The following is a 55,323-nucleotide window of genomic DNA, read 5'->3' as shown; positions in this document are numbered from 1 at the left end:
GACTCCGGGCGTCAGGCCGAGTCCTGTACTCCGTACGGCTTCGAGCGTCGGTTGCCGTCTCATACGACCCGAGACCTCACGCCGAGTCCCGTACGGCCCCGGGCGCCCGGCTCAGTCCCGTACGACCTCGGGCAGCGGGCGCAGGAACTGGCGGTCCGCCGCCGTGAACTCGGCCACCGGGCGGGCCGCGCGCAGCACCACGTCGAGAGCCGCGTCGGGATCGCAGGCGTAATGCCCGCTGGCCCAGGCGGCGTTGGCCTCGACCACTGCCCACCGCGGAGTGTCCTCGGCCCGCAGGCCCACATCCACGACGACGGCACTCGGCAGCCCCATCTCGGAGAGGCGCGCGGCGAACGACAGCACCTCGTCCCGTCGCGGGTCCTCGTCGAGAGGTGCGACGTCCAGTTCACCCCGCGCGAAGTACCGGCTTCCGGTGCGGACTTGGCCGTCCAGGAGGAAGAGCCGGTACTCCACGGCGAACGCCACGATGTCGCTCACGAGGACCGGCGTGTCGTCGTCCACCGCGTCCGGCCCGGGCAGCCGACTGCCGTCCGGATAGACGCGCGCCGGAAAGCTCTTGTCGTTGGGCGGTTTCACGAACGCCGGACGGCGCAGCTGTCGGGCCTCGGCGACGGTGCTGAACTCGATCTCCCTGCCCTTGAGTTCGTACGGCAGCCGGGCCAGCCAGTCCGGCGGCGCCTCGAGGAGCCCGAGCCCGAGTCCCGGCTCCCCGGCGACGACGTCCGCGAACAGCGGCCCGGCATACAGCGTCGCTCCCGGCGTCCCCCGCCACTCGTCCGGCACTCGCCAGTCGCGCAGCGTCTCGACCTGCATGCCACGTCGCCGCGCGGCGTCGGCGAGCGCCTGCCCGGTGGCGTTGACGCGCGGGGAGAGGAAGAGAGTTCGGGTTCTCATGGGGGCGAGGGTCGCGTATCGGACAGGGGAGGGGACACCGAATTTCCCGCGAATCCCCACCGTGTAACTTCTGCGCATGGCCAGATACGCGGACCCAGGTGCCGTCGAGTGGGTGGAGTCGGGTGGTGGACCGCTCATAGCGATCCCGGAAGTCGTGCTGCCGTTCTGGTCGGGGGCCGACGGCGACGACATGTCCTCCGACTACGACCGGGCCTGTGACGTCGAGGGATTCATCGGTCTCGTGCCCGTCGGCGACACCAGGGCCCTGGTCCTCGGGGACGAGCCCGCCTCGACCTCCTACCTGCCCGAGCACGGCACCTTCGTACGGTGGTGCGCCGCCGAGTCGGAGGACGAACTGCTCGCCGGAGTCCCCGCGGCCCTGGCGGCCGCGGAGTGGGAGCGGGAGGTGCAGTGGAACGTGCCCGGTCCCGTGGTCCTCTTCGACGCTGCCTGGCCCGGAACCGCTTCGGCGCGCACGGACCACCTGAGGGTCGCGCTGGCGCCGGGGCGGTATGCGGTGCGCGCGGCGTACGTGGAGCCGGGACCCGAGACGTGGGTAGGGCTCGTACAACTGCGTCGGCTGACGTCCTGAGGAAGCCCCTGGTGCGCGGGAATTCGCGTGCACCGCACCCGCACACCGCCCATCATGGTCGGTCATGCCCCACCTTCAGCACCCCACCGCCGAAGAACTCCGTCGAGACGTGCTCCCGCTGCGCGGCCGGAGCGCCCTTGTCACCGGGGCGGGCCGACGCGGAGGGATCGGCTACGCCGTGGCCCGGCGGCTCGCCGCCTACGGGGCGAGCGTGTATCTGCACCATCACGTGCCGCACGATGCCGCGATGCCTTGGGGCGCCGACCGCCCCGAGGAGGTGGCCGCCGGGGTGCGCGAGGCGCTCGGCGACCCCGCGGCCCTGGTCGTCGAGGGGCCTGGTGACCTGTCCGACCCGGCGGCGCCGGCCCGGCTGATCCGGACGGCCGCGGACGCGTTCGGCGGAGGTGTCGACATCCTCGTCGCCAACCATGCGCTGAGCGGGTCGGACGGCACCCTCGACACCATCGACGCCGCGATGCTCGACGCCCACTGGGCGGTCGACACCCGCTCGGTGCTCCTCCTCGTCCAGGCCTATGTCCGACTGCGGGCGGCCCGGCCCTCGGGCGGGCCAGGCGGCCGCGTCGTCATGATGACCTCCGGCCAGGACATCGCCGGCGGCATGCCCGGCGAGATCGCCTACGCATTGCAGAAGGGCGCCCTCGCGTCGATCACCCGGTCGCTGGCGACCGCCCTCGCCGAGCACGCGATCACCGTGAACACCGTCAACCCCGGCCCTGTGGACACCGGTTACCTGACCGGGGACGCCCACTCGGCCGTCGCGGCGATGTTTCCCGCCGGACGCTGGGGGCAGCCGGACGATCCCGCGCGTCTCATCGCCTGGCTCGCCACGGACGAGGCGGCGTGGATCACCGGGGAGGTCATCGACTCGGAGGGCGGGTTTCGTCGCTGACGCCGGCGATCACGGGGCTCCCCGGTGTGGGGACGAACTCGCGGTGGCCTGGCTCGAGCCGTGGGGTTTGAGACCGGCCGCCGCGAGTGATCGTCAGAGCTGGGACAGCTCGTCCACCAGGTCGTCCAGGCCCAGGGAGCCCTGGGAGAGGGCCGCCATGTGCCAGGCCTTCGCGTCGAAGGCGTCGCCGTGGCGCTTCTTCGCGTTCTCGCGGCCCAGCAGCCAGGCACGCTCACCGAGCTTGTAGCCGATGGCCTGACCGGGGATGGTGAGGTAGCGGGTCAGCTCGCTCTCCACAAAGTCCGCCGGGCGGCTGCTGTGCGCGCCGAAGAACTCCTGCGCCAGCTCAGGAGTCCACCGCTCGCCCGGGTGGAAGGGCGAATCGGCCGGAATCTCGAGCTCCAGGTGCATGCCGATGTCGACGATGACCCGGGCGGCGCGCATCATCTGCGCGTCGAGGTAACCGAGCCGCTGCTCGGCGTCCGTCAGGAAGCCCAGCTCGTCCATCAGGCGCTCCGCGTACAGCGCCCAGCCCTCGCAGTTGGCGCTGACCCGGCCGACGGTGGCCTGGTAGCGGGACAGGTCCTCGACGATGTACACCCATTGCGCGAGCTGCAGGTGATGCCCGGGCACGCCCTCGTGGTACCAGGTCGAGACGAGGTCGTAGACGGGGAAGCGGGTCTGCCCCATCGTGGGAAGCCACGTACGGCCGGGCCGCGAGAAGTCAGCCGACGGCGCGGTGTAGTACGGGGCCGCCGCACCGCCGGGCGGCGCGATGCGGGACTCCACCTTCCGTACCGGTTCGGCGAGTTCGAAGTGCGTGCCGTCCAGGGCCTCGATCGCCTCGTCCATCAGACACTGAAGCCAGGCCTGGACCTCGTCGACCCCCTCGATGTGCTTGCCGTGCTCGTCGAGGTGCGCGAGCGCCACCCACGGCGTCTCGGCGCCCGGCAGGATCTTCTCGGCCTCGGTCCTCATCTCGGCGAGCAGGCGGTGGTACTCGGCCCAGCCGTACGCGTACGCCTCGTCGAGGTCCAGATCCGTACCGTTGAAGTAGCGCGCCAGACGCGCGTACCGCTCGCGGCCCACCGTGTTGGGCGCGCCCTCGATCGTGGGCGCGTACACGTCGCGCATCCAGTCCCGCAGGGCCACCAGCGCCTCGGTCGCGGCGCGGGCGGCCGTGTCCAGCTCGTCGCGCAGCGCCTCGGGGCCCGCCGAGGCGAAGTCCTCGAACCAGCCGACGCCCTGCCCGTCGCTGTCCGACCACTCGGTGAGCTGGTCGATGAAGGTCGCGGTCGGGCGGGGGCCCGCGTACAGCTTGCGGTCCAGGCCCAGGGCGAGGGACGCGCGGTACCCCTCCAACGCGGCCGGTACCGCGCGCAGCCGCTCGGCGATCGCGGCCCAGTCCTCGTCAGTCTCCGTCGGCGTGAGGGTGAAGACCTGCCGCACCCCGTGCGCCGCCGTGTGCAGGTTGCCGACCGACCGCAGGCCCTCGCCCGCCTCGTGGACGGCGAGTTCGGCGGTGAGGCGCTCGCGCAGCAGCCGGGCGCAGCGGCGCTCTATGTCACGGTCGGCACCGGGCTGCCGCTCCGCCTCGTCCAGCCGCGCGAGGGTCGCCCGCGCCAGCTCGGCGACGGCCTCCTGGCCGGCGGGCGAGGTGTCGGGGAGCTTGTGGTAACTCTCCTTCGCACCGAGGTACGTACCGAGAACCGGGTCGAGGGCGATGAGATCGTCGACATAGGCGTCGGCGACCTCTCGGGGCAGCGGGCTCTTCGTCTCTGACATGCGGACATCCTCATACGAGGATGCGGTCGGCGTCAGCCCGATAAGCAGGGCCTCGCGCCCGTATCAACCTGATTTCGCCGTGGACTCGTCCGCGGGCGGCCTGGCCGGACGGGGATCCCGCTGGGGCGGCAGCAACGGGCCGCAGTCCCACTGCTGGAAGATCAACCGCGTCTCGACCCTCGCCACTTCGCGTTGCGAGGTGAACTCGTCGAGCACGAGTCGCTGCAAGTCCGCCATGTCCGCGACGGCGACATGCACGAGGTAGTCGTCGGGTCCGGTGAGATGGAAGACGGTACGGGACTCCGGCAGCGCCCTTATCCGGTCCACGAAAGGCCCCACCAGCTCCCGTCGATGCGGCCTGACCTGCACGGACAGCAAGGCCTCCAGACCCCGCCCCAGCTTCGCCGGGTCCAGCCGCAGCTGATGGCCGAGAATCACTCCTGCCCGGCGCAGCCTCGTCACCCGGTCCAGGCAGGTCGAGGGCGCGACACCGACCTGGGCCGCGAGATCGCGGTACGTCGTCCGGGCGTCGTTCTGCAACAGCCGCAGCAGATGGAGATCCACCGGATCGAGTACGACAGAATCGGCCATGGCGCGAACGTAACACGGGATACGGCACGCTGACCCCGGCCGGTGTTCAGACTTCCGGGCATGGAATCCGTGGTGTATGACACATACGACGCATACGACGCCCAGTCCGACCTGAGCGGAACCGGCCAGGTCCGTGTCGCGCCCTCGGCCCGGGCGCTCGCCACCGAGGCCGTACACGCCGGTCGGGAGGATCTTGCCGCGCAGGGGCTGCACGCGGCACCGATCGACCTGTCCACCACATACCCCTCGTACGACAGCCGCGGTGAGGCCGCCCGGATCGACGCGTTCGCAGCCGACGGCGCCGAACCGGAGGGGCCGCCCGTCTACGCCCGGCTCGGCAACCCGACCGTCGCTCGCTTCGAGACCGCGCTCGCGCGCCTCGAAGGCACCGAGAGCGCGGTGGCCTTCGCGAGCGGCATGGCCGCGCTGAGCGCCGTACTGCTCGTACGGAACGCGATGGGCCTGCGCCATGTCGTCGCCGTGCGCCCCCTGTACGGCTGCAGCGACCATCTGCTCACGGCCGGGCTGCTGGGCACCGAGGTGACCTGGGTCGACCCGGCGGGCATCGCAGACGCCCTCCGCCCCGACACCGGCCTGGTGATGGTCGAGTCCCCGGCCAACCCCACGCTCGCCGAACTCGACCTGCGCGCCATCGCCCACGCCTGCGGTTCCGTCCCGCTCCTCGCCGACAACACCTTCGCCACGCCCGTCCTGCAACGCCCCGCCGACATCGGCGCCCGCCTCATCCTGCACAGCGCGACCAAATACCTGGGCGGACACGGCGACGTGATGGCCGGAGTGGTGGCCTGCGACGAGGAGTTCGCCCGTCGACTGCGCCAAGTCCGCTTCGCGACGGGGGGTGTCCTGCACCCGCTGGCCGGCTATCTGCTGCTGCGCGGCCTGTCGACCCTGCCCGTACGGGTCCGGGCCGCCTCCTCGAACGCCGCCGAACTCGCCCGGCGGCTCGCCGCCGACCCCCGCGTCGCCCGCGTCCACTATCCGCGTATCGGCGGTGCCATGATCGCCTTCGAGGTCCACGGCGACCCGCACGACGTCATCGCCGGAGTCCGCTTGATCACCCCCGCCGTCAGCCTCGGCAGCGTGGACACCCTCATCCAGCACCCCGCCTCCATCAGCCACCGCATCGTCCCCTCCCAGGACCGCCACGACGCGGGCGTCAGTGACCACCTGCTCCGGCTGTCGGTGGGGCTGGAGGATGTGGAGGACCTTTGGGAGGACCTGGAGGTGGCGTTGGGGGCTTGATGGAGTTCGGGGAGGGAAGCAGGGGACTCCGGGGCTGAGCTGTGGCCGGGGCGGGACGGGCGGGCATGGGCATGGCGGTGCCCGCGTGGGTCGTGCGTCCGTGCGGCGGGCGGTCCGGGACGCGTCGCCAGGCCACGGCGGCCTCCGTGACGAACGTCGCCGCCTCAGCCACCCGAAGTCACCGCCGCGCCGGTCCCCCGGAGGCGCGCCACAGGTCCGGGGCCGCCCCAGGGCCTGGGGCTTGTGGCCGCCCATGCCGCGGGCGGCACCGTCCCCCACCCGCGCAAGAGAAACGGCCTAGTCCCGCACCGCGTGCTCTCCCCGCTGCCCCTCGTCGTACGGCAGTCGCGAAGCCACCGGAGTGGCTTCCAGGCGGGCGGTGATGACCAGGGTGCCCTCCTCGATCTGGTAGTCGAGGGGGAGGCCGAGGCCGCGCATGGCGGCGACCATGCCGGTGTTGGAGGCCTGCGTGACGGCGTACACGCTCTCGCAGCCGGCCTCGACGGCCATCGTCACGAGGCGGCCGAGCAGTTCGCCGCCGATACCGCGTCGCTGCCAGTCGTCCTCGACGAGGAGCGCGATCTCCGTCTCGTCGCCGTCCCACAGAAGATGGCCGAGCCCGACGATCCGCCCGGATGCCGTCTGCACGGCGAGGGTGCGTCCGAAGCGGGGGCTGAGCAGATGGTTGAGGTAGCGGTCCACGTCGCCGACCGGGCCGTGGTAGCGCATGCCCAGCGTGCGGGACGAGCAGCGCTCGTGCATCGCCTTGGCGGCCTCGACGTCGGAGACGTCGGCGCGTCGCACGGTGATGGCGTTTCCCTGAGGCAGCGTCAACATGTCCTGGCCGTGCGGGATCCGCGGACCGAGCCGCGCGTCCAGCTCCACCAACGCCCGCGCCCGCGCGAACTCGGTCGGCGTGAACGGCAAATACGGCCGCTCCACCGTGATCACCCCACCCTCCGGCGCCCGCAGCCGCATCACGGTGTCCTCGAGCGCCCCCTCCACGGGAGCCGCCTCCTCCGCACGCCCGGAAACCGGGGACTTGGCGGGCAGCGAGCGGATGGTGCAGCGGCCGAGCAACTGCCGCAACGCGAGGGGAAGTTCCGCGGCGTCCAGGGCGGTACGGGTGGCCAGGCCGAGCACCCGCGTCGGCGCGTCCACCAGGTCGTGGGTGTCTGCCCGCTCGATCCAGATGCCGGTGCCACCTGCCTGCGACACCGCACGGGTGATCTCGGACGCCGTCGGCTCCGAGGGAGCGCGCAGCAGGAACTCGTCCACCGTGCCCTCCGCGAGCGGGTGCGTCTGCAGGCTCAGGATGTCGACCTGTCGCTGCGCCAGCGCCGTGCACAGCGCGGCCAGCGAACCCGGCGCGTCCTTCACCGTCGTCCGCATCCGCCACAGCACGGTCGCCCCGGCGACGGCCTCCGGTGTCGCGCCGGATTCCCCGGCCCGCTCGCGCTGCTCGGACGGCCCGGCCCGTCGCACGTCGGCGATCGGCCGGGCGCCGGTATCGTCCGTCGGCGGCGCGTGACCGTGGCGTCGTGCCCACCAGGTGTGGAACCCGGCCGTGGCGACGAGGATCATCGCCGAGATCAGCAGCAGGGCGGGTCCGTCCGGTCCGTGACCGATCAGGTTGGCAACGGCGTCCGCGACCGCGACGGCCGTGAACAGCGCGGCGAGTTCGACGACGTCCCGCCGCCAGTGGTGGACAGGTCGACCGTGCCTCGCACGGGTCACATCTGACATGTCTGGAGTCATGCAACTACTGTGAAGGAAGGGTGTTGCGTGATCACGAACGGTTTGTGACTGATCGGTTAAGTGTAGTTCTGCCCCTTTTGCAGTTCTTTTTACGGGTCTTTTGCTCGGGTTGGACGGCTGGGCTTACGACCCTGGTCAGGCGGCGACCCCCTGGGACAGTGCCGTCCTCAGCCGACGGGCCTGAGTCACCAACTTGGACGAGCCGCGCCTCCCGGCCGCCTGCGCCAGATGCGCGACGTCACCGCGCGCCCCGGTCCGCTCGGCGCAGTCGGCGGCGACGGCAAGCAGATCCCCGAGCCCGCGCGCGGGCGTACCGATCGTCGCGTCCGTCGAGAGATCGGCCAACAGGATCGGCAGCGTCTCGCGGAGCACCGACCAGACGGTGGCGTACGCTCCCGTGGCCGCCGCCGTCCGTATGGACTCGGCCAGCCGCAGCGGCTTGACGGCCCCCCGGCGCACCAACTGCCCGAGGTCGCCGCCGAGCCGCCCCGCGTCGAGCTGTCCCCGTGCGGCCAGCACCAGCAACGCGTCCACGGCGGAGAGCCGGTCCTCCGTGTGCCGTGCCCCGAGCCCGTATGCCAGGCACAGATGAAGGGCCTCGCCCGCTTCACCGTCGGCTTCGGCGAGGAGCGGCAGGATGGCGGCTCCTCGACGGCTGTCGTCCACGGCCACCGAGGACAGGTCGTCCAGCACGCGTGCCGCTACCAACTCCCGCCGCCCGGGCGCGACGGCCGACCAGTGCTGCCGATCCGACTGGTCCCAGTGCGGGCAGTACCAACGATCCTTGAAGACGGACAGCGGACGTCCCAACCCGCGGAACTCCGACGGAAACTGTCCCTGCAACTCCTCGAGTTCGCCCAGTTCCAGCAGGATGCGGACGCCCGACGTCCGCCGTCGGCTGAGGGGAAGGTCCGGCCCCTCGGCAGTGAGCCACTGGGCCAGCCGGTACCCCTCAGGGGTGCCGAGGGCGCGGGCCCGCCCCGCGGCCGCCTCCGCCGTCGCACGGTCGTCCCGCCGCACCCTCAGAAGTGACTGGGCGAAGTCCGCCGTCCCCGGCCGGGTATCGAGCCGTCGGTACGCGGAGAGGCGGGCCACCAGCTCCTCCGGCTCCAACAGCCCCGTGCCCCAGGTGGGCGTGGCCAGCAGGAAGGGCAGCGGTTCGACAAGGATCCGGTGGGCCACCTCCCACAGGCGTGCGTCGAAGGCGCGCGACAGAGCGGCGTGCCGGCAGCCGCCTCTCGTCGTCCCCTGCTGGACCGCCGCGTGAAGTGTGTCGGTACGCACATGACCGAGCAGGGTGGCGAGGACGACCTCCAAGCCGTACGGCGCCTCGCGGAAGTACGTGTCCACGTTGGGGTAATGCGGATCGGCGTCGATCCACCAGCGTCGGGCGACCACTGGGCGCAGGGCTTCCACCAGGCCGTCGCGATCGTCGTACGCCTGCCGGACCAGGCCGTCCAAGGTGCGTTCGAATGCGGCCACGTCGCCGCCCGACGCCAGCAGGGCGCCCACTTCCTCGGCCAGTTCGGCCGCCGAAGCCGGGGCGGGAGCGAGCCGAGCCCGCTCCGGCACGGGCGGCAGTACCTCTACGTGGATCACCGGTGCGGCGCTCAGTGCTTCGGCGCCGAGCAGCCTCTCCGCGTGGATCCGCACTCCAGGGCTCAACTCGGCAGCTTTCTTGACGAGTTGCTCACGGACGCCCTCAGGGACGTCCGGCCCGGCCACGTGCCGCTCCACGAGCTTCAGAGCACGCTCCTGCACCTCCGTGTCCTCGTGTCCGAAGGCCTGCGCCACCGCCGGCAGCAGTTCGCCCGCTGTGGACGGATCGCGCCTGAGCGTCCGGCCCAACAGGACGAGCTGCGCCCGTACGAGTTTCTTCTCGGTACGGAACAGCACGCCGGACGACATCTCGGCGAGCTGTCGGGGCGTCAACTCGTCGGCCAGCGCCAGGGAGGCGAGGACCGATTGGGCGTGCCACGCCACCGTCGACGTCGCCTGGGAAGCGAGCGCGATCCAGTCGGCGGAGCGCTCCCGCTCCTCGTCCCGGGACAGGTCGAGGCACGTCAACAGCTTCAGGAACACCCGCTGATCGGCGGGGGCACCGCCGCGCAGCAGCCGGGCCACGCAGGCGTCGACCAGCACCTCGCGGTCGAGGGTGCCTTCCCCGGCCAGCTCCGCGAGCGCGTTGTACCAGCTGCCCGGCCCGTCGCCGAAGAGCCAGGCGACCCGGCTGGTCACGTCCAGGGAGTCGAAGAGCGCGGCGATCATCCGCGCCAAGTGCGGCTCCTGGCGAAGACGCTCCACCACGGTGCCCCCGCGATGCCAGGTACTGCCGATGTGTTCGAACCAGCCCTCCACATAGGCGTCGGTGATGGGCACCTCACAGCCGGACAGCTGCACGAGCCCTGACAGCAGCGCATACGAGATCCGAGAGGTGACCGGCCGCTCGGCGAGCCGGTGCGCCACGTCGCCGAGCCAAGCGGGCTCGCGGTCGCCCAGCACACGCAGGAACACGCCGGGGGAGGCCTGGGACCAGCGCATGTCGGCGGACGCGATCCAGGTCGCCGCGCCCGCGGCGCCCGTGTGACACGCGGCCCCCGCCGCGTGCAGCGCGGGATAGGCCTTGCGGGACGACTCGCTCCACTGCGCGGTGCGCAGCTCCTTGCGGAGTTCCTTCAACGCGGGCAGACAGGTTCGGCGTTCGGCATCGGTCATCCCGTCCAGGTGACCTGCTGCCTCCACCGTCTGCCCCGCTCGTACCGCCCGCACCAGCGCTTCGCCGCTCATCGCACATCGCCCCCGTCGACCAGAACCCGTTCGTGTGGTGCCTGCGCTCCCCGCCGCACCATGCGCACCGCCAGCGCGTGCTTGCAGGGCCCGCGCCCACCCCGGTACTTCGCCCACCACAAGCAGGAGCAACTCAGCGTCCCGGCGTCGTCGCGGACCCGGTGCACATGTCCGTCGTCGGCGGTCACCGTGCCGAGCGCGCCGTCCAGGGCGACCGCACCCGCGGCGACCAGGGCGCGGGCCGCGCGCAGCCGCGGATTGTGGTGCTCCACACGCTCGGCGTCGTAGGGCAGTTCGCGGTGGAAGTACGCCGACTCTGCCGTGTCGTACCCCACGCGCCCCGACGTGCCGAGCCGCACCAGTGCGGCGCGCACCCGCTCGGTCGGCAGGCCTGAGGCGGCGGCCAACTCGCCGACATCGATGCGCGGCTCCCAGGCGAGGAGGACGGCGATCAACTCCGCGTCCTCGGTGGCCTCGTCGGCGGCGAGCGCGTCCAGCACCGCGCCCTCCCCGGAGAACCCGCGCGAGGCGTCCGGCGACAGGGTGAGCGTGAGCCGCATGCCGGGCAGGACGGCCTCCCACGCGCCGGCGGCGGTGGCCTCACGGGTGACCGGAGGGCCGTACACCCGCAGGGCCGTCGCATGGCGCAGCACCCGCTGCAGGGCGATCAGCCGCTCAGGGCCGGGCAGGCACACCGCTCCCGGTACCGGCCGGGTCGTCGGTCGCAGACCGCGCCCCGCGGGTACCACCCACTGTGCGCCGCGCGCGGCCCCGCGTGCGGAGCCGCGCGGAAGCGAGCGCAGGAACCGCACGGCCTCGGCAGCCGGCAGCTCGGCCCGCAGGTCGAACCCGGCCGCAATCACCTGAGCCTCGGCGAAACCGCGCAGCCAGCGGTCGGGCAACGGCACCTTCTTCTCCACCACGGGGCCGTCCAGGGTGGTCACGGCCATCTCGTCCGGGCCGACCCGGAGGTGCAGCGGATCGTCCGTGCCGATCCGCGAAAGCGCCTCCCGCAGTGGGTTGTTGACGTCCACATTGGTTGTCCCGTGCCCCACCTCGCCGCCGTCGAGGCCCGCCGTCATGACGTCCAGACGCGCGTACACCCCGCCGCAGCCGGAGAAGGACTCGAAGCGGAGCCGGTCGCCGTTGCCCGTGACCACCGGGTCCAGCGAGGCACGCAGCTGCCGCTGGTAGTAACGGGCCGCCGCCACGTCGGCGACCGCGAGCAGCCCGGCGGCGGCGACCTGAGGCGACGTCAAGAAGCCTGCGAAGAACTGCGGATGCTCCTCGAACCCCATGGGCGTGGCACCACGTGAGGTCTCAAGTCCCAGGCGCCGTCCGCCCGGTGCGGATTCCAGCGCGGAGGATCGGGTGTAGGCCACGGCCTGCAGAGATCGCGTCATGGAAAAAACCGTAGAGGCGACCACTGACAATTGGCTTTGACCTGCGAAAAGGCGCTCGCGAGCCGGGTTCGGCGACGGACGAACGGGGCCGCGCACCGGGGGATGACTCCGGTGCGCGGCCCAACGGTTCGAGGGTACGGGAGTCGGAGACGGTCACGGGCCTCCACGGCCGCGCCGGCGTCCCCGAGCGCCCCCGCTACTGCCCCACACGCCCCGGCTGCAGCACCTGCGTGAACAGCACGGTCCCGTCCTGCTCGCGCAGCCGCACCGTCAGCTCGCCGCTGTCGCCGTCGATGTCGACCTCGCCGAAGAATTGATAGCCGCCGGCGGGCGAGACGTTCGAGGCGGTCGGCGCCTTCACGAACACTCGCTCTGGGCCGAACGTGTTGTCCAGCGCGTTCGCCGGGAAGGCACCGGCGTTGAGGGGGCCGGAGACGAACTCCCAGAACGGCTCGAAGTCGGTGAAGGCGGCCCGCGACGGCTGGTAGTGCTGGGCCGAGGTGTGGTGCACGTCGGCGGTCAGCCAGACGGTGCCCGTGATCTTCCGGTACTTGATGAACCGCAGCAGCTCGGCGATCTGCAGCTCGCGCCCGAGCGGCGCGCCCGGGTTGCCCTGGGCCACGGCCTCGATGTTCGGCTTGCCCTCGGTCGTGTCGGGCACGACCAGGCCGAGCGGCATGTCCGAGGCGATCACCTTCCACACGGCCCGCGACCGCGACAGTTCGCGCTTGAGCCACTCCAGCTGCTCGGCGCCGAGGATGCCCTGCGGGTCGGTGGTCCGGTCGTCGGGTGAATTGGCGTTGCGGTACGTCCGCATGTCGAGCACGAAGACGTCCAGCAGCGGGCCGTGCCGCATGACCCGGTACACGCGGCCGTCCTTGTCGCCGGGCCGCAGCGTCGAGATGGGGAAGTACTCGCTGAACGCGCGCCGGGCCCGTGAGGCCAGCACGTCGACGCTCTTCTCGGTGTACCGCGTGTCCGTGGCCGCGATCACCTCGCCCGGGTACCAGTTGTTGCGTACCTCGTGGTCGTCCCACTGGATGATCGACGGCACCTGCGCGTTGAAGCGCTTCAGGTTCTCGTCCAGCAGGTTGTAACGGAAGTTGCCGCGGAACTCGGCCAGCGTCTCGGCGACCTTGGACTTCTCCTCGGTCGTGATGTTCCGCCAGGTGCTGCCGTCGGGGAGCGCCGCTGTCGCCGCGATCGGCCCGTCGGCGTAGATGTTGTCACCGCTGCAGAGAAAGAAGTCCGGGTCGAGCTTGGCCATGGCGTCGTAGATCCGGTAGCCGCCGATGTCCGGGTTGATGCCCCAGCCCTGCCCCGCCAGGTCGCCCGACCACAGGAAGCGCACCCCGCCGCGTCGGCCGACCGGCGTCGTGCGGAAGGTGCCGGTCACCGGTTCGCCGGTGCGCCGCGGGTCGTCGGGGTCGGCCAGCAGGACGCGGTAGTGGATCTGCTCGCCGGAGGGCAGCCCGCGCAGCCGTGTCGTGCCCGTGAAGTCGGTGTCCGCGTCGAGCAGCGGACCATGCCATCTGTGCGGGTTGCGGAACGCCTCGGTCGCGGACGTCTCGACGATCATCCGGGCGGGGCGGTCGGAACGGACCCACACCAGGCCGGAGTCGGCGGTCACGTCGCCGGCCTGGACGCCCCACCCCGCCTTCGGCCGCCCGGAGATGGCGAGCGCCGGTGCCGCGCCGAGCGTGGTGGGCAGGGCCAGCGCCGCGGACGCGGCGAGGGAGCCGCGCAGAACGCTGCGGCGACCGGGGAAGGGGCTCTGCGGACGGTGTGACATGAATGCGCCTCCAGGGACGGATTCGGCCAGTGTGCAATGCCACAACTACTGGGGCGCCGCAGCGCACACGGAAACCACAAGTGAACAACTGACCCCAGAGACAGGGGATCCGGAGTGCGACTGGTGTGCGACGGCGGGGCGACTCAGCCGCCTCTCAGCCGCACACGGCGTCCGTCCCGGGCTGCGTGTCACCTCAGCCGCAGGAGCCTCGAAGGGCCCGCGCACGGCGCCCGACCTCCGCTTCGTGGCGGCTCAGCCGCGCGAGGCATCCGCCCTCCGCCCCGCGCTCAGGGGCGGCTCGGTCACGTACCGGCTTCGCCCTCGGCTCCGGGGCGGCTCGGTCACGTACCGGCATCACCCTCGGCTCCGGGGCGGCTCAGCCACGCGCCGCCTCCGCCATCAACCGCACCCCGTCGCGGATCCGCGGGGGAGACAGGTGCGCGTACCCCAGCACCAGCTGTACGCCGCCCTGGTCCGCCGCCCCGTAGTGGGCCAGCGGACGCACCGCCACTCCGGCTGCGGCGGCCCGTTCCAGGAAATGGTCCTGAGGGCCGTAGCGGTCTGGCAACGCGGCGATGGCATGCAGACCCGCGGCGATTCCGGACACCTCCGCGCCGGGAAAATGCTCCTCCAGGGCGGACACCAGCGCGTCGCGCCGTTCCCGGTAGGCGCGCTGGCAGCGGCGCAGCTGTCGGTCGTAGTCACCCCGTTCCACGAAGCGCGCGAGGAGCGCCTGGTCGACGACCGGGTTCCCGAGATCCATCGTGCGCTTGCGCTCGACGACCTCGTCGGAGAAGGACGCGGGGACGAGCAGCCAGCCGAGCCGCAGCCCCGGTGCGAGGGATTTGCTGACCGACCCCGTGTAGGCGACGTGTTCGGGGTCGAGCCCTTGCAGGGCGCTCACCGGGGCACGGTCGTAGCGGAAGTCCCCGTCGTAGTCGTCCTCGATCACGAGACCGTCCACCGAGCGCGCCCAGTCGAGGAGTTCCGCGCGGCGCCGCGCGGAGTACGCGATCCCGGAAGGGAACTGGTGGGCAGGCGTCGTCACCACCGCGCGTACGCCCGACGCCTCCAGCGGTCCGGTGGCCGGCCCTTCCTCGTCCAGCGGCAGCGGTACGGTGCCGATGCCGGCCGAGGCGTACAGCGCACCGTGTTCGGGACTCCCCGGATCCTCGACGCCGACATCGCGCACCCCGCGCGCGTGGAGCACGAATCCGAGCAGCGTCATCGCCTGCGCGACTCCGGAGACCACGACGAGCCGCTCCGGGTCCGTGACCACGCCCCGGCGCCGGGCGAGCAATTCGGCGAGGGCGGTACGCAGCCGGGGCAGTCCGCGCGGATCCGGGTAGCCCAGTGCGTGGTGCGGGAGTTCGGCCAGTACGCCGCGCTGCGCGGCCGCCCACGCGGCACGGGGGAACAGCGACAGGTCAGGCGTGCCGGGAACGAAGTCGACCCGCGCGCCGGCGGGCCGTGGGGCGAGATCACGCGCGCGGGGGCTCGCCGCCCGGGCCGCGCCGCCGACCCAGGTCCCGGCACCCCGATCGCTGCGGAGGTACCCCTCGGCCGTCAACTGCTCGTACGCCTCGGTGACCAGCCCCCGGGACACGCCGAGATCGGCGGCGAGCTCACGGCTGGACGGCAGCCGGGTGCCCGGAGCGAGCAGACCGGAACGGACCGCCTCGCGCAGCGCGGCCCGGAGTGTCCGGCCACGCGCGCGTGCCGGGGCCGAAGCGGCGGGTATCAGCAGCTCCCAGGCGGCGGCCCAGGGTGAGGGCCCCGGCGATGCGGACGACGGGCCGCTCGAATTGGTCCCCGATGACGTCATGGGAGTGGACCTTAAACCGGACCACGTCCCTTCATAGCGTCACCGTCATGAACACCACCACCCGGGGCACGCTGCTCGCCGCCCTCGCCTGCGTCCTCGTCGGAGGCTCCTTCACCGCCAACAGCGTCCTGGGGCTCTACCCGTATGCGGGTGGCCAGTTCCTCCGCTACGGTCTCGCCTGCGTCCTGCTCCTGCCGCTGGTCGGCCGGGGTGGCGCGGTGCCCCTGCGCCGGCTCGACGCGCGCCAGTGGAGCCGCCTCGCCCTGCTCGCGGCCATCGGCATGGTCGGCTTCAATCTGGCGGTGATCGCCGCCGAACGCACGGCGGAACCGGCAGTTCCGGGCGTCTTCGTGGGCTGCGCCCCAGTGGTCGTGGCCGTTTTCGTGCCCCTTCAGGAGGGACGCCGTCCCCAACGCCTCGTCCTGTACGGGGCGTTGTTCGTCGCGCTGGGTGCCTTCACCGTCCAGGGGTGGGGTCGTACGGACGCGGCCGGGATCGCGTACTCCGTGTGTGCGCTGGCCGGAGAGGTCGGCTTCGCGGTCCTGGCCGTGCCGGTCCTGCGGCCGCTGGGGCCACGACTGCTGTCGGCCACCGTCTGCGGGATCGCCGCGGTCGAGTCGGCGGTGGCCGGGGTGCTCGCCGACGGAGCGGCGTGGCTGCGGTTGCCGGACACCACCGAGGCCGCCGCGCTGTTGTGGCAGGCGGCGGTCGTCACAGTCGTCGGCTTCGTGTGCTGGTACATGGGCATGCAGCGCATCGGTGCGGAACGCGCCACGCTCTTCTCCGGGCTCATCCCCGTGGCGGCCGCCGGCACCGCGCCGCTCGTCGGCACGGGCGCGTACGGCGCCGCGCAGGCCGCAGGGAGCGCCCTGGTCGGCGCGGGAGTCGCCCTGGGATCCGGTGCGTTGGGCGCCCTGGGGCGCCGTTCAGCGGCTGCCGTCGAGGAGGACGCGGGCGACGAGCGCCGGATCGTCGTTCATCGGGACGTGCCCGCAGCCGGGCAGCCGCACCAGCCGCGCCCGGGGAATGATGTGCTTGGCGCGGACGCCCTGGCGGCGCACCAGCAGCCGGTCACGGGTGCCCCAGGCCACGGTGACGGGGAGCCCGGGGATGTCGTCCGTGAACTGGACGGTGCTGCCTGCCCGGAGGGTCTCGGTAAAGCCCTCGGCGTGGGCCAGCGCAAGGGTCTCGGCGACGACGGCCTCGGGTGAACGGCGACCGGGGCGGGCGTAGATGGTGCTCGTCAGCGCCGCGCGCCCGGCCGCCGTACGCGAGAGCCGCTCGACCACCGGGAGCGGCAGTCGCCGGGCGCCCTGTCGCATCGCGATCAGCACACCGAACGCGTACCGCCGCTCGACCGGCGACCAGAACCCGGCGGGCGAGAGCGCCGTGACGGACCGTACGAGCTTCTCCCGGCCCAGCTCCAGGGCCAGCAGTCCGCCCAGGGAGTTGCCCGCCACATGCGGCCGCTCGATCTCCAGCGCCTCGCACAGCGCGCCGAGCGCGGGCACCACCGTCGACAAGTCGTGCGTGAGTCCTTCGGGCAGCGCCGGTGATTCGCCGAACCCGGGGAGGTCGACGGCGATGACGTCACGCTCGGCCGCCAGGATGTGGAGGACCGGGTCCCAGGCCTGTCGGTGGTGACCGATGCCGTGCAGCAGGAGCAGCGGTTCACCGGTGCCCACGCGCGCGTAGGACATGGTCACGGTCCTCGGGCCGCGCGGAGAGGGGAGGCTGAAGGAGACCGTGGCGGACATGGGGCTGCTCCTCGTCTGGGACACGCTGACGGACAGTCTTGTAGACAGTTTGTCAGCAACTGCTACCGACGGGTAGCCCCCCGCTGCCACGAACCCGCACGCGCGTGCGTGCCTGCGTGCCGTCGTGCTCCACGCGCGCGTGCGTCCCTCAATGCGCCCTGCGTACCTCCACGTTGAACTCCGGGTGCCCGATGTGCTGGAACAGGGTCAGCCACAGCGGCAGGTACATCTCCGCGGCCCGCGCCGTACGGATGCCGCCCAGGTCGAGCACGCGGTGCGGCGGCCAGCCGAACTCTCCGAGGAGGGCCGTCACTTGCTCCTTCGCGCTCTGGTCATCCCCGGAGACGAAGATCTGGTGCTCGCCCGGTACCAGCGCGGGGTCGACCATGAGATGGCAGTTGACGGTGTTGAGGCTCTTCACCACGCGAGCCTGCGGGAAGGCGCGCTGGATCTGCTCGCCCACGCTGTCCGACTCGACGGGGGAGAGGCGCACCTGACCGTCCTCGAACGCGAGGGGATTGGAGACGTCGAGGACGACCTTGCCGGTCAGATTCTCCACACCGGCCGCTTTCAGTGCGGTGACGGCCACCTGCCCGCCCACCGCGTTCACGACCACCTCGCCGAAGGCCGCCGCCTCCGCGAACGTGCCGTGACCCGCCCCGGGCCCCGTGTTGTCGGCCCACTCCGCCGCGGCCGGATTGTCCTTCGTGCGCGAACCCAACGACACCTCGTGACCCAGTTCGACCAGCTTGCCGCCGAGGGTGCGCCCCACTTCGCCCGTGCCCAGAACCGCGTACCGCATCGTCACTCCTCCACTGGGAGGCCGCCGGCCACCGGTGGCCCGCGGGTCATTGTGCTCCGGTCGGCGCCGATTCCGCCTGGACACGGTGAGAGCCGTCGGGTGGGATGGGACGGTGGCAATCGATACCGCGACCGATGTCTTCGAAGAGCACCGTCCTGTCCTGATGGGTGTCGCCTACCGGATGCTGGGGCGGGTGGCCGACGCGGAGGACGTGGTCCAGGAGGCGTGGCTGCGCTGGTCCGGCGCGGACCGGACCGAGGTGCGCGAGCCACGCGCCTATCTGGTCCGCATCACCACGCGCCTCGCCATCGACCGGCTGCGCCAGGCGCAGTCGCGCAACGAGGCGTACGTGGGGCCTTGGCTCCCCGAGCCCTATGTCACCGATTTCGGGGACGCCGTCGCCGACACGGCGGAGCGGGCCGTGCTCGCCGACTCCGTCTCGCTCGCCGTCCTCGTCGTCCTGGAGTCGCTGTCGCCGCTGGAGCGGGCGGTGTTCGTTCTCAGGGAGGCGTTCGGTTACCCGTACGCGGACATCGCCGCCGTCCTCGACCGCGGAGAGCCCGCGGTTCGCCAACTGGCCGGGCGGGCGCGCAAGCACGTCGACGAGCGGCGTCCGCGCTACGAGGTCGATCCGGCCGAACGCCGCGATCTGACCGAACGGTTCCTCGCCGCTGCCGCAGAGGGCGACCTGGAGGGGCTCATGTCGCTCCTGGCGCCGGACGCGCGGCTGGTCGGCGACAGCGGCGGCCTGTCCCAGGCGCCGAGGCGGGTCCTCGATTCCGCCGACAAGGTGGGGCGCTTCCTCGTCGGTGTGGCGAAGAAGGGCGTGCCCGAGGTCTCGTTCCGCTTCCTGGAGATCAACGGCGGGTTCGCGGTGCTCACCCTCTCCGCCGGCAAGCCGGACAGCGTCTTCCAGTTGGACGTCGCGGACGGCCGCATCCAGTGCGTCTACATCATGCGCAATCCCGAGAAGCTGGTGTCTCTGTCCGCCATATAGGCAATCCGTGCCGCATCAGCCCCGTGCCCGTGCGACGCCGAAAGCCCCCGTCTTCTGGACGGGGGCTTTCGGCGTTGTGTCACGAACATCGCCCAGCACGAACGCCCTGTGAACGCTCTGCGGCAACGCACCTGTGCAATCCGTAAGCGATCGAGGATTGGTCTTGACCAAGGGTGGGGGCGGCCCTATGGTCGCAGAGATAGTGCAAGAACCTTTAATAAACAAGGGCGCTAAAACGCCGCCGGGCCACGGCGATTGCGGAGGACAGGGTGGGGACCCAGCAGCTGGAATCGGTGCCGGAGCCTAAGTACTGGCATCTCAAGACCGTGCTCAGTGAGGCACTGGACTCCGAGTTCTCCGTGGGCGAGATCCTGCCCAACGAGCGCGACCTGGCGGCCCGCTTCGGCGTCGCCCGGGCCACGCTGCGCCAGGCTCTCGAACAGCTCGAACTGGAAGGACGGCTGCAGCGCCGCCGCGGAGTGGGCACCACCGTCGCTCCGCCGCGCGTGGGCGTGGCCGTCGGATCCGAGCAGCACGTGTGGCCGGGCGCGGTCGGCGACGCCTGGCAGCCCGCGGACTGCACGGTGGCCGTCCCGCCCGCGTCGGTGGCCGACATCCTGGAGACCGTCCACGGCGAGCAGGTACACACGGTGCGCCGCTCACGCGTGACGCACGGGCAGCCGGTCGCCGCCGAGCTGCTCTACATCCCGGCGTCCTCGGTGCCCGACCTGTCCGCGATCGACGCGCCCTCGGGTGCGGCACGCGCGCGTGCCGTGCTGCGTGAGCTGCAGCGCCTGGAGCTTGAGGGCCAGGACCGCGCCGTGGAGCTCGGCTCGGCCCGCGCGGAGGACGCCAAGGAACTCGACCGGCTGCCCGGAGCGCCCGTCCTCGTCGTCACGACCCGCTTCTTCGCCGAGGGGCGCACCGCGGCGGTCTCAGTCGCCACGTACCGCGCCGACACCTGTCGGCTGACCTTCGGCGACTCCGGCGGCGTGGAGATTCACCACGACCCGGAGCGCCGCGCTTCCTGAGCCGCGCGCCAAGCCGCCCGTCGAGCCGCATCCGTCGCGCCCCGGAGAAATCCGGGGCGCGACGTCGTTCATGGGGTGCGAGGTCAGCGGCGCGCCGTAACGGTCCCCTCCACCGCGAACAGCTGCTCCTCCACATGATCGAGAGCCAGCCGCAGCGCTCCGGTCGCCACCGCCGCCTCGCCCAGCAGCGAGAGGGTCACCTTGGGCGGCCGCAGACAGTAGCGCGCCAATTCGCGCCGCAGCGGTTCCAGCACGCCGTCCAGGCCGGCCGCCCAGCCGCCGACGACGACCAGCTCGGGGTCGAGGGCGAGGACGAGCGCCGCGACGTCGTGCACGAGGCGCTGGATGAAGCGGTCGACCGCCGCACGGGCCCGCTGGTCACCGCCCTTGGCAAGCGCGAAGACCTCGGCGACGGCCTGCTCGTCGAGCGGATGGAGCGGCTCGTCCGTGGTGGAGAGCAGCGTCTCGGGAGTGACCTCGCGGCCCAGCAGATGCAGCGCGCCGATCTCGCCGGCCGCGCCCCCGTACCCCCGGTGCAGCCGCCCGCCGATGAGTGAACCGGCGCCCGGGCTCAGCCCCGCCAGCACGAACACGATGTCGTCGGACTCGGTGGCAGCGCCCTTCCAGTGCTCGGCGACCGCTGCCGCGTTGGCGTCGTTCTCGACCAGTACCGGGCACTTGAAGGAACGACTCAGCCGCTCGCCGAGCCGCAGCCCGGTCCACTCCGGCAGCGCCGTGCCCAGCCGCACGGTGCCGTCCGCCTCCACGATCCCGGGGCTGCCCACGCCGACGGCCCGCAGCGAACTGCGGGCGACTCCCGCGCGGCGCAGCAGCTCGGCGACCGCAATCCGCAGCCGTTCGAGCCGCTCGTCCGCCGAAGCGCCCTCGTCCACCTCCTTGGCCATGGCACCCAGCACACGGCCGTCCAGATCAGCGAGCAGCGCGGCCACGCGGTGCGGGCCGATCTCCAGGCCCAGCAGATGGCCCGCCTCCGCCCGGAACCGGAACCTGCGTGCCGGACGCCCCTGGCGCCGGGCAGCGCCCTCCTCGGCCGCCTTCTCGACGACGAGTCCGTTCTCGATCAGCCCTTCGACGACGCCCTCGACCGTGGGCCGGGACAATCCCGTCACCCGGGTGATCTCGGTGAGGGTCGCGCAGTCCGTGGCACGCAGCGCGTGCAGCACCACCGCGGAATTGATCCTTCGCAGCAGAGAGGGGTCCCCGCCGGTCAACCGCCCCAACGTCCGTCCTCCCAGCTCGTGCGCGTGTTGGCCGGATCGTACTCGGCGCCGCGCACCCCGGCGAGTGCTGGGGACCCCATTGGCTACCGAGGAGTCGGAATCGACCTACCGACGGGTCGGAATCAGCCGGGCGCCACGAACCCCGACTCGTACGCCGCGATGACCGCCTGAGTACGATCCCGGGCCCCCAGTTTCGCCAGTACCGTGCTGACGTGGGACTTGACCGTCTCGGTTCCGACGACCAGGCGCGCGGCGATCTCCGCGTTCGACAGCCCCCTGGCCATCAGCCGCAGCACCTCCGCCTCCCGCTCGGTCAGTGCCGCCCGTTCCATGGCCGCACGCGCCGCCGCGTTCCCGGCGCCGTCTCCGTACTCGGCGGCCAACTGCCGTACGGAGGCCGGGAACAGCAGCGACTCGCCCTCGGCGACCAGCCGCACCGCGTGCACGATCTCGGCGGGCCGGGCCCGTTTCAGCAGGAAACCGTCGGCACCCGCGCGCAGCGCCTCGTAGACGTACTCGTCGTTCTCGAACGTCGTCACCACGAGGATCTTCGGCGGGTCACTCACCGTGCGCAGTACCGCGCGCGTGGCCTCGATGCCGTCCAGGAGGGGCATACGCACGTCCATGGCGACCACGTCGGGCCGCAGCTGCCGCACGAGCGGGATCACGGCGGCACCGTCGGCAGCCTCCCCGACGACCTCTATGTCGGGCTGCGCCTCCAGGACGGCGCGCAGTCCGGCGCGTACGAGGGGTTCGTCGTCGACGAGGAGAACGGTGACCGGCATCCGGCCAGCGTAGATCAGCGCAGCGGCAGCTCTACATGCACCTGCCAGTCACCTTGGTCCGGTCCCGTTCGCGCGCGGCCGCCGAGCAGCGCGGCCCGCTCCCGTATGCCGCGCAGGCCGCTGCCCCGGCCGGGTCCTGGTATGTCCGCGGTCAGTGGATTGCGGACCTCCAGACCGAGCGTCCCGTCCACGACCTCGATGCGCACCCGGACCGGGACGCTCCCCGCGTGCCGCAGCACATTGGTCAGGGACTCCTGGAGGATGCGGTAGCCCTCCCGTGACACCGGACCCGGCACGGTCTCCACTGGGCCCCTCACCTCGGCGTCGACCTTGGCTCCCGAGGAACGCGCCGACTCCAGGAGCCGGTCGGCCTCGGTCAGCGTCGGGCGGCTGCTCGCGGGGCGCTCCGCCTCGCGCAGCACGCCCAGCACCCGCTCCAGGTCCTCCAAAGCCGCCCGGCCGGTGTCCTCGATGGCGGCGAGGGCCCGGTCGGTGAAGGCCGGGTCCCCGGCCGCCCGCGCCGCGCCCGCCTGCACCACCGCCACGGTCAGCGCGTGTCCGATGGAGTCGTGGAGCTCGCGGGCGATGCGGTTGCGCTCCAGGAGCTGCTCGGTGCGCTCCTCCATGGCTGCGAGCCGCTCGATGGGGGAGGGGCCCAGGAGACGGCGCGCGATGGCCGTGATCAGCTCGCCGAGGCCGACCACCGAGCCGTACAGGGCGAGCAGCGGCAGCGGGGCGAGCAGTGCGCAGGTCCACTGCGGAAGCGTCACCGTCATGACCGGCGTGTGGATCGGTCCCGAGCCGAACGCGGCGCCGACCAGGAGGACGGTTGCTGCGGGCAACCAGACGGTGAGAGGTCCCGCCACCCAGCCCAGGACCATGCGTGCCTCCAGCCAGAGCACGGTCCGCAGCCTGTCCCGCCAGGTGACCGACGGCGTGACCGAGATCGCAGCGTCCTGGCTGTCCCACGCCAGCATGTATCGCGCCTGCACGCCCTCGCCCCGCCGCACGGCCGGAATCAGTCCCAGCGGAATCAGCAGGACCGCGGGCACCCACGGCTTCGACATGTCGATGAACAGCCACACACTCTCGAACAGCATCGGCACCCACAGGTGCAACCAGCGCGTGTACGTCGTCCCCCGGACCAGCGGGCGCAGAAAGCGGACCATTGCGTCATCGTGCCAGGCGCCACTGACAACGAGCCTCCCCCGAGCGGGGGAGAGGATCTCCACTCGCGGGGGAGGTGACGCCCCCTCAGCAACGGCCAGGCTGTGCCCATGACCAGCATCGACGTCCAAGACCTGACCAAGGAGTACGGCAGCAAGCGCGCCGTGGACCACCTCACCTTCAGCGTTCTTCCCGGCCGCGTCACCGGTTTCCTCGGCCCCAACGGCGCCGGAAAGTCCACCACCATGCGGCTCGTGCTGGGCCTGGACCGGCCCACGTCCGGCATTGCCACCGTCGGCGGGCGTGCCTACGCCACCCTCCACGAGCCGCTGCGTGAGGTGGGCGCCCTGCTCGACGCGGGGGCCGCGCACGGATCGCGGACCGCCCGCGACCATCTGCGGGCGCTCGCCGCGAGCAACCGCATCCCCGAACGCCGCGTGGACGAGGTGCTGGAGGAGGCGGGCCTCGCCTCGGTCGCGCGGCGCCGGGTGAAGACGTACTCCCTGGGCATGCGCCAGCGCCTGGGCATCGCGGCGGCGCTCCTCGGTGACCCGCCCGTGGTGCTGCTCGACGAACCGTCGAACGGGCTCGACCCCGAAGGCATCATCTGGATCAGGGAGTTGATGCGCCGACTGGCCCAGGAGGGGCGAACGGTCCTCGTCTCCAGCCACCTCATGAACGAGACCGCGTCCTTCGCCGACCACCTCGTCGTCCTCGGCCGGGGCCGACTCCTCGCCGACATGCCCATGAGGGAATTCATCGACGCGCGCGTGCAGCCCCGCGTGCGGGTGCGCACCACGGACGACGGAGCGTTGAGCGCGTTGCTCGCGAGCAACGGCATCGAGGCCGTCGAGGGCGAGGACGGGCGCTGGACCGCCCTCGACGCGCGTGTGGAGGACATCGGGCGTCTCACCTCCGCCGCGGGCCTGCCGATTCTCGAACTCGCCTCGGAGGAAGGCACGTTGGAGCAGGCCTACCTGGATCTGACGGCCACCGAGACCGAGTTCGCCGCCACACCGAACCCCACCGAGCCTCAGGAGGCCTGACCATGACCGACGCAGCCGCACAAGGCCTGACCAAGGCGGATACGGCCCGAGCGGGCCTCGCAGTGACCTTCGCACCCGTACTCCGTTCGGAGTGGATCAAGATCCGTACGCTGCGATCACTCCTGTGGGGACTGGCCGCCGTCCTCCTCGCCACCGCGGCGTTCTCCGCGCTCGCCGGTCTCGACGACTCGGGGGACCAGGACTTCGACCCGCTGTTCTCGGCGTTCTTCGGTGTCAGCTTCGGACAGATCGCGGCGATCACCTTCGGCGCCCAGGCGGTCTCGGCCGAGTTCCAGGGCGGCGCCCTGCGCGTCTCGCTCGCCGCGGTCCCGGACCGCATGCGATGGTTCGCGGCCAAGGCGGTGGCCATCGGCGTACCGGCGTTGGTCGTCGGCCTGGTCACAGGGGGCGTGAGCCTGATCGTGGGCAAGGCGGTGCTCGGGACCAGGGCAAACGGGCTGACCTGGGGCGAAGGGCTGCGTGCTGTCGTCGGCTGTGGCATCTACCTGATGCTCATGGCGCTGCTCGCGGCCGGACTCGCGGCCGTCCTGCGCAGCGGAGTCGCCACCCTGAGCATCCTGATCCCGTTCCTCCTGATCGTCTCGTTCGTCGTCGGGGGAGCGTCGGGCAATGTCGCCGACTTCCTGCCGGACAAGGCCGGACAGGTGGCGCTCCACGAGACGTGGGACGGTGCCCTCGGGCCCTGGACCGGGCTCGCCGTGACCGCGGCCTGGGCGGCGGCAGCCCTGACGACCGGCGCGTGGGGCCTCAGGCGTCGCGACGCCTGACGTCACTGGACAGTACTGACGACACACCAATTGTCAGTGGCAGCCGCTTTACTGGATCTCATGACCAGCGCGCTGCACCTCGCCACGATCGTGCGGCTGTGCTCCGAGGCCTTCCCCACGGAGCACGGCCGGTCGGACGTCGGCACCGCGGGACCCGGCTACCACATAGCCGAGTTGGCGACGAGCGAGGATTTCTGGGAGGACGACGGCACGGCACGGGAGGAGACGGAGGAGCAGTACGAGGCCGATCGGGACGGCCTTTCGGCGTTGCTCACCCGGCGCTGGGGGTGTCCGCGGGTCTTCAGCCTGTCGAGCATTTTCGACCGGTCGATGGATGGTGAGGACATACCCGAGCCATGGGGCATCCTGAGTTCCCATGTGCCCGACGTGCACCTCTGGGACGCGGTCGGGCACGACCGCTGGGTTGTCCTCGGCGTCTCGCAATGGGACAAGGAACTGCCGTTCCAGCTTTTGGCCGTGGTCACGGAGATAGACCCACCGTGACTCAGGGAGCCTGCGCGGCCTCCCCCAGACGCCCGCACTCCTCGGCCATCGCCGCCGTCGGGTTCCACAGTTGCACCGTGTCGTGGCTGCTGGCGGCGGCGAGAAGCGTGGCCGTCGGGGAATACGCTGCGGCCGGTCCCGCCTCGTGGTCGAGCGGCACGGCCATGAGGTGACGCTGGACCACAAGGGCATGTCGGGAGACATCAGGCGGGCCGGTGCAAGAGGGCTGGGTGGTGCGTTGATCACTTGAGTGCCATCGTTGGACGAACGCGGGGCTGCCTGCGCCGATCCACTCCGCGGTGCTCTTTCGCCGTCTTCCGGTCGTCACTCGGAGGCCAACCCTCCTCGCAGGCCGATCCTGGCGCCGGAGCACCACGGCTGATGCTGTCTCCAGCCTTCCGATGGTCAGTCGATCGTGGCTGTTCGATCCTCCTCACGGGCCTTTTCGGTTGCTCAGGCGAAATCAGTTGGCGGGCTTGCCGAACCAGCGGGAGAGGTGGTCGTCCAGGTCCTGCTGATCGTCGCCGATCCAGGCGACGTGGCCGTCGGGGCGTAGCAGGACGCACGGAACATCCAGTACCGCAGAGGGATCCGCGAGGTAATCGACCCGGTCTGACCAGCCGCCGACGGTCAGGCGTTCGGTGCGGTCCAGCAGCAGGCCGCGGCCGCGATGCAGCAGACCGTAGAGGTGGCCCTGTTTCACGTCGATGTCGCGCAGGCGGCGGCCGAGCAGGTCGGGGCCTTCGCCGAAGTCGTAGCGGATGCCGATCGCGGTGATCTTCTCGATGAGATAGCGGTTCACCTCGTCGAAGTCCATCAGTTCGGTGAGCAGCCTGCGCACGGCCTGCGGGCCCGGTTCGGTGGAGTGCAGTTCCATCTGGGCGCGGGTGTTGTCCAGCACGTCCTCGGCGACCGGATGGCGTTCGGCCTGGTAGGTGTCGAGCAGTGTTTTTGGCGCCCAGCCGCGGATTTGTGCGGCCAGTTTCCAGCCGAGGTTGAATGCGTCCTGAACGCCCAGGTTGAGGCCCTGTCCGCCGGTGGGTGGGTGGATGTGTGCCGCATCGCCGGCCAGCAGCACCCGCCCGACCCGATAGCGTTCGGCTAGCCGGGTGGCATCCCCGAAGCGGGACAACCAGCGCGGGGAGTGCACGCCGAAATCGGTTCCGGCGATGGTGCGCAGCTGTTGTTTGAAATCCTCGAGGGTGGGTGGTTCCGCGCGATCGCTGACTCCCGCGGCGGGGACTACGACGCTATATGCCCCTTCGCCGAAGGGCCTGAGCCAGAATCGCTTATTGGTCTCGCCGATTTCGGTCACCTTGGCGGCGATCTCCTCCTTCGGCACACCCACTTCCATCTCGCCCATCAGCGTCTCGGTCCGCGAGGGCTCACCGGGGAAGCCGACGCCGAGCAGTTTGCGCACCGTGCTGCGCCCGCCGTCACAGCCGACGAGATAGCGCGAACGCAGCTGTTCGCCGTCGGCCAGCTTGACGGTCACACCCTCGTCGTCCTGCTCGAAATCGGCCACCGCACAACCGCGCCGGACCTGCGCACCCAGTTGGGTCGCATGTTCTTCGAGCAGGTGAACGATGACCGGCTGCGGGATGCCCAGCAGATAGGCGTGCGCGGAATCCAGGCCCTGGGGCGCGGGTTTGTTGATCGCGGCGAAGAATCCGCCGGCCGGACGCTGTCTTCCGTGTTCGCGAATGCGATCCAGCAGTCCGCGCATTGCCATCAGCTCGAGACTGCGAATGTGCAGACCGACGATGCGGACGAACGACACGGGCTCGGCTTCCTTCTCCAGAACGAGTACCCGCACATCGTGCAGCCGCAGTTCGGCGGCCAGCATCGCGCCAGTCGGCCCGCACCCGGCAATGATCACGTCGAACATGAGGGGCGCGCGATCGGCGTCGGAGGTCGGCGACCGGAGTCCGGGGACGTCGCCCACGGTGAAGTCGCGCTCGACCGTATCGTTCGACGACGGCTCGGCGGTGAACTGTGGAGAGTCCATAGGTGTTGCCTTTCGGGAGTGCCTTGTTGTCGAGGCGCTCCCGGCGACACCTACGTCAATCGCCCGACCGTGACGGGTAGGGGGAGCACCCACATCGATACAGCGTTCATGGGTCTCACCTCCTCGGGCGGTGTCACGGTCCACTGCAAGCTACAAGCCCGAGCATCACCCTGGCCAATCCTTTCCCAGCCACGTGATCACGACTCCGAACGGGCCCGTGCGGTTGCAGGGCGAATCGGCGTGGCGGCCCGGCTGGTCCCGGTCACGGTCGACGATCTGGTCCTGGCCGCCCCGAGGCGGACCGGATCTCGCAAGGCGCTGCGTGCTGGAACCGGAGGCGCTCGACGAGCGCGAGCGGCTGCGCGAGGCCCACGAGCAGGGTGATCGGCCGCCCCGCGCGGCTACTTTGCACCGTGGGTCAGAGATAGGAGACCGGGGCCGAGACCGTCCGCCGGATGCTGCCGTCGGCCGGGCGCTGAGCCAAGGAGATCGCGGCACGCATCCCGTCACAAGACTGATGCCGTCGCCGGCGGCGCGACGGGACCAAATCTTTTCGCCGAAATGTTCTCGGCGTCTCATCGAGCAGGCCGTTCGGGGATCCTCGGAAGAACCTTCTCAGCGATGTCGAGGAGAACGCTGTCGTCCGGGAGGGCTCCGGACGTGCTCCACACGGTGATGTCGCAGTAGCCGCCCCGGTCGTTACGGTCTAGGGCCACGGACAGCGTCCGGGCCAGGGGACCTTGTTCGACCGGTCCGCCGGATCCGCCGCTCCCGAGATTGATCTCGAGCTTCATGGTGTGGTCCGAGGAGAGGACCGCGGGCCGACCGAGAACCGTAAGCGTCTTGATGTCCTTCTCGTCCCCGAACTTCATCAGCTTCACGTACTGGTCGGTCGACAGCTCGTTGTAAGTGGCCGAGACATTCACGGTGTACGTGTCGAACGTGACCTCGGCCTCCGGTTGGGCGACCTTCCCATCAGTCAGAGGAGCGGTGTTGCTGGTGCCGGAAGCAGTGGTCGCGGTCTCTCCGGGCGTTCCAAGGAGCTTGGCCAGGTCTGGCCGGTTGAGTGCCTTGCACAGCTCTTCACCGGTCACAGGCTGGGGCGTCTGCGTGTAGGCCTTCGGCAGCTCCTCGTGTGCCCCGCCCGAACACGAGGCGGGCTGCGGGGTGTTGTCGTCGGACGGCATCACGCGTGGGGCCACCCACAGTGCGGCCGCGAGTGCCCCGACCACGGCCACGGCCGCGACGGCCTGGCCCCAGGCGTTGGGCTCCTTCTCCGGAGTGTCCGGGCCGGGACGCGGCCGAGCTCCGGCCTGGGCCTGGGCGGCAGCATCGACCGCCGCCCCGTCTGCGGAGGCTGTCGGACTCGGGTTCCTGCGTGCGCGCAGGGCCCGGATCACCGCGTGGACGCGTATTGCGGTGAACACGAGGAACACCACGCCGAGACCGGCCGCGACCCGATCGTGATCGCGGACGGCGAGATACATGATGCGTACGCCGAGAACGGACCCGACCGCGATGAGCAGGGGCTCGCGGACCCAGAACGGCAGGAGACGGAGGAGGAAACCGAGCATCCGGCGATCTCACCAGAACAAGACCACATTCACCGTGGTGGAAGCCACAGTTCCGGGCACGTGCAGGGCCTGCCGAAGCAAGAGACGCCAAGCCGACGATCCCGAGTTCGCTATCGGGACGGCAGCGGGTGCAGGCGCAGCGACCAGCCCCACCGGCCCCTCGGCGTGCGTCCACGCCCGCGCCATGCAGACGGGTGACGCACCATCAGAACCCGCCTCACAAGGGCCGGTAGACACATCACGGTGATCCCACGCAAGCAAGGAGCAGCTGGAAACGACTGTGGCGCCGGATAGGCGCGTCTCTCCGAAACCGGCAGGCTCCCCAAGGGCGGGTCATGAGAAGGTGCGGTTCGGCTCAGCAGAGGGGGAAAAAATGGGGCTGACCTACGGCTACGACATCTACCTGCGTCCCCGGAACGTCGCCAGGGCGCTGGCCAATCTGGCCGAGCTGGCGCCACCGACCCGTGACGTGCCGCCGCTTGAGCTCACACTGCCCGGCGGTGACCGGCTCGTCCTCCCGTTCACGTCCCACTTCAAGAGCGACCCGGTCGACTGCTCCACAAGCAGCACGCTCGAGCTCGACACGTCCATCATGTTCGGCGTCGATGACGCGGTGCGCGAGTACGGAGAGGCACACGGCCATGAAACTGAGGAGGACGGGCGAGTCGGGATCGGGTACGTCTACCTGACGATCCGGTTCGAGTCCTTGCTGCATCCTCGTTACGCGTCAGCGGAGTTCTGGGCAGCGACGTCGGCGATGAGCCGCATGTTCGCGCGGTCGGCCCGCGTCAGGGAGGTGTTCACCGGCCTCACCGCCGCCAGCGGCGGAGTGTGCTGCCTGTTCGACACCGGCGACGGCGGCCCCGAGCAAGTGTGCTGGCTCAACGGTGAGACGACCCAGGAGATGGTCTCCGGTCCCCGCTTTCCAGATCGGCGAGCCCTTGTGGCGACTTGGTCCGACCCCGACCAGTGAGCAGACGCGCTGCCTTGCCCAACGCCTGCTCGGCGTCAGTGCATCCGCCGCCGAGTCCTGGTCAGCCGGGCACGTCAAAGTCGCGTACGCCGCCGAGTTGACTCCTGGGGCCGTCGAGCTCACCGACAACGAGATCGAGGAGGCTCAGCATGCGCCGCCCCACCGCCCGCCCAGGACGAGTGGGACATCCGCTTCGCCAACGGCGACGCCGCCAAGGGCTGGGAGCAGTTGAGCACCCGGGCTGCGGGCAATACCCGCGCGGCATGGATCCTCATGCGGACCGACGCGGCCCCGGCCACACGGACCGAGCACCACCTCCGGTTCAAGGGAGAGCCGGCCCGGGGCAAGCACCGGGGCGAGGCGATGGACCGCTGGCAGATCGAGGTGACCGCCGGCGGCCCCCAGATCCCCGGCCCGGCCAGCCTCATGGTGCCGAACGCCGTCCGCCGCACCGGCCTGTCGCCGAGCCGGACCTTGTCGGGTACGTCCCGACTCGCGTGCTGCGTCTGGTCTCCGCGATCCTTGGTCGACGCGGGTCAGCCCCTGGGGGTCGAGCGGGACAGGCGGATCGCCGAGACGAGGAAGAAGATCCCGCCGAGCGTGGCGTAGCCGGCGAGGGTGGTCAGCGAGGGGTCGTCCTGTGTGGCGCTTCGGATGAAGGTCGCGCCGGCGAGGACGGAGATGCCGCCGCTGAGGATCATGGCCCACTGGCCGCCCATCGGCCGGCGCGCGACGCCTACGAGGAGCTGGATGAGGCCGGAGACGATGGCCCACGCGCCCCAGACGCGCAGCACGTTGGCGACGTCCGAGGTGCTGGCGACCGCGATGCCGACGGCGGCGAGCGCGCTGGCGGCCATGTTGGCGTACAGGCCCTTGATCGGCCCGGCGGCGCGCGCCGACCTGGCGTCGACGACGGCCGCGGCCACGTCGAAGGCGGGATAGACGAACAGCAGCAGCTTGGCCTCAGTGGTGAGGTCGGAGCCGGACACCAGCAGGAGCGCGGCCCACGCGGCGGCGAAGACGAAGCGGATGACGTACAGCCGGCGCAGGGCGGGTGTGGCGCTGACGTGCTCGACGGAGGCGGCGGATGTCATGGGGTTCTCCAGTGAGTGCGGGAATGAGTACGGAGATGGGTACGGGACGGGTTCGGCCGCCCGGGCCTGGTCAGGCGGGCTTTTCCGAAGCGGGCGGCGGGGTGCGTCAGCGGGTGCCACGGTCCGCCTGCTCGATCAGGTTCTCGACCGCAGCGGCGTGGCTGACCATGACGGCGTGTGAGGCGCTGATCTCCACGGTGTGCGCTCCGGCGCGCTCGGCCATCCAGTGCTTGAGGTCCGGGCTGAGCGCGTGGTCCTGCTTGGCGACCAGGTACCACGAGGGGATGGACCGCGAGGCGGGCTGGGTGCTCGTCGCGGTGCTGGCCGGTTCCTGCGCGTCGGTCAGGTCGGCCGCCTGGGCCGGGCTGACGTCGGCGGGGAAGGTCTCCCGGAACTTGAACGGTTCGATGGAGAGGTCGGTGCCGGGGGTTCCGTCCGGCTGCGTGACGGCCACCTGCTGCAGCGGCAGGGCCGGAACGGGCGGGCGACGGGACGGGAGGTCAGGTCGGCCGGCGTCTCGTCGGTGTCCGGCACCAGGGCCGCGACGTACACCAGCGCCCTGACGTTCGGGTCGCCCGGTGCCGGAGTGAGGGACGGACGGCAGGACGGATCACAGGAAACTTCCCTTCGAAGTAGAGAGAACGTTCTCTCTTATCTGCAGCCTGGCACACTCCTGCCACCAAAACAAGAGAGATCGTTCTACCTGCTACATTGGGCGATATGACGCAGACGGAAGCCGGTACCGGCAGGAGGGTCTCCGAGGCCCGGGAGCGGCTCCTGAAGACCGCCGGGCAGCTCTTCTACGCGGAGGGCATCCACACGGTGGGCGTCGACCGCCTGGTCGCCGAGTCGAAGATCACCAACGCCACCTTCTACCGCCACTTCCGCAGCAAAGAAGACCTGGCCGTCGCCTACATCGGAAGTGTCGACCAGGCGATCCGCACCCAGATCGGCTCCCTGATGGCCGCGGACCTGCCGACCGACGGCATCCTGCGGGGCATCGGCGCGTCCCTGGTCGAGCAGATCCGCTCGCCCGGGTACCGCGGATGCGCCTTCCTCAACGCGGCAGCGGAATTCCCCACTCCCGACCACCCGGTCCACCGGGCCGTCGTGCAACACCGCGAGTGGTACCTGCAGACGATCACCGGACTGTTCGCCGAGATCGCGGCTCAGGCCGCCGAGCACGCCGGACGGCACTACGTGATGCTCCGGGACGGCGCGATGAGCGCCGGCTACCTCGGCGACCCTGTCCAGGCCGGCGAGACCCTGCTGCGCGGCATCGAAGGACTGCTGCGGGTCCACACCGGCCGTGGGCTCGACGAGGGCGCCGCCCCCGCGCCCGACCAGACGCCTTCGGCGGCCACGACGGTCTCCGGCATCGAGTGTTCGCCGCCCAGCGCGTAGCCGCGGTCGGGGCGCGACCGGCCGCGTTCAGCTCCGAGAGGGCCGGGCGCGGTCAGCTGCCGGACACATGGGCGGCGGTGCGGTCGCCGGTGTCTGCGGCGGTGACCATCCCGCCCAGCAGCAGGCCGAGCGGCTTCATGGCCGTCATGCCGGCCGAGCTCGCGGAGGAGATCGAGGCGACGTCGGCTCGCTCGGTGAATCTGGTCTGAGGTTGTGGTCCCCGGGGGCTACTCCCTCCCGCCAGGGAGCGCGCTACCGGCCGTCGGCCGCCACGCGGAAGCCGATATTGCCCGTCGAGCTGTCGGGGGTGTTACGGCTGCGGGCCGCGACGCGGTAGCGGTTGCAGTACGAGTCGTGGCACAGGTATGAGCCGCCGCGCATGACGCGGGAGATGTCCGGGACGAACCAGTCGGCCGTCCACTCCCACACGTTTCCCACGGTGTTGAAGAGGCCGTAGCCGTTGGGGTGATAGGAATGCGCGGGTACGGTGCCGGGTCCGCCGAGACCCGTGTACTCCGAGGGGAAGTCGCCCTGCCAGATGCTGAGCATCGTCCGCCCGCGCGGGGCCAGTTCAAGCCGAGGCGGCCGAGACGTTCCCCGTGTTTTCTGCAGCTGTGATCCGGGGTGCCGGCCGGGTCCCCGGTTACTTCCCCCTCCCGCCCTTTCCGGCTTCGGATGCGGTGATGTCCCGGCTTGCGCGGAGCATTGCCTGATACAGCGCGGCGTCCTCCGGCGGGTCCGGCAGCGGGCCGCGGGCGGGGGCTCGGAAGGACTGGATCATCCACGCCACAAGGCGGCGCCAGGCGTCTGGGGCCGCGTCGCCGGTGGCGGTCAGGACGCCGGCGTTGGCCATGAGCAGCAGGACGAGGTCCCGGCTGGTGAAGTCCTCACGCAGCTGCCCGCTGTCCTTGGCGCCGGCGATGAGTTCAAGGAAACCCTGATATGCCTCGGCGCGGCGCGCCTCCAGGGCCTCGGCGCCGGGGAAGCTCATGGTCAAAATGTCGGCGAAACCGCGGTCGGCAGCCTGCATCGCGCAGACCGTCTCGATGTAGCCGGTGAAGCCGCTCCACGGGTCGGGGTCGGCGAGGGCCTCGGCGGTGGCTTGCGCGTAGGCGTCCATCCGGTCCGCGAAGACCGCGGCGAGCAGCTCCTCCTTGCTGGGGAAGCGGCGGAACATGGTGGCGATCCCCACTCCCGCCTCCCGCGCGACCGAGGCCATCGATGCGTTGAGCCCGTCGCGGCCGAACACCGTACGCGCGGCGGCGATGATCCGTGCCCGGTTGCGCTCCGCGTCGCTGCGCAAAGGCTGGGCGACGGAGTCGACCGTGCTGCCGTTGCCGCCGGTGTGCTGGTCCCGAGGGTTCATACCAGCCAGACTAGCAAACCGGAAAGGTCTATCCGATTCCCGTGTTACGCTCACCCTGTGAACCGGATAGGGCTTTCCGGATCGGGAATCGGATAGCCCTATCCATCTCTACTCGGAAGGCTTCCCATGCCCACCATCGCCATCGTCGGCGCCGGCCCCCAGCTGGGCCTCGCCATCGCCCGCACCTTCGGCTCCCAGGGCCACAACGTCGCCCTGATCGCCCGCAACCGCACCAAGCTCGACGAAATGACCGGCAAGCTGGCCGCCGACGGCATCACCGCCGCCGCCTTCCCCGCCGACGTCCTCGACCGCGACGCGCTCACCCAGGCGCTGCAGGACGCTGCCACACACTTCGGCGGCATCGACGTCCTGGAGTACTCCCCGGTCGGGGGGCTCGACTCGACCGTCCTGACCACCCCGAGTGCGACTGAGCCCGCGCAGGTGCAGCACGAGATGGAGTTCCAGCTCTACGGGGCGATCACTGCCACGCAGGCGGTGCTGCCCGCGATGCGCGAGGCGGGCGCCGGCACCCTGCTGTACACCACCGGCGCCGGGTCCATCGACCCCGTGCCACAGGTCGGCAACGTCAACGCCGCCGCCGCGGCGCTGCGCAACTGGGCGATCAACCTGCACAAGGAACTGGCCGACAGCGGCGTCCAGGCCGCCCACGTCGGCATCGACGTGTCGATCGGCATGTCGGTCATCCCCGGATTCCCGACAGCCAAGCCCGAACAGATCTCCCCGGTCTACTGGGAGCTGCACACCACCCACCGCGACGAGGCCGAACGCGTCTTCAGCCTCTGATACCACACCGCTTTCCCGCCAACCCTTGATCGTGCCGTGGCATGCTCCGCCGCGGCACGATCAGTGAGGGCACATCCTCGCCACCAACGCTCTCGCCCGCGCCCTGTGCGAGGAGGCCCTCGATAGCGACGAGCGGCCGCCCAACCTGGCCCGCTTCGTCTTCCGCGACCCCCGAGCCCGACGCTTCCACCGCGACTGGGAGGGCATCGCCCACGACGCGGTCGGCAGCCTGCGCACCGAAGCCGCCCGCACCCCCGCCGACACCGACCTCGCCGACCTCATCGACGAACTCGCCACCCACAGCGAAGAATTCGCCCAGCGCTGGGACGCCCACGACGTCGAGTACTACCGCAGCGGCCGGCAACGCTTCCACCACGCCGACGTCGGCGACCTCGACCTCGACTACGACGCCCTCGAAGTCCCCGCCGACCTCGGCCTCACCATCGTCACCTACACCCTCGCCCCCACCGCGCCCCACGCCACCGCATTCCTGCGGCTTTCCCACCCACAGGCGCTACTCATGTCACGCGAGACCTCGACCCGCACGGCGATGAAACCCGGGATCTCGGTGAACAGCACGCGCCAATATGGTGGACCGATGACGTCGATCAAGAAGTTCCAAGTCACCTTCGACTGCGCAGAACCTGAGCGCCTCGCTCGTTTCTGGTGCGAGGTGTTGGGGTACGTCGTACCGCCGCCACCGGAGGGGTTTGCCACTTGGGACGATTTCAAGCGCTCGCAGCCACCTGAGCAGCGGGATTCATGGTTCGCCTGCACTGATCCCTCAGGTGTGGGCCCGCGACTGTACTTCCAGCGCGTCCCCGAAGGGAAGGCCGCCAAGAACCGGCTGCATCTTGACGTGCGGGTCGGCACCGGACTCGTGGGTAAAGAGCGCCTCGCCGCGCTTGAGGCCGAATGCGCACGACTGGTCCCGCTCGGCGCGGTACACGTGCGAACGCTGTATGACGGCAATGATTCGTGCATCCCGATGCAGGACATCGAGGGCAACGAGTTCTGTATCGACTGATGCCGTCAGAAGGCCCGGCTCAGACCCACGCTTGGAAGGTAGGACAAGCTCAGATGCAGTCCGCGGGCATGTCGAGGGTGGTGCGGTCGAGGCTTCCCAGCAGCGCGAACTGCGCCTCCGTCCTGGGCAGTTCGTACCGGAAGAAGTACTGACCCGCCCGGCGCTTGCCCTCGTAGAAGGCGCCGCTGCGTCCGGCGGCGGCCAGCATCTGTTCCAGCCACATCCAGCCACATCCAGGCAACCACGACGTGTCCCACGGCCTCCAGACAGACCGAGGCGTTGGCGAGGGCGCTCTCGGCGTCCCCGGCCTCCCACAGGCGCCGTGTCACGGCGGCGACGCGGGCGACGGAGGCGTCCAGCTGCCGTCCGAAGCCGGCGGCCTGGTCGTCCGCGGCCGCCGCGCGGGCGGTCGTCATGGAGACGGTCTCGATGAGCAGGCGGAGCCCCGTGCCGCCGTCCATGACGACCTTTCGGCCCAGCAGGTCGAGGCCGTGGACGCCGTGCGTCCCCTCGTGGATGGGGTTGACGCGGTTGTCCCGGTAGAACGGCTCGACGTTGTACTCGCGGGTGTAGCCGTAGCCGCCGTGGACCTGGATGGCAAGGTTGTTGGCCTCCAGGCACCACTGGGAGGGCCGGCTCTTGGCGATCGGGGGCGAAGAAGGCCCTGCAGGAGATCTACAACGCCGAGGACCGCACCCACGCCGAAGAAGGCCGTCAAGGCGTTCGAGAAGGCGTACGGCGCGAAATGGCCGAAGGCCGTGAAGAAGATCACCGATGAGGTCGACGAGCTGCCGGCGTTCTACGACTTCCCCGCCGAGCACTGGATCCATCTGCGGACCACCAACCCCATCGAGTCGTCCTTCTCCACGGTGAAACTCCGTACGAAGGCCACCCGCAGCGCGGGCAGCCCGGCCGTCGCCCTGGCGATGGTGTTCAACCTTGTCGAGTCCGCCCCGCCGGCGCGCTGTGACCGCACCCCACCTTGTCGCCCTCGTCCGGGCCGGCGCCTGCTTCGAGAACGGTCACCTCGTCGAACGCCCCGAGTAACCCGTCGCAGCGTGACACATCTCAACCGACCCGCACTCCTGACAGTTGCCTGACATCTGGCCCCGTGGACTCAGACATGCAGGGTGGGCCGGTAGATGAGCTCGTGGATGTGGCCGTCGAGCGTCCGGCACTCGATCAGCTCAAGGTCGAAGTCGGCCGCACCCTGGAAGATCGGGTCCAGCCCGGTCTGACCGGTGATCACAGGGAAGAGCGTCACCTGGACGCGGTCGACCAGACCGGCGGCCATCAGCGCCCGGTTCATCGACAGGCTGCCGTGCGAGCGCAACGGCACCTCGGACTCCTCCTTGAGACGAGCGACGACGTCGACGGCGTCACCGCTCACGACGTTCGCATCCGGCCAGTCGAGGGGTCCTTCCAGCGTGGTCGACACCACCGTTGCCGGCAGGCTCCTCATCCGTGTGACCCATGGGTCACGCACCTCGGACTCCTCGGTGCTCGAGGCCAGCATCCGCGCGAACGCCCGATACGTGTTGGCCCCGAAGACCATCCGCTGCTCCTCGCCGTACAGGGCGAGGCGGTGGTCGAGCAGCTCGGGGCCTTGCTTGCCCCAATAGCCGGTCCAGTTGCCGCCGGCGGCGCCGAAGCCGTCGAGGCTGGAAAAGACGTCGAATGTGTAGGTAGCGGTCATGATGCTTTCCTTGAGTCCGGTTGATCGCGTGTTGGGGATACAGACTGGCCACCACGGCGAAACTCATCGCCCTCGGACTCCTGGAGTCCCGCCGCCCCGGATGTGGCCCCAGGGGCTGTACCACGGCCAAGAAGGTGGAAGGTCAGCATGATCGGCGACACGTGACGGCGGCCAGTCGGAATGGCTCTGATCAACATTTCGGGATCGCCGAGCGTGACCGTTCAGTAGATCGATCTTTTGAACGGATGTGTTACGCGATCAGATACTTGACCTGCTCCCTCCGCACTTGGCTGCCGTGGCCATAGAAGACATCCGAGTCGTCGAGGCCAGGGTGAGGATCACCGCCTTCGACCGTTGCTGAGGCAGCACGGTGTCCATGCTGCGGGATCAACTCCAGCCGTGTTCACGACAGTTACCGGCGGACAATCGCTGACGCCGCGGTCGGCGGACGCCCCGTGGTGATACGGCTGACCGTGCGGCAGTTCCGGTGCCAGGAGCCGTCGTGCGCACGGCGGACCTTCGCCGAGCAGGTCGAGGGGCTGACCATCCGCGGCAGGCACCGCCGGCAGGCCCGGAACCCGGAGCCCTGCGCGGCCGCGGCGGTCGGAAAGAACCGCAAGTTGCCCCGCTTGGGCGTCACGGCCGGGCAGTTGGGCCGGCAGGAGATATCGGTGGTCCGTACGGCGAAGAAGAACTCCCCGTCGAACCGGGCGTCCTGGCTGCGCACGGCCTCGCACCTGGTGTCCTCGTCCATCACGCTGTCCAGTGTTCGGCAGCGCGCCATGAGGTGCTAGCGGGAATCGGACATGGGGATGGGGCTGCGTGGCTCACTCACCGAGCAGCCGCCACGCCGTGAGGGCGAGCCGCGCGCGGGTCAGTCCCGTGGGGTCGGTGAGGTCGATGCCGAGGGTCCGGCCGAGCTGTTCGATGCGGCGGGCGACGCTGCTGTGGTGCCGGTGGAGGAGGTCGGCGGCGCGGCGCAGGGAGCCGGTGGCGCAGTAGGTGTCCAGCGTCTCCAGGTTCTCCGGGCTCGCGGCGACCCGGGCCACGGCGGCCACGTCCGGGTTGGCGCGCGCGGTGTCAGGGGGTAGCTCGGCGAGGAGGGCCAGCGCACCGAGGTCGGCGTACCGGACGACGGGCTCACGCGGGGTGGTGAAACGCAGGGCGGTGCGGGCCTGCCGCCAGGAGCGGTCGGGGCTCTCGGCCGCACCGACGCCTGCGCGCACATCGGCCGGGAAGCGGGCCGCGTCCAGGGTCATGGCCAGGAGCACACCCACGTCGGCGAGCGGCGCCGCCTTCACCGGGTGGCCCGGGCAGACGAGCGCGCCGACCCGGTCGAGTGGAACCGGTGACCGTACAGCGGCGACGCGGACCGGCAGCTCGGCGGCGAACCCGAGGAGCCGCAGCGCCCGGGCCCGGGCGGCCTCGTCGGTGTCGGGGCTGATGACCAGTTCGACAAGGGCGGGGTCGGCCATGGTGGTGCGGGCGGGGCCGTACCGTTCGACGGCCGCGGCGGCGGCGATGGCGAGCCGGTCGAGGAGGACCTCGTCGAGGGGGTTGGGCGGGCCGGGGCGTTCCAGCCAGACCGTGCCTATCTCCTCGTCGTCGAGGGTGAGGGGCGCGCTGCTGGACGGGGGCGACGGCGGGCCGGAGGGCTCCCGGCCGTCGGGTCCCATACGGATCGCCCGCCCCGAGCCGTGCAGCCGCAGCCCGGCGACGCACTCGGCCAGCCCCGAGGAGGCCCGGGTGAGGGCCGGCAGGTCGACTCTCCGGCGCATCATGGTGTCGTAGAACGCGACGACGCGGATCGCGCCGCCAACGTACGGATCCAGTCCCGACAGTCGTACGGCGAGTGCCTCCATGCCGGACAAGGATAGGCGGGTGGGTGCGCGCCGGGCGGCGTGCGATCGGGGCGGGATACGCGACGGATGGCGGATGATCCGCCGGCGGGCGGCCGTCAGGATGGCCGTCATGGATCCCGAACTCGAGGCATTCGTCCCCTTGTTTCCCAAGGCGGACCTGACCGACCCGGTCGCCGAACGCAAGCGGTACGCCGAACTGGCCGCCGCCCGGCCCGCCCCGGACACCACGGACCTGGAGGTCGAGGACCACCTGGTACCCGCCGATCCCGACGTGCCGGTGCGGATCTACCGTCCGCGCGGGGCAGGGGGCGCGGTCATCTGGCTGCACGGCGGCGGATACGTCGTCGGCGACGTGGACACCGAGCACGCGTGGGCCGCCCGGGTGGCCCAGGGTTCCGGCGCGGTGGTGATCTCGGTGGGCTACCGGACGGCCCCCGAGGACCCGTTCCCGGCCGCGCTGGACGACGTGTACACGGTGCTGCTCTGGGCTGCCGGACACGCGGCCGAACTCGGCTTCGACCCCGAGCGGATCGCAGTCGCCGGGCACAGCGCGGGCGGGGGCCTCGCAGCCGCCGTGGCCCTGCGGGCGCGGGACGAGCAAGGCCCGCGGATCCGCTTCCAGCTGCTCAACGAGGCGCAGCTCGACAACCGTCAGGAGACCTGGTCGCAGCGGAACTTCACCGAGACGCCGTGGGTCACCCGGGACATCGCGGCCCTGTCGTGGCGGCACTACCTGGGGTCCACGACCGCGACGCCGTACGCGGCGGCCGGGCGTGCGGAGGACCTGTCGGGCCTGCCGCCGGCCTACGTCGCCACGGCGGAGTACGACCCGAACCGCGACGACGACATCGCGTACGCGCTGCGGCTGCTGCAGGCGGGCGTGTCGGTGGAGCTGCACCAGTGGCCGGGCACCTTCCACGGCTCGCAGGCGATCCTCTCCGCCGAGATCTCGCAGCGGCAGATGGCGGCGATCGCGGAGGCGCTGCGGCGCGCGCTGACCGACGGAATGTGATGGAGAAGGGACGACAGTCATGAAGATCCGAATGGCCTTATGCGGTGGCGTGGCCGCGCTGGGCATCTGCGCGGGGACGGTGGCGGCGGCTCCGCCACAAGACACCTCGGACCGGGCGGCCGCATTGCAGTCCGCCCTGGACGGTGTCCACGAGGCGGGCGTGCCGGGGGTGTTCGCGGAGGTACGGGACTCCGGCCGGGCGTGGCGCGGCGCGTCTGGGGTGGCGGATGTGGCCACCGGCCGCCCGGTCACCCCGGACATGCTGCAACGCGTGGGCAGCATCACCAAGACCTTCACGGCGGCGGCGATCCTGCAGCAGGTGGATGAGGGCCGTATCCGCCTGGACGCGCCGATAGCCGACTACCTTCCGGACGTGGTCCAGGGCGAACGCGGCCGGAAGATCACGATCCGCATGCTGCTGAACCACACCAGCGGCATCCCCGACCACATCCGGTACGCCTTCCCGTCGCTCCAAGTGCCCTCACCGAAGAGCGTGGACGACAACCGGTTCCGGCAGTTCAGCCGGGCCGAGCTGATCGAACTGGGCCTGTCGGCACCGCCGGCGGGCGAGCCGGACGCCACGCCCGGGGTGTACTCGAACACCAACTACCTGATCCTGTGCGAGCTGCTGGTGAAGGTGACCGGCGTGCGGGCCGAGGACTACATCACGAGGAACGTGATCCGGCGGGCGGGCCTGAAGCACACCTACTTCCCGACGGGCACGCACATCAAGGGCCCGCACGCCCGGATGTACGAGTCGCTGTGGGGCCTGATCGACCCGCCGCGCGACTACAGCGTCTACAACATGTCGTGGGTGGCCGGCACAGCCGACCTGGTGTCCACCATGAACGACCTCAACCGCTTCTTCGGAAGACTGCTCGACGGAGAGATCGTGAGCCGCGCGTCGCTGAGGGAGATGCAACGCACGACTCCCGTGATCGAACTGGACGGCTCGACATCCGCCTACGGCCTGGGCCTGGAGAAGATCGACATCCCGGGCTGCGGCACGTTCTGGGGTAACGGGGGGACGGTCTGGGGTGCTGTCACGATGTCCATGACCCGCTCCGACGGCACCCGCCAGATGTCGATAGCGCTCAACCTGATGAGGTGGAACAAGCTGGACGGGGAGGGGAATCCGCAGCCGCATCCGATCGACGGCGCGCTGAAGGCATTGCAGGAGGACGCGATGTGCGGGTGAGGACGACACCTAGATCGCCGGTCGTCGGGTCCCCCCGGACTCACTACTTGACCGAGTCTGGACAAACTATGTCCACACCGGTCATCGCCCGCAGCCGCACGAAGATCCGGAATCGTCCGCTGCCGTTCGGGAACCCGTTCATCGACGCGCCGTGCCGAACGGCAAGTAGGTCGTGCGAAGCTCGGTCAGTAGTGCGGCGTGCAGTTGGGAGCGCCGCTGCCCGCTCGCACCTGTCAAGTGAGCGGGCAGCCGGTCAATCCGTAAGCCTCAGGCGAGGGAGCGCGACCCAAAGGGGACTCTTGCGATTGCGGATCGACGCTGACGTCACCGTGACGCCTCAGTTGACCAACATCAGGGCCACTCCGTATCGCTCCTTCGCATCCGTCACGAAAGCCCGGCTACGCGACGGCCCGGGTTTCCGCGGCACCCCCGACGATGTGAGCGGGGCAGTCGACGCCCGCATACGCCGCTCCCGCGTCGTCCACGAAGGCGACCATCGCTTCCCGACGCTCGTCGAGGAGAACGTCCTGCGCCCTCGCGTCGGCGACACGGGGGTGATGGCCAGACAGCTCGGCGCCCTCCTGGCGTCCATGGCGTTGCCGTCCATCGTTGGGGATCATTCCCGCCGCGGTTCCGCGGGAACAGCTCATGTGGCCGCTGGAGCAGTTCACGGTCATCGACGACGTGCGGGTCAACGTGGAGCTGCTCGCCGCGAAGGTGACCGTCACGGCCCCGGCGAAACTGGGCATCTACCTACGGGCGTTCACCAGGCTCACGGAGCTCGCCGCCTATGGCGTCGACGCGCGCGCCCTGATCGTGAAGCCCATCGACGCCCTCCATTGATCCCGGATACGAAGAGGCGCCCCCTGCGCGGTCCGTGTGGACCGTGCAAAGGGCGTCGTCACGCGTACGCGCGGCGGGGGAGGGATCGAGGCCAGGGCGAGAGGGCCCGGCTGGTTGCTGTCGCCGGGCTTCGGTGCGCCGCCGCGGCGCAGACGCGGTCCGTCCCTAGGGCTCGTCCGGCGGATCATGGGGCGAGCCAGGGCCGGACCGAGGCGAGGGCCGGCCAGTGCCCTAATCGTGTTGACCGCCCCCGGCAGGCAGTGCTGGAGTCGGCACGTGGACAGCATCCCCGCCAACCGGCGGCTCTGGAACCAGATCAGCAGCGCCTACCAGCACGAGCACGACCCGCAAATCGGCGCCACACCCCGGCTGTGGGGCATGTACTCCATCCCCGACGCGCACCTGCACGCCCTGGGCGACGTCACCGGCAAACGCGTCCTCGAACTCGGCTGCGGCGCCGGCCAGTGGTCCAGGGAGCTCGCCGCCGAGGGCGCCACCGTGGTCGGGCTCGACCTGTCCGAAGCCCAACTCGCCGCAGCGGCCCGCGCGATGGGAGCGGCCCGCTACCCGCTGGTGCAAGGCGCCGCCGAACAACTCCCTTTCGCCGCCGACAGCTTCGACCTGGTGTTCTGCGACTTCGGTGGGCTCAGCTGGGCGCCCCCGCACCTGGCCGTCCCGCAGGCCGCACGCGTCTTGGGCCGAGGCGGGCGCCTGGTGTTCAACGTCGCCAGCCCATGGTTCGAAGCTTGCTACGACGAAGCCGCCAGCCGCGTGACCACGACGCTGCAGCAGGACTACTTCGGGCTGAACACCATCGCCGAAGACGACGGCGCGACCAGCTATCAGCTCACCTACGGCGACTGGGTCAAGGTCCTGCGCGGCGCGGGTCTCATCATCGACGACCTCATCGAGCCGCGGCCCGAACTCGGAACACTCAACGGCTACAACGAAACCGACCCACCCGACTGGGCACACCGCTGGCCGGCGGAACTGCTCTGGGTAACCCACAAACCGTAAGTTCCGCCGCGCCGAGACGTGAAGGCATCCTCTCGCGGGGCAGGCCTAGTGCTGGGTTCCTCAAACGGTGTACACATATCGGCGCCGTAGTCGGCGGGTTGGCGGTGCGGGTCTGCCCCAGACCCAGGCGGTGGCACGGGAGTTGAGCTGGCTGGTTGCAAGGGTGGTGGCGTGTTCGATGTCGTCGCGGTGGGCGAATGAGCGGCCGGCGAGGGCGGCTTTGCGGAAGATGCGCCACCAGCCTTCCTGCAGGTTGAGCCAGCACGCGCCGACGGGGATGAAGGCGTGGTGGATGCGGGGATGGTCTTCGAGCCAGGTCCGGGTGGACAGGCTGTTGTGACTGGACAGGTTGTCGGTGACGATCCAGAGCTCGCCGGTCGGGTTGGCGTCTTCGATCTGTTGCAGGAACTGCTGGTAGAAGACGCTGTTGCGGGAGGAAGCGGCCATGGTGATCTGCTGGCCGTCCCGGACGCGTAAGGCCTCGTAGACCCAGGTTTTCTCGGGTCCGCGGCTGTAGTCGAGTTCCGCTTTGATCCGGTGCCCGTCGGGTGACCAGGCGGGTGCGGGCGGGAAGGTCCGCGGGATCACGGGCCCCAGCTCGTCGGCGCAGATCACCGTCGCGTCGTCGGGCGGGTGGGTGTAGAGGCCGATGATCCGTGTCCTTTTGGGACGAAGTCCGGGTCCTTCGATCGCGTCCAGGACCGGGTGCGGCGCCAGCGCACGCCTTCGGCGAGCAGGATGCGGCGGACCTGTGAGCGGCCCACCTCGATCCCCTCGGCCCGCGCTGCCGCGGCCAGAGAATCCAGCGTCCACTCGGATGGCCCGGACTCGTCGAAGGCCCATAGCTCCCCGACGGGCTCCCAACGCAGCCGACCCGGCGGCACGGTCTTGACCAGGGAGATGATCCTCGACCGTTCCTCCTCGGTGATCCGCCTCTTGCGGCCCTGCCCGCCCAGATCATCCAGCCCTTGCAGGCCGAAGCGGTTGAAGCGGTGCAGCCAGCACCGGACCGTCTTCTGGCTGCAGTCCAGTTCTACGGCGATCGCCGGCACTCGTAGCCCCGACCAGCTCAGCTCGATCATCTGGGCCCGCATCACTGCATCCCGCGGAGCCTTCCGTGCCCGCGCCAATCGGCGAACGACGGCCCGTTCGTCCTCGTCACGCCCCGGTCGTGCCCGTAAAACCATCGTCCAGCACCCGCCCCCGAGCACCCTCAACTACCCCGCCACCAGGACATATACCCAGCGAAAGAGGAACCCAGCACTACGCGGCCCCGGCCCAGAACGGCACGAGCCCGTACGGTGGCCTGCTGGCAGCCGACGCCAACGGGATCATGCTGCCCAGCGGCTTTACCAGCAGAGTCATCGCCCGTTCCGGCCAGACGGTCCCCGGCACCTCGTACACCTGGCACAACGCCCCCGACGGCGGCGCGTGCTTCGCCGACGGCACGGGCTGGATCTACGTCTCCAACTCGGAGATTGGCACCGGTGGCGGCGCGGGCGCCGTCAAGTTCAACTCTTCGGGCACGATCACGGGTGCCTACCGCATCCTGTCCAACACGCGGAACAACTGTGCGGGTGGCGCCACTTCGTGGAACACCTGGCTCTCCTGTGAGGAAGTGAGCCGCGGCTACGTCTACGAGACCGACCCGTGGGGGGTTCAGGCCGCCATCCGCCGTGACGCGCTGGGCCGCTTCAAGCACGAGGCGGCTGCGGCCGACCCGGTGCGCAAGGTGATCTACCTGACCGAGGACGAGTCGGACGGCTGCTTCTACCGGTTCATCCCCACCACCTGGGGCGACCTGTCTTCCGGCACCCTGCAGGTGCTGGTCGCCGGCACCGGCACCTCCGGCTCCTTCACCTGGACGAACGTGCCCGACCCGGACGGCTCCCCGACCTACACCCGCGACCAGGTCTCCGGCGCCAAGATCTTCAATGGCGGCGAGGGCTGCCACTACGCGAGCGACACCGTCTGGTTCACCACCAAGGGCGACAACCGCGTCTGGCAGCTCAACCTGCTGGGCAGCACCTACGAACTGGCCTACGACGACAGCCTGGTCACCAACGGCACCGCACCGCTGACCGGCGTGGACAACGTCACCGGCAGTTCTTCAGGCGACCTGTTCGTCGCCGAGGACGGCGGCAACATGGAGATCTGCATCATCACCCCCGACGACATTGTGGCCCCCTTCCTGCGCATCACCGGCCAGTCCAGCTCGGAAATCACCGGCCCGGCATTCTCCCCCGACGGCAAGCGGCTCTACTTCTCCAGCCAGCGCGGTACGTCCGGCAGCTCCTCCGGCGGCATCACCTACGAGGTCGCCGGACCGTTCCGGACCACCGCCTGATCGTCCCGTGACGGCTGGGGCGGCGCATAGGTACCGCCCCAGCCGTCACGGCCTGCCGACGGGTTCGGGCCCCCGCGGTGCCTGGGAAGTCCTGCCGGAGGTCGCGCCCGAACTCAGCTCACCTATGGGCTGTTGTCGGCAGACTGCCGCTCGGGCAAGACCGGATCTCATCCTGCTTGAGCTTGGCAGTCGGGTCCCGCCCTCCGGAACGCCCGCCGCGCGGCGGGGGAGACCTCGCCGCGCCCCTCAACGTGGCCCGGCAGATCAACCGGCTCCTGCGGCTGGCCCTGGGCTGGCCCGTGGTATCGCTTTGGCCGCCGTCAGTGTCACTCAGTCGGCGTAAGGAGAGCATGGGGCCGCCAGGCTTCGCGGAGCGCGGCGTCGAGGGTGACACCGTTGCGCTGCGCCTCGGCCTCAAGGAGCTCCTTGAGTGCCACGAGGCGGTAGCGTGCCCGGGCCGGAAGCTGCGCTGCTGCGTCGGCCCTTCGGGGCCCGGGCTCGTGGTTTTCCTCCTGTGGCGGATACGCATGGGCCGTGAACTCGGACCAGTCCGCCCGGGCCGGCCTGCGCGACGGGAGCAGCTGGTGGGCGGACCCGGGGGACGGCAGGGCGGCGGTGCCTGCGGTGGAGCCGGCCGTCCGCCGGGAGGCGATCTTCTTCCAGGCCCTCTCCCAGGGGCCGTGCTGCTCGGCCGACAGGCCGCAGCCGGTCAAAAACGCTTTCAGCTGCGGTGCATCGGCGGGGAGGGCCTTACGGTTGACGATGCGGGCGGCGCTGCTGACGGGCAGCGCCAGTAGGTTGCCCGACCGCTCGCGCAGCTCCCGCAGGCTCGGGGCTCCGGCGTTCTCGTACAGCACCTCGAGGGCATTGCTGAGGTCACCGGCGTCGCCGATGAGCTCGGGGCGCGGTGCGCGCAGGGCGCCGAGGCGGCCGCGCTCTTCGATCCGGGCCGCGCGCCACAGCGCGGTCGCGGCCTGGACCGCGTCCGCGTCGTCTGCGCAGCCGGTGATGTAGGCCTCGACCGTGCTGAGCCTGGGCACGGTCTTTCCCGACGCGGCCCGCTTGAGGGTGGCCGCCGACCGGCCGGTGCGCCGGGCGAGTTCACCGTAGGTCAGCTGAGCCAGCTCGCGATGGCGGCGCAGGTGCTGGGCGAGGCGGCCGCGAGCGGGGGCGCTGTGGTCGACGGGGCATTCGGGACGTCCCACGCCGGTTCCCCCTACTTCCCGGCAGCGGCGCGCAGCACCGCGGCGGCGAGCGAGGCGGCCCGGCGGCGACCGCTGCTGACGGTGAGGACAACCGCGGCGGCGATGGCCCCGCAGCCTCCGAGGAGAAGGAAGATGTCGCGCATCGGCGTGCCCGTCATGAGTAGCACGGTGCCCATGGCGGGGAAGAAGACGGCGGGGATCGCCTGCGCGGTGCCGAAGCGGGCCGGGGTGTCAGGGGTAATGGCCTGCGGCGTCGGCGTGCGGTCCGGCGGCGGGCAGGAAGGCGTGGTGTCGCTGAGCACTGGGGAAGTCCTCTCACAAGCCCTGGCGCAATGCGGGCATACGCGCGACGCGCACCAGGGGCACGAAACGGCTACTGGCTGCAAATCCCTTTGGTGCAGGGGCGATTGGCGTCGCCGACCACGCACCCGGGCATGCCCTCATCATCCCAGGCCCGGCCTGCCACTCGCAGACTCAGCCCGAGGCCTCATGACCTATAAGTCGCTTTTGCGGCATCGTTGGTTCAGGGGTGTCCAGGGCCCCAACTCCGCCCGCCCGCAGGCCGGAGGGCCTTCACCCGGCCCCATCAGGCCTTGCGGCTCACGGCCAGGGCGTCAAGCCCCCTCATTGGTGCAGCCGCGTCCACACTCCGCTTGCCGCCCGCCCTCTGTCTAGATGATGCTGAGCAGCAGATAACAACGAGGCCGGTTCATCCCGGCCCGCGGATGTCCTTGAACTGCTACTGGCTGCAACCGTAACGACAGGGACGCACACGGCAGGGGCACGTTGGCGCGTACCTCGCCCGCACCAAGCCGGTACCCCTGCGGGTACCGGCTTCGTCGTTGCCACCACGCGATTGCCGCCCGGTACGGTGCCGGGATCCCCCTGGTCGAGCCCGGGCCCAGCTCTGCGGGCCCCTCCTCGGGGATGTCGTCGAAGAGGCCTGCGATTCCGCCGGAACGAAGCTCTCGGCGGGACAGGCGCCACGCGAAGCGGGGAACCGTAGCGGCCCGGATGCGACAGCAACACACAGGGGAGTCCTTCCAGCTCGCGAAGGCTGCTGTGGAGAGTGCAGACAATCGCCGTCCCATCCCCGCCGCCACGGGAGCGCAGGCCCATCTCGAGGCGGAGATCCTCGCCAAACTGGGCACCGGGGGCAGTGGTGGGCGCATCCGCTCGGGATGGCCCACGTGCGCGCAACAGCCACGTCGCTCCTCATCCAGCTTGACAGCCACGTGCCGGTTGTTGACTGCCAGCAGGAAGTCGATGATTGTGTTCGCGCCGTCCTGGAGAGCGTGGGCTCAACGCGGAAGTGGATTGACGTCGTCTACCTGATCTCATACCTCGCCTTCAGCCTCCCTGCCGTCGCCGCCGGCTTCGCCGCGACCAGCGCCGGCTTGCTGCCGACAACGACCGTGTACGCGCTCGCGGTCATCGCACTGGCCCTGCTGGTACTGGTCGCACCCCGACTGCGCCGCCCGGCGCGGTCCTGATCCGCGCACCGGCCTGCCGCGGCGCAGGCCCAAATGACGAACCAACGACTTCGCGAACACAGACGGGCAAGTCTGGAAGGGGAGCCTATGGACGCGGGCACCGGCGCTGGGGAGATCCCCGCGCATGGCTGGGAACAGCAGGTCTGGCCGCCGCTGTTGGACTGATCGAGGGACCGGCGCCGCACGGGCGGGGAGTAGAGATCACCAGGTCATCCGCCCCAACCTGATCCGGCGCCCAGACTCGGACCGAGCACTTTTCAACCCGGAGGACTTTCTTATGAGCGACCGGCCCTTGACGCTGATGGCGGTGCACGCCCACCCCGACGACGAGGCGACGGGAACAGGAGGTGTCCTCGCGCGGTATGCGGCGGAGGGCATTCGCACGGTCCTCGTCACGTGCACCGATGGCGGTTGCGGTGACGGACCGGGGGGAGCCAAGCCTGGCGAGCCCGGCCATGATCCGGCCGCCGTCGCCGCGATGCGGCGTCAAGAACTCAAGGCGAGCTGCGAAGTCCTGAAGATCAGTCATCTGGAAATGCTGGAGTACGCCGACTCCGGGATGATGGGCTGGCCTGCCAATGACGCCCCCGGGTCCTTCTGGCAGACGCCCGTGGAGGAGAGCGCTGCCCGCCTCGCCGCACTCTTGCGGCGCTATCAGCCCGATGTGGTCGTGACCTACGACGAGAACGGTTTCTACGGCCACCCCGACCACATCCAGGCGAACCGCATCACCATGGCGGCGCTGGCGATGACCGCAATGACGCCGAAGGTGTACTGGACGACGGCGCCGCGCTCGATGATGCAGCGGTTCGGGGAGACCATGCGCGAGTTCGGCGCGGACTGGGAGGAGCCGGATCCGGCCGAAGCCGCCGTGATGCCCGAGATCGGACTCCCCGACGAGGAGATCACCACCTGGGTGGACACCACCGAGTTCGGCGGTCAGAAGTTCGACGCCCTGGCCGCGCACGCCAGCCAGAGCGAGAACATCTTCTTCCTCAAGATGGGCCAGGAGAGGTTCACCGAGCTGATGGGCGTGGAGACCTTCGTCCGGGTCCAGGACAACACCGGCGCGGCCGTGCCCGAGAACGACCTCTTCGCCGGACTGCGCTGATCCCAGCACACCCCGTGCCCTCGGCGTGGTCGGACCTGGAGTGGCACTGACGGTCTGATCTGGCCCGGACACGGCGAGAGGGCGATCGTGTGTGGCAGCGGTGGTGCTCTGTCATCTCAGGGATCGGGAGGAGGGCTCGTGGGTCGGGCGCCGCTGGGGCCCTCTCGCGTGCGTCGGTGGGCCTTCGCGCGCGAGGCCTGGCCATCGGGGGTGGCGGTCTTGCGTCGGCCTTGGACTTCTCGTCCTTCGGCCCGCCGTGGTCCCCGCCCGTCAGCTGCACACGCTTCGCGGCACCGTCCCGCCAGGCCTCCATCACCAACGGCGAACATCGGCCAATTCGGCAAGATCGGCACCGGTCTTCGACGTGAGAAGTCTGGCTGCAACTCCGGCCAGCGGCAGCAGACCGAGTAGCAGCCCAAGAACTCCGGCCCGACCCTGGGTCGCTGGTCTAGAGGCTTGCTTCCGGCCGTGTGGCAGACGCGGCTGCAACGGCCATAGCCAGAGGATCGCGGGCCGGGCGGCCAAGAAGGTCCGTCAGGTCGGGAGCGGTGCCGTCCAGGAAGCCATGTCGGATGCCCGTGGCGATCGAAGCGAGCAGGGGCGGCTGGAACGGCAGGAGCCCCGGCGTCTCGTCGAGGAGCCTGCGCCGGTACTCGCCCAGCCCGATGGTGCGGTGCGGGACCCTGAGCTGGTCGGCCACCTGACCCGCCGTGATCGGCGTACCGACGAGGTCATAGACCCGCCCACTGTGTCGGGCCGGATTCGCCGCAACGGCCGCCGCGGCATCGGCGAGATCCTCCCGCGCGACCGCCGCCAGGGCACCATCCCCGAACGCGGACTCCACACCATCGCCGGCCCATATCAGCAGGCCGCCGAAGAGTTCGGCGTACAGGCCGTTACGCAGGATCGTCCATGGCGGTCCGCTTGCCCGCACCAGGCGCTCGGTGGCACGGTGCGCCAGCGCGAAACCGAGATGGTCGCCGGCCGTGGTCAGGCTCGTGTAGACGACGTGGTTAACGCCGTCGCGCACGGCGGCGTCCAGGACCGCCTTGTGCCGCCCGACGACCTGGTCGTCCTCGGCATAACCGGCGGAAATCAGTACCAGGGTCGACACCCCGGTGAGGTCGAGGCTCGCGTGGTCGTCGAAGTCGAGGTGCCGCGTCCCCTCGCCCGGCGTGCGGCTGCTGCCCGTCGCCGCGGCGCCGCCGGCACGCAGCGCCGCCAGGGCGGCCGAGCCGAGGTTCCCGCCTACTCCCGTCACCAAGATCATGTCAATCGCAGTCTTCCGTCGTGGTTCTCATCCCTGACTACGCTTGATCCTTGATCGCACGCCCACCGGCCACAAGAAGGCAGTTTGATGTCACTCACGCACACCGGGGTAACCACCCCCGCCGACCTCGACCCCTGCGGCCGCGAAGACCACCCCGACTGCGGCATCCGCGACGTCCTGGACCGCATCGGCGACAAATGGTCGGTGCTCGTGATCGTTGAGCTTGCGGGCGGGCCGCGTCGGTTCCGCGAACTGCAGCGCGCCATCGACGGCATCTCCCAGCGCATGCTCACCCTTACCGTCCGCAGGCTCGAACGCGACGGCCTTGTGCTGCGCACCGTGTACCCGACCGTCCCGGCCCAGGTCGACTACCGCCTGACCGAGACCGGGGCCGGCCTGACCCACCTGGTCAAGGCACTCGCCGACTGGTCACTCGCCCACCGTGCCGTCATCGCCAAAGCACGGCACGCATACGACCAGACCCACCCCGACCACGACATCCGCTGACGAGAAAACGCCGTGCCCGCACACCAGTCGTCTGGCACGGACGAGCTGTCAACACCGTCATGACCCGCAACACCTGGCCCCTGCGTGGGGGGCTGGCAGCGACGGGACTGCTGGGTTCATGGCAGACCTGCCTGGACTCGGGAGATCTGCAGGGGACCCTCGCACGCGGCACGGGAATCTGAGCCGACGATCGCCAGTGGGAAGCGATCTTCGACTTCATCGAGGACTGGTACAACTTGCACCGTCTGCACAGCAGCCTCGACTACCGCAGTCCCGCCGAGTACGAGGCCGCCGTTACGGACTGACCACCACACCGATGGTGTCCGTCAAATCGGAACAAGCTCACTTCAGTAACTCCTTCCGAAGCATTTCGTGGCCTTCCGGGTGCGTGCGTACGGGAGCCGGCGGGCAGTGCCCAGGGGTGCCGTTCACCGCGACGGGGCGGAGCGCAGTAACGGCTGCCGTCGCCTGCAGAACCTCGCCACCACGGTCGAAAAAACTGTCGCAGCCCACCGCACCTGCCTGCGCGAAGATGCCGCCCGGCGGGAGGGCGACAGAGAGCATCCCGCGACGTACTACGGCGACTGAAGGGGTGCTGGGGGCATGCGCAAGCGCGTACGCTCCCTGCGTGATCGATGGAGAGAGCGGGCAAGTCCTTGACGGGCGCTTCGAGCTGATAGAGCGGCTGGGTAGCGGCGGGATGGGCACGGTATGGCGGGCGCGGGACATCGCGCTGCATCGGGAGGTCGCGGTCAAGCAGGTCCGCCCGCTCGCTCCGGAACTGGCCCCCGAGGGCTCCGACGCCTCCCGGGTGCTGCGCGAACGCGTGCTGCGCGAGGCCCGTGCACTGGCTCGGCTCAGCCACCCTCACGTAGTGACGATCCATCACGTCATTGACGACGGCGAAGATTCCTACCCCTGGCTCGTGATGGAGCTGGTACCGGGTAGCAGCCTGGCGGAGCTCCTGTACGAAGGAACGCTCCTGACGCCGCAGGAGGCCGCCCGGATCGGCCGCCAGGTGCTGGCCGCGTTACGCACCGCGCACGCTGCTGGCATCCGTCACCGCGACGTGAAGCCCGCCAACGTGATGCTGCGCCCGGACGGCGACGCGGTACTCACCGACTTCGGAATCGCCGCCTTTCAGCGAACCGGCTCAATGGACTCCGCCGTCGGTTCCGCGCCGCTGACCGCGACCGGAGAACTCATCGGCACACCCGACTACCTCGCCCCCGAACGCATCCGGGGCACGGACGACGACCCCGCCTCGGATCTGTGGTCGCTGGGCATCATGCTGTACGTCTGCGTCGAGGGCCACAACCCGCTGCGCCGTCAGACCGCGCTGGCCACGATGGCGGCCGTCCTGGACGGCGCGGTGCCACCGCCCGTCCGGGCCGGGGCTCTGGCGCCCGTGCTGACGGAACTCCTCGTAACAGACCCAGCGGCGAGGCCCGCTGCCGAGCGGCTCGACGCCATGCTGGCCGCTGCGGAAAGCAGCACGGGCGTGACGGCCAAGCTCCCCGAGGCGTTTCAGACCACCCAGACCGCCCCGGTCCCGGCTCGGGCACCGGGCCCCGTGCCACCGCCCGCCGCCCCGTCTCGCCGTAGGCGTCCCTGGCTGATCGCCGGGGCGACGATCGTGGCCGCCGTGCTGGTCGCGGTCACGGCGTACGCCCTGGGCAATTCCTCTGGCGATAGCAAAGAGGCGGCAGGCGGAGACGGTAGCTCGGGCCCTCAGGCGAACAAACTGCAGCTCGTGAAGCCCGGAACCCTCACGATCGCCGTGTCCGGCGTCCGTACGGGTAGCGCACATCATCTCGCTGCCGCCGCCGACGACAGTGGCTGGCTCGACAAGACCACTGTCGAGGACAGAGACGTCATCGCAAAACCCGGCGACTGGGTCGGCCCCGACCCCGACCTGGCCACAGCACTCGGCGACCAACTCGGTTTGCGGGTAAAGCTCGTCGGCATCGAAGTGTTTGGCCCAAACAACCCTTTTGAGCCGCTTGGGACGCAGTACGACGTGGTCATGCCGAGCTCGAAGTACACCTCCTTCGACGTGGAGGAACGGATAAGCGTCGACTTCATTCACTACTTCGACTACGGATACACGGTCTACGCCCCGTGGAGCACGGCCCAGGACATCCATTCGTGGGCCGACCTCTGCGGCATGCACGTCGACGGCGATGAGGAAGTGGTCCGGAAGGCGTCCTACAAGGGGTGCGGCCCGAAGCCGATCAAGCAGACCTCCGAGGACATCTTCGCCATCCCGCGACTTCTCCGCGACGGCTCCATAGACGCGGTGGTCACCGACCTTCCGTTCGCCGTCCACGAGGCCAAGGACTCCGGCGGCGACTTCCACCTGCCAGACGGCGACCTGGTCAACGAGGCCCCCGTCGGCATGGCCGTGGACAGCGCCAACACCGCACTGCGCGACGCCCTCCAGCGGGCCCTCAACGCGCTCATCGCCAGCGGCGAGTACGGCAAGATTCTCGCTGACTGGGACCTTGAGGACGGCGCCGTCACCACCGCCCAGACCATCCGCGGCTGACCCCCGCCCTCACCCGCGGTGCCCTGCCCCGATTCAGGCACCCGGGAGCATCAGGGCTGTTGGGCCGGTTCCGTCTTGGCCACGAGGGTGAACAAGCCGGGCTCGGTCTCGGTGAGGATGCCGCGGGCGGCCAGCCGCTTGAGGCGTGAGCGCATGCCCTCGCGGTGCTTGGGCTCGGTACCGACGTCGAGGATCTGACACAGCTGTCCGGCGCGCAGCGGACCGTCGGCACGTTCGAACTCGGCGAGAATGGCCAGGTAGGCGGGCTGGGCGATCGTCGTGTCGGCGGCGGCGTCGTCTTCGGGCTCGGTGTAGCCCAGCGACATCGCGATCTCGCGCGTGACCTGGAGCCGGGCAGCGCTTGCGGACGCCGGTAGGGGACGATGCGGGTGGATGGCTGCACGCCCCACAACCCATTGTCTTCAATCGCGCGGCGGGAGGGGGCAGTTCGATAAGGCCTGCGCCGTGGCCTGAACCTCAGTCGGTGCGTGTTGGGCCCCGGGCACCGTCGTCGGCGGGCCTGTACCCAACTGCCGCCCCTTGCCGGCCGTTTGGTCATGACAGAGCGGATGGCTTCCGGGGAGGGGAAGGGACCGCAGAAGCTCCCACACAGCGGGCGGTTGCCCGCGGCCCAAGTGCCGAGCAGATGACGATCCACCACATGCCGTGGACCTGAGAGGCCGGTTCAGAGGTTGATGTTCGTTTCGTGGTGGGCTTGGGGCAGGACTACTGGTCGCGAGCCTTGGTCGGTTACTGCTTCCTGGCGAAGCTGCCGGTGTCGATCTCGGTGCGGCCACGCTGTTCGCGTCCCGGAAGACGGTGGAAGTCCATCTGACGTGCGTCTACCCGAAGTTGCACGTACGTTCGCGGACGGATCCGACGTGGCTGCTGACGGCGGCGGATTTGATGGATTGAGGGTCGCTGGTGAGCTGATGTGCTGGTGGATTGAGTACGGGTACTCATGTGGGCGGTGGTCGGCAGCCCGCATGGTATGGACATGCGATCGATTCTCCTCCCGAAGTCCTTGCTGGCGGCCGCGCTCGGCGTCGTCGTCGTCCTGGTCGGCTTCGGCGCGCAGAATGCCACCGCCGATCAGACCTCCATGGTCAGCACCGTCGCGGCGACGAGCGACGACGACGCGGAGGCGCGGTTCCTCGAGATGGCGAACCTCATCTCGCAGAGTTGTGCCCCGGACGTCTCCAGCGGCTCCGCTGCCGTGGCATCG

52 protein-coding genes and 8 pseudogenes are annotated in these 55,323 nt (G+C 70.3%); 29 read left to right on the top strand and 31 right to left on the bottom strand.

Annotation, left to right across the window (positions count from 1 at the left end; genetic code table 11):
• Window positions 1-111: 111 nt before the first annotated feature.
• A complete protein-coding gene (locus IEY95_RS04520; protein WP_189184477.1) occupies window positions 112-915 on the bottom strand; it encodes an ATP-grasp domain-containing protein in 804 nt (267 codons plus the stop codon).
• A 76-nt stretch (window positions 916-991) separates the two neighbouring features.
• On the opposite strand from IEY95_RS04520, the gene IEY95_RS04515 reads away from it, so the two are divergent.
• A complete protein-coding gene (locus tag IEY95_RS04515) occupies window positions 992-1,507 on the top strand; it encodes an immunity 21 family protein (RefSeq protein ID WP_189184476.1) in 516 nt (171 codons plus the stop codon).
• Between the two features lie 64 nt (window positions 1,508-1,571).
• Entirely contained in the window at window positions 1,572-2,417 is an 846-nt protein-coding gene (locus IEY95_RS04510) for an SDR family oxidoreductase (RefSeq protein WP_189184475.1), read from the top strand.
• 93 nt (window positions 2,418-2,510) lie between these two features.
• Here the strand turns inward: IEY95_RS04510 and IEY95_RS04505 are convergent, their stop codons facing one another.
• Both IEY95_RS04505 and IEY95_RS04500 read right to left on the bottom strand, forming a co-directional pair.
• The gene (locus IEY95_RS04505; protein ID WP_189184474.1) at window positions 2,511-4,202 is read right to left on the bottom strand and encodes a DUF885 domain-containing protein; all 1,692 of its coding nucleotides are present in this window, start codon (window positions 4,200-4,202) and stop codon (window positions 2,511-2,513) included.
• A gap of 63 nt (window positions 4,203-4,265) precedes the next feature.
• The gene (locus tag IEY95_RS04500) at window positions 4,266-4,793 is read right to left on the bottom strand and encodes an Lrp/AsnC family transcriptional regulator (RefSeq protein WP_189184473.1); all 528 of its coding nucleotides are present in this window, start codon (window positions 4,791-4,793) and stop codon (window positions 4,266-4,268) included.
• Window positions 4,794-4,853: 60 nt separating this feature from the next.
• Here IEY95_RS04500 and IEY95_RS04495 point away from each other — a divergent pair, with 60 nt between their 5' ends.
• Complete coding sequence (locus IEY95_RS04495; protein ID WP_229702550.1) at window positions 4,854-6,056, top strand: trans-sulfuration enzyme family protein; 1,203 nt, start codon at window positions 4,854-4,856, stop codon at window positions 6,054-6,056.
• Between the two features lie 297 nt (window positions 6,057-6,353).
• Here IEY95_RS04495 and IEY95_RS04490 read toward each other — a convergent pair whose 3' ends face one another.
• The 5 genes from IEY95_RS04490 to pdxR form a co-directional block, all read right to left on the bottom strand.
• The gene (locus IEY95_RS04490) at window positions 6,354-7,802 is read right to left on the bottom strand and encodes a GNAT family N-acetyltransferase (RefSeq protein WP_229702549.1); all 1,449 of its coding nucleotides are present in this window, start codon (window positions 7,800-7,802) and stop codon (window positions 6,354-6,356) included.
• A gap of 147 nt (window positions 7,803-7,949) precedes the next feature.
• Window positions 7,950-10,601: a DUF7824 domain-containing protein gene (locus IEY95_RS04485; RefSeq protein ID WP_189184471.1), complete on the bottom strand. Its 2,652-nt coding sequence runs from the start codon at window positions 10,599-10,601 to the stop codon at window positions 7,950-7,952.
• Window positions 10,598-12,004, bottom strand: a complete 1,407-nt coding sequence (locus IEY95_RS04480; RefSeq protein WP_189184470.1) for an SWIM zinc finger family protein — start codon at window positions 12,002-12,004, stop codon at window positions 10,598-10,600. The genes IEY95_RS04485 and IEY95_RS04480 overlap by 4 nt, the downstream gene beginning before the upstream one ends.
• Before the next feature lie 196 nt (window positions 12,005-12,200).
• The gene (locus IEY95_RS04475) at window positions 12,201-13,796 is read right to left on the bottom strand and encodes an alkaline phosphatase D family protein (RefSeq protein WP_189184469.1); all 1,596 of its coding nucleotides are present in this window, start codon (window positions 13,794-13,796) and stop codon (window positions 12,201-12,203) included.
• A gap of 376 nt (window positions 13,797-14,172) precedes the next feature.
• A complete protein-coding gene (gene pdxR, locus IEY95_RS04470; RefSeq protein ID WP_189184468.1) occupies window positions 14,173-15,621 on the bottom strand; it encodes a MocR-like pyridoxine biosynthesis transcription factor PdxR in 1,449 nt (482 codons plus the stop codon).
• Here pdxR and IEY95_RS51015 point away from each other — a divergent pair.
• Window positions 15,579-16,022: pseudogene (locus IEY95_RS51015) on the top strand (DMT family transporter); the annotation flags it as partial. The gene pdxR and the pseudogene IEY95_RS51015 sit on opposite strands and share 43 nt — an antisense overlap.
• Window positions 16,023-16,547: 525 nt before the next feature.
• On the opposite strand, the gene IEY95_RS04460 reads toward IEY95_RS51015, so the two are convergent.
• On the bottom strand, window positions 16,548-17,378 hold the full coding sequence (locus IEY95_RS04460; protein ID WP_189184467.1) for an alpha/beta fold hydrolase: 831 nt from the start codon (window positions 17,376-17,378) through the stop codon (window positions 16,548-16,550).
• Window positions 17,379-17,526: 148 nt separating this feature from the next.
• Window positions 17,527-18,180 (bottom strand): NADPH-dependent F420 reductase, encoded by a 654-nt coding sequence (locus IEY95_RS04455; RefSeq protein WP_189184466.1) that lies wholly within the window; start codon window positions 18,178-18,180, stop codon window positions 17,527-17,529.
• A gap of 112 nt (window positions 18,181-18,292) precedes the next feature.
• On the opposite strand from IEY95_RS04455, the gene IEY95_RS04450 reads away from it, so the two are divergent.
• On the top strand, window positions 18,293-19,177 hold the full coding sequence (locus tag IEY95_RS04450; RefSeq protein WP_189184465.1) for an RNA polymerase sigma-70 factor: 885 nt from the start codon (window positions 18,293-18,295) through the stop codon (window positions 19,175-19,177).
• Between the two features lie 269 nt (window positions 19,178-19,446).
• Window positions 19,447-20,208 (top strand): GntR family transcriptional regulator, encoded by a 762-nt coding sequence (locus IEY95_RS04445; RefSeq protein WP_189184464.1) that lies wholly within the window; start codon window positions 19,447-19,449, stop codon window positions 20,206-20,208.
• 83 nt (window positions 20,209-20,291) lie between these two features.
• Here IEY95_RS04445 and IEY95_RS04440 read toward each other — a convergent pair whose 3' ends face one another.
• The 3 genes from IEY95_RS04440 to IEY95_RS04430 form a co-directional block, all read right to left on the bottom strand.
• Window positions 20,292-21,449, bottom strand: a complete 1,158-nt coding sequence (locus IEY95_RS04440; protein ID WP_189184463.1) for an ROK family transcriptional regulator — start codon at window positions 21,447-21,449, stop codon at window positions 20,292-20,294.
• A 122-nt stretch (window positions 21,450-21,571) separates the two neighbouring features.
• Window positions 21,572-22,234 carry a response regulator transcription factor gene (locus IEY95_RS04435; protein ID WP_189184462.1) on the bottom strand — a complete coding sequence of 221 codons (663 nt, stop codon included), beginning with the start codon at window positions 22,232-22,234 and terminating at the stop codon, window positions 21,572-21,574.
• Window positions 22,235-22,248: 14 nt separating this feature from the next.
• The gene (locus IEY95_RS04430) at window positions 22,249-23,403 is read right to left on the bottom strand and encodes a sensor histidine kinase (RefSeq protein WP_189184461.1); all 1,155 of its coding nucleotides are present in this window, start codon (window positions 23,401-23,403) and stop codon (window positions 22,249-22,251) included.
• 108 nt (window positions 23,404-23,511) lie between these two features.
• On the opposite strand from IEY95_RS04430, the gene IEY95_RS04425 reads away from it, so the two are divergent.
• The 3 genes from IEY95_RS04425 (at window position 23,512) to IEY95_RS04415 (ending at window position 25,739) form a co-directional block, all read left to right on the top strand.
• Complete coding sequence (locus IEY95_RS04425) at window positions 23,512-24,447, top strand: ABC transporter ATP-binding protein (protein WP_189184460.1); 936 nt, start codon at window positions 23,512-23,514, stop codon at window positions 24,445-24,447.
• Between the two features lie 62 nt (window positions 24,448-24,509).
• On the top strand, window positions 24,510-25,235 hold the full coding sequence (locus tag IEY95_RS04420; protein ID WP_189184646.1) for an ABC transporter permease subunit: 726 nt from the start codon (window positions 24,510-24,512) through the stop codon (window positions 25,233-25,235).
• A 60-nt stretch (window positions 25,236-25,295) separates the two neighbouring features.
• The gene (locus IEY95_RS04415) at window positions 25,296-25,739 is read left to right on the top strand and encodes a hypothetical protein (RefSeq protein WP_189184459.1); all 444 of its coding nucleotides are present in this window, start codon (window positions 25,296-25,298) and stop codon (window positions 25,737-25,739) included.
• 1 nt (window position 25,740) lies between these two features.
• Here the strand turns inward: IEY95_RS04415 and IEY95_RS04410 are convergent, their stop codons facing one another.
• The 3 genes from IEY95_RS04410 to IEY95_RS04400 form a co-directional block, all read right to left on the bottom strand.
• Window positions 25,741-25,905 carry a hypothetical protein gene (locus IEY95_RS04410; protein WP_189184458.1) on the bottom strand — a complete coding sequence of 55 codons (165 nt, stop codon included), beginning with the start codon at window positions 25,903-25,905 and terminating at the stop codon, window positions 25,741-25,743.
• Window positions 25,906-26,202: 297 nt separating this feature from the next.
• On the bottom strand, window positions 26,203-27,747 hold the full coding sequence (gene rox, locus IEY95_RS04405; protein WP_189184457.1) for a rifampin monooxygenase: 1,545 nt from the start codon (window positions 27,745-27,747) through the stop codon (window positions 26,203-26,205).
• A gap of 575 nt (window positions 27,748-28,322) precedes the next feature.
• Window positions 28,323-29,321 (bottom strand): DUF6215 domain-containing protein, encoded by a 999-nt coding sequence (locus IEY95_RS04400; protein ID WP_189184456.1) that lies wholly within the window; start codon window positions 29,319-29,321, stop codon window positions 28,323-28,325.
• Window positions 29,322-29,694: 373 nt separating this feature from the next.
• Here IEY95_RS04400 and IEY95_RS04395 point away from each other — a divergent pair, with 373 nt between their 5' ends.
• A complete protein-coding gene (locus IEY95_RS04395) occupies window positions 29,695-30,294 on the top strand; it encodes a hypothetical protein (protein ID WP_189184455.1) in 600 nt (199 codons plus the stop codon).
• 536 nt (window positions 30,295-30,830) lie between these two features.
• Here IEY95_RS04395 and IEY95_RS04390 read toward each other — a convergent pair.
• Entirely contained in the window at window positions 30,831-31,388 is a 558-nt protein-coding gene (locus IEY95_RS04390; RefSeq protein ID WP_189184454.1) for a hypothetical protein, read from the bottom strand.
• Window positions 31,389-31,494: 106 nt separating this feature from the next.
• Window positions 31,495-31,842, bottom strand: a complete 348-nt coding sequence (locus tag IEY95_RS04385; protein ID WP_189184453.1) for an alpha/beta fold hydrolase — start codon at window positions 31,840-31,842, stop codon at window positions 31,495-31,497.
• Window positions 31,843-32,108: 266 nt separating this feature from the next.
• Between IEY95_RS04385 and IEY95_RS04380 the strand changes: the two genes are divergently transcribed.
• Window positions 32,109-32,792: a TetR/AcrR family transcriptional regulator gene (locus tag IEY95_RS04380; protein ID WP_189184452.1), complete on the top strand. Its 684-nt coding sequence runs from the start codon at window positions 32,109-32,111 to the stop codon at window positions 32,790-32,792.
• A 252-nt stretch (window positions 32,793-33,044) separates the two neighbouring features.
• Here the strand turns inward: IEY95_RS04380 and IEY95_RS04375 are convergent.
• Both IEY95_RS04375 and IEY95_RS04370 read right to left on the bottom strand, forming a co-directional pair.
• Window positions 33,045-33,365 (bottom strand): annotated as a pseudogene (locus tag IEY95_RS04375) (formylglycine-generating enzyme family protein); the annotation flags it as partial.
• Between the two features lie 70 nt (window positions 33,366-33,435).
• Window positions 33,436-34,158: a TetR/AcrR family transcriptional regulator gene (locus tag IEY95_RS04370; RefSeq protein WP_189184450.1), complete on the bottom strand. Its 723-nt coding sequence runs from the start codon at window positions 34,156-34,158 to the stop codon at window positions 33,436-33,438.
• A gap of 126 nt (window positions 34,159-34,284) precedes the next feature.
• Between IEY95_RS04370 and IEY95_RS04365 the strand changes: the two genes are divergently transcribed.
• The 3 genes and pseudogenes from IEY95_RS04365 (at window position 34,285) to IEY95_RS04355 (ending at window position 35,989) form a co-directional block, all read left to right on the top strand.
• Window positions 34,285-34,962: an SDR family NAD(P)-dependent oxidoreductase gene (locus IEY95_RS04365; RefSeq protein WP_189184449.1), complete on the top strand. Its 678-nt coding sequence runs from the start codon at window positions 34,285-34,287 to the stop codon at window positions 34,960-34,962.
• A gap of 73 nt (window positions 34,963-35,035) precedes the next feature.
• Window positions 35,036-35,401 (top strand): annotated as a pseudogene (locus IEY95_RS04360) (MmyB family transcriptional regulator); the annotation flags it as partial.
• Between the two features lie 159 nt (window positions 35,402-35,560).
• Window positions 35,561-35,989 carry a VOC family protein gene (locus tag IEY95_RS04355; RefSeq protein ID WP_189184645.1) on the top strand — a complete coding sequence of 143 codons (429 nt, stop codon included), beginning with the start codon at window positions 35,561-35,563 and terminating at the stop codon, window positions 35,987-35,989.
• Between the two features lie 49 nt (window positions 35,990-36,038).
• On the opposite strand, the gene IEY95_RS50110 is transcribed toward IEY95_RS04355, so the two are convergent.
• Together IEY95_RS50110 and IEY95_RS50105 are read right to left on the bottom strand one after the other, a co-directional pair.
• Window positions 36,039-36,212, bottom strand: a complete 174-nt coding sequence (locus IEY95_RS50110; protein WP_268240411.1) for an acyl-CoA dehydrogenase C-terminal domain-containing protein — start codon at window positions 36,210-36,212, stop codon at window positions 36,039-36,041.
• A 79-nt stretch (window positions 36,213-36,291) separates the two neighbouring features.
• Window positions 36,292-36,585 (bottom strand): annotated as a pseudogene (locus IEY95_RS50105) (acyl-CoA dehydrogenase family protein); the annotation flags it as partial.
• A 53-nt stretch (window positions 36,586-36,638) separates the two neighbouring features.
• Between IEY95_RS50105 and IEY95_RS04345 the strand changes: the two are divergent.
• Window positions 36,639-37,036 (top strand): annotated as a pseudogene (locus IEY95_RS04345) (transposase); the annotation flags it as partial.
• 70 nt (window positions 37,037-37,106) lie between these two features.
• On the opposite strand, the gene IEY95_RS04340 reads toward IEY95_RS04345, so the two are convergent.
• The gene (locus IEY95_RS04340) at window positions 37,107-37,685 is read right to left on the bottom strand and encodes a dihydrofolate reductase family protein (RefSeq protein ID WP_189184448.1); all 579 of its coding nucleotides are present in this window, start codon (window positions 37,683-37,685) and stop codon (window positions 37,107-37,109) included.
• Window positions 37,686-38,071: 386 nt separating this feature from the next.
• On the opposite strand from IEY95_RS04340, the pseudogene IEY95_RS50355 reads away from it, so the two are divergent.
• Window positions 38,072-38,131 (top strand): annotated as a pseudogene (locus IEY95_RS50355) (hypothetical protein); the annotation flags it as partial.
• A gap of 65 nt (window positions 38,132-38,196) precedes the next feature.
• On the opposite strand, the pseudogene IEY95_RS04330 reads toward IEY95_RS50355, so the two are convergent.
• Window positions 38,197-38,439 (bottom strand): annotated as a pseudogene (locus IEY95_RS04330) (Ada metal-binding domain-containing protein); the annotation flags it as partial.
• A gap of 73 nt (window positions 38,440-38,512) precedes the next feature.
• Window positions 38,513-39,547: a helix-turn-helix domain-containing protein gene (locus tag IEY95_RS04325; protein WP_189184447.1), complete on the bottom strand. Its 1,035-nt coding sequence runs from the start codon at window positions 39,545-39,547 to the stop codon at window positions 38,513-38,515.
• Between the two features lie 109 nt (window positions 39,548-39,656).
• Here IEY95_RS04325 and IEY95_RS04320 point away from each other — a divergent pair, with 109 nt between their 5' ends.
• From IEY95_RS04320 to IEY95_RS04305, 5 genes and pseudogenes are all read left to right on the top strand, one after another.
• Complete coding sequence (locus tag IEY95_RS04320) at window positions 39,657-40,559, top strand: alpha/beta hydrolase (protein ID WP_189184446.1); 903 nt, start codon at window positions 39,657-39,659, stop codon at window positions 40,557-40,559.
• A gap of 19 nt (window positions 40,560-40,578) precedes the next feature.
• Entirely contained in the window at window positions 40,579-41,757 is a 1,179-nt protein-coding gene (locus IEY95_RS04315) for a serine hydrolase domain-containing protein (protein WP_189184445.1), read from the top strand.
• A gap of 68 nt (window positions 41,758-41,825) precedes the next feature.
• A pseudogene (locus IEY95_RS48720) lies at window positions 41,826-42,305 on the top strand (hypothetical protein); the annotation flags it as partial.
• Between the two features lie 61 nt (window positions 42,306-42,366).
• Complete coding sequence (locus IEY95_RS48715; protein ID WP_229702548.1) at window positions 42,367-42,600, top strand: hypothetical protein; 234 nt, start codon at window positions 42,367-42,369, stop codon at window positions 42,598-42,600.
• Between the two features lie 276 nt (window positions 42,601-42,876).
• On the top strand, window positions 42,877-43,617 hold the full coding sequence (locus tag IEY95_RS04305; RefSeq protein WP_189184444.1) for a class I SAM-dependent methyltransferase: 741 nt from the start codon (window positions 42,877-42,879) through the stop codon (window positions 43,615-43,617).
• A gap of 60 nt (window positions 43,618-43,677) precedes the next feature.
• Here the strand turns inward: IEY95_RS04305 and IEY95_RS04300 are convergent, their stop codons facing one another.
• On the bottom strand, window positions 43,678-44,232 hold the full coding sequence (locus IEY95_RS04300; protein ID WP_229702547.1) for a transposase: 555 nt from the start codon (window positions 44,230-44,232) through the stop codon (window positions 43,678-43,680).
• Window positions 44,229-44,711, bottom strand: coding sequence for a helix-turn-helix domain-containing protein (locus tag IEY95_RS04295; RefSeq protein WP_229702546.1), 483 nt, complete (start codon window positions 44,709-44,711; stop codon window positions 44,229-44,231). Before IEY95_RS04295 ends, IEY95_RS04300 begins: the two co-directional genes overlap by 4 nt.
• Window positions 44,712-44,854: 143 nt before the next feature.
• Between IEY95_RS04295 and IEY95_RS04290 the strand changes: the two genes are divergently transcribed.
• A complete protein-coding gene (locus IEY95_RS04290; RefSeq protein WP_189184643.1) occupies window positions 44,855-45,964 on the top strand; it encodes an alkaline phosphatase PhoX in 1,110 nt (369 codons plus the stop codon).
• 326 nt (window positions 45,965-46,290) lie between these two features.
• On the opposite strand, the gene IEY95_RS04285 is transcribed toward IEY95_RS04290, so the two are convergent.
• Both IEY95_RS04285 and IEY95_RS04280 read right to left on the bottom strand, forming a co-directional pair.
• Window positions 46,291-47,169 carry a helix-turn-helix domain-containing protein gene (locus tag IEY95_RS04285; protein WP_189184442.1) on the bottom strand — a complete coding sequence of 293 codons (879 nt, stop codon included), beginning with the start codon at window positions 47,167-47,169 and terminating at the stop codon, window positions 46,291-46,293.
• 11 nt (window positions 47,170-47,180) lie between these two features.
• Entirely contained in the window at window positions 47,181-47,471 is a 291-nt protein-coding gene (locus IEY95_RS04280) for a hypothetical protein (RefSeq protein ID WP_189184441.1), read from the bottom strand.
• Between the two features lie 993 nt (window positions 47,472-48,464).
• On the opposite strand from IEY95_RS04280, the gene IEY95_RS04275 reads away from it, so the two are divergent.
• Entirely contained in the window at window positions 48,465-48,662 is a 198-nt protein-coding gene (locus IEY95_RS04275; RefSeq protein WP_189184440.1) for a hypothetical protein, read from the top strand.
• 277 nt (window positions 48,663-48,939) lie between these two features.
• Window positions 48,940-49,773 (top strand): PIG-L family deacetylase, encoded by an 834-nt coding sequence (locus IEY95_RS04270; protein ID WP_189184439.1) that lies wholly within the window; start codon window positions 48,940-48,942, stop codon window positions 49,771-49,773.
• Between the two features lie 448 nt (window positions 49,774-50,221).
• Here IEY95_RS04270 and IEY95_RS04265 read toward each other — a convergent pair whose 3' ends face one another.
• Entirely contained in the window at window positions 50,222-51,043 is an 822-nt protein-coding gene (locus IEY95_RS04265) for an NAD(P)H-binding protein (protein WP_189184438.1), read from the bottom strand.
• Window positions 51,044-51,130: 87 nt separating this feature from the next.
• On the opposite strand from IEY95_RS04265, the gene IEY95_RS04260 reads away from it, so the two are divergent.
• The 3 genes from IEY95_RS04260 to IEY95_RS04250 all read left to right on the top strand — a co-directional run bounded on the left by IEY95_RS04260 (window position 51,131) and on the right by IEY95_RS04250 (window position 54,098).
• Window positions 51,131-51,550 carry a winged helix-turn-helix transcriptional regulator gene (locus tag IEY95_RS04260; RefSeq protein ID WP_189184437.1) on the top strand — a complete coding sequence of 140 codons (420 nt, stop codon included), beginning with the start codon at window positions 51,131-51,133 and terminating at the stop codon, window positions 51,548-51,550.
• Between the two features lie 206 nt (window positions 51,551-51,756).
• Entirely contained in the window at window positions 51,757-51,855 is a 99-nt protein-coding gene (locus IEY95_RS04255; protein WP_189184642.1) for a hypothetical protein, read from the top strand.
• 395 nt (window positions 51,856-52,250) lie between these two features.
• Entirely contained in the window at window positions 52,251-54,098 is a 1,848-nt protein-coding gene (locus IEY95_RS04250) for a serine/threonine-protein kinase (RefSeq protein ID WP_229702568.1), read from the top strand.
• 50 nt (window positions 54,099-54,148) lie between these two features.
• Here the strand turns inward: IEY95_RS04250 and IEY95_RS04245 are convergent, their stop codons facing one another.
• Complete coding sequence (locus IEY95_RS04245) at window positions 54,149-54,508, bottom strand: hypothetical protein (protein ID WP_189184435.1); 360 nt, start codon at window positions 54,506-54,508, stop codon at window positions 54,149-54,151.
• A gap of 319 nt (window positions 54,509-54,827) precedes the next feature.
• On the opposite strand from IEY95_RS04245, the gene IEY95_RS50575 reads away from it, so the two are divergent.
• Entirely contained in the window at window positions 54,828-55,013 is a 186-nt protein-coding gene (locus IEY95_RS50575; RefSeq protein ID WP_373294431.1) for a LuxR C-terminal-related transcriptional regulator, read from the top strand.
• Window positions 55,014-55,095: 82 nt separating this feature from the next.
• A partial coding sequence (locus IEY95_RS04235; RefSeq protein ID WP_189184433.1) for a hypothetical protein occupies window positions 55,096-55,323 on the top strand: 228 nt, incomplete at its 3' end.

Source organism: Streptomyces albiflavescens, from assembly GCF_014645835.1.
Classification (GTDB): domain Bacteria; phylum Actinomycetota; class Actinomycetes; order Streptomycetales; family Streptomycetaceae; genus Streptomyces; species Streptomyces albiflavescens.
The sequence above is the reverse complement of the archived record's forward strand: the minus strand, read 5'-3'. Positions and strand labels throughout refer to the sequence as shown.

Excerpts from the sequence above, each read along its gene's own strand:
- IEY95_RS04400 (WP_189184456.1), bottom strand. The coding sequence starts at position 29,321 with ATGCTCGGTTTCCTCCTCCGTCTCCTGCCGTTCTGGGTCCGCGAGCCC.
- IEY95_RS04265 (WP_189184438.1), bottom strand. The coding sequence starts at position 51,043 with ATGATCTTGGTGACGGGAGTAGGCGGGAACCTCGGCTCGGCCGCCCTG.
- IEY95_RS04295 (WP_229702546.1), bottom strand. The coding sequence starts at position 44,711 with ATGCGGGCCCAGATGATCGAGCTGAGCTGGTCGGGGCTACGAGTGCCG.
- IEY95_RS04390 (WP_189184454.1), bottom strand. The coding sequence starts at position 31,388 with ATGACATCCGCCGCCTCCGTCGAGCACGTCAGCGCCACACCCGCCCTG.
- IEY95_RS04435 (WP_189184462.1), bottom strand. The coding sequence starts at position 22,234 with ATGCCGGTCACCGTTCTCCTCGTCGACGACGAACCCCTCGTACGCGCC.
- rox (WP_189184457.1), bottom strand. The coding sequence starts at position 27,747 with ATGGACTCTCCACAGTTCACCGCCGAGCCGTCGTCGAACGATACGGTC.
- IEY95_RS04340 (WP_189184448.1), bottom strand. The coding sequence starts at position 37,685 with ATGACCGCTACCTACACATTCGACGTCTTTTCCAGCCTCGACGGCTTC.
- IEY95_RS04370 (WP_189184450.1), bottom strand. The coding sequence starts at position 34,158 with ATGAACCCTCGGGACCAGCACACCGGCGGCAACGGCAGCACGGTCGAC.
- IEY95_RS04455 (WP_189184466.1), bottom strand. The coding sequence starts at position 18,180 with ATGCGGTACGCGGTTCTGGGCACGGGCGAAGTGGGGCGCACCCTCGGC.
- IEY95_RS04395 (WP_189184455.1), top strand. The coding sequence starts at position 29,695 with ATGGGGCTGACCTACGGCTACGACATCTACCTGCGTCCCCGGAACGTC.
- IEY95_RS04425 (WP_189184460.1), top strand. The coding sequence starts at position 23,512 with ATGACCAGCATCGACGTCCAAGACCTGACCAAGGAGTACGGCAGCAAG.
- IEY95_RS04260 (WP_189184437.1), top strand. The coding sequence starts at position 51,131 with ATGTCACTCACGCACACCGGGGTAACCACCCCCGCCGACCTCGACCCC.
- IEY95_RS50110 (WP_268240411.1), bottom strand. The coding sequence starts at position 36,212 with ATGTGGCTGGAACAGATGCTGGCCGCCGCCGGACGCAGCGGCGCCTTC.
- IEY95_RS04480 (WP_189184470.1), bottom strand. The coding sequence starts at position 12,004 with ATGACGCGATCTCTGCAGGCCGTGGCCTACACCCGATCCTCCGCGCTG.
- IEY95_RS04365 (WP_189184449.1), top strand. The coding sequence starts at position 34,285 with ATGCCCACCATCGCCATCGTCGGCGCCGGCCCCCAGCTGGGCCTCGCC.
- IEY95_RS04500 (WP_189184473.1), bottom strand. The coding sequence starts at position 4,793 with ATGGCCGATTCTGTCGTACTCGATCCGGTGGATCTCCATCTGCTGCGG.
- IEY95_RS04355 (WP_189184645.1), top strand. The coding sequence starts at position 35,561 with ATGACGTCGATCAAGAAGTTCCAAGTCACCTTCGACTGCGCAGAACCT.
- IEY95_RS04460 (WP_189184467.1), bottom strand. The coding sequence starts at position 17,378 with ATGTCCGCCACGGTCTCCTTCAGCCTCCCCTCTCCGCGCGGCCCGAGG.
- IEY95_RS04430 (WP_189184461.1), bottom strand. The coding sequence starts at position 23,403 with ATGGTCCGCTTTCTGCGCCCGCTGGTCCGGGGGACGACGTACACGCGC.
- IEY95_RS04495 (WP_229702550.1), top strand. The coding sequence starts at position 4,854 with ATGGAATCCGTGGTGTATGACACATACGACGCATACGACGCCCAGTCC.
- IEY95_RS04250 (WP_229702568.1), top strand. The coding sequence starts at position 52,251 with ATGGGCACGGTATGGCGGGCGCGGGACATCGCGCTGCATCGGGAGGTC.
- IEY95_RS04490 (WP_229702549.1), bottom strand. The coding sequence starts at position 7,802 with ATGTCAGATGTGACCCGTGCGAGGCACGGTCGACCTGTCCACCACTGG.
- IEY95_RS04270 (WP_189184439.1), top strand. The coding sequence starts at position 48,940 with ATGAGCGACCGGCCCTTGACGCTGATGGCGGTGCACGCCCACCCCGAC.
- IEY95_RS04475 (WP_189184469.1), bottom strand. The coding sequence starts at position 13,796 with ATGTCACACCGTCCGCAGAGCCCCTTCCCCGGTCGCCGCAGCGTTCTG.
- IEY95_RS04505 (WP_189184474.1), bottom strand. The coding sequence starts at position 4,202 with ATGTCAGAGACGAAGAGCCCGCTGCCCCGAGAGGTCGCCGACGCCTAT.
- IEY95_RS04415 (WP_189184459.1), top strand. The coding sequence starts at position 25,296 with ATGACCAGCGCGCTGCACCTCGCCACGATCGTGCGGCTGTGCTCCGAG.
- pdxR (WP_189184468.1), bottom strand. The coding sequence starts at position 15,621 with ATGACGTCATCGGGGACCAATTCGAGCGGCCCGTCGTCCGCATCGCCG.
- IEY95_RS04515 (WP_189184476.1), top strand. The coding sequence starts at position 992 with ATGGCCAGATACGCGGACCCAGGTGCCGTCGAGTGGGTGGAGTCGGGT.
- IEY95_RS04410 (WP_189184458.1), bottom strand. The coding sequence starts at position 25,905 with ATGGCCGTGCCGCTCGACCACGAGGCGGGACCGGCCGCAGCGTATTCC.
- IEY95_RS04325 (WP_189184447.1), bottom strand. The coding sequence starts at position 39,547 with ATGGAGGCACTCGCCGTACGACTGTCGGGACTGGATCCGTACGTTGGC.
- IEY95_RS04380 (WP_189184452.1), top strand. The coding sequence starts at position 32,109 with ATGACGCAGACGGAAGCCGGTACCGGCAGGAGGGTCTCCGAGGCCCGG.
- IEY95_RS04320 (WP_189184446.1), top strand. The coding sequence starts at position 39,657 with ATGGATCCCGAACTCGAGGCATTCGTCCCCTTGTTTCCCAAGGCGGAC.
- IEY95_RS04520 (WP_189184477.1), bottom strand. The coding sequence starts at position 915 with ATGAGAACCCGAACTCTCTTCCTCTCCCCGCGCGTCAACGCCACCGGG.
- IEY95_RS04485 (WP_189184471.1), bottom strand. The coding sequence starts at position 10,601 with ATGAGCGGCGAAGCGCTGGTGCGGGCGGTACGAGCGGGGCAGACGGTG.
- IEY95_RS04315 (WP_189184445.1), top strand. The coding sequence starts at position 40,579 with ATGAAGATCCGAATGGCCTTATGCGGTGGCGTGGCCGCGCTGGGCATC.
- IEY95_RS04510 (WP_189184475.1), top strand. The coding sequence starts at position 1,572 with ATGCCCCACCTTCAGCACCCCACCGCCGAAGAACTCCGTCGAGACGTG.